Source organism: Pseudomonas californiensis, from assembly GCF_021147775.1.
Taxonomy (GTDB): Bacteria; Pseudomonadota; Gammaproteobacteria; order Pseudomonadales; family Pseudomonadaceae; genus Aquipseudomonas; species Aquipseudomonas californiensis.
Map to the genome: position 1 here is coordinate 173,014 of NZ_JAGTPK010000002.1, position 57,671 is coordinate 230,684.

Annotated in this window: 49 protein-coding genes, 1 tRNA gene and 1 pseudogene (1 of these 51 running past the window's edge); 36 read left to right on the top strand and 15 right to left on the bottom strand. The window is 59.1% G+C overall.

The window, feature by feature from the left end:
• Positions 1-9: 9 nt before the first annotated feature.
• Positions 10-86 (top strand) — tRNA-Asp (locus tag KDX37_RS02920).
• Between the two features lie 231 nt (positions 87-317).
• Positions 318-1,151 (top strand): DUF2242 domain-containing protein, encoded by an 834-nt coding sequence (locus KDX37_RS02925; protein WP_231651177.1) that lies wholly within the window; start codon positions 318-320, stop codon positions 1,149-1,151.
• A gap of 225 nt (positions 1,152-1,376) precedes the next feature.
• Here KDX37_RS02925 and ilvA read toward each other — a convergent pair whose 3' ends face one another.
• The 3 genes from ilvA to KDX37_RS02940 form a co-directional block, all read right to left on the bottom strand.
• A complete protein-coding gene (gene ilvA, locus KDX37_RS02930; RefSeq protein ID WP_406641174.1) occupies positions 1,377-2,912 on the bottom strand; it encodes a threonine ammonia-lyase, biosynthetic in 1,536 nt (511 codons plus the stop codon).
• 548 nt (positions 2,913-3,460) lie between these two features.
• Complete coding sequence (locus KDX37_RS02935; RefSeq protein ID WP_231651178.1) at positions 3,461-4,501, bottom strand: AraC family transcriptional regulator; 1,041 nt, start codon at positions 4,499-4,501, stop codon at positions 3,461-3,463.
• 2 nt (positions 4,502-4,503) lie between these two features.
• Complete coding sequence (locus tag KDX37_RS02940) at positions 4,504-5,646, bottom strand: carbon-nitrogen hydrolase family protein (protein ID WP_231651179.1); 1,143 nt, start codon at positions 5,644-5,646, stop codon at positions 4,504-4,506.
• 226 nt (positions 5,647-5,872) lie between these two features.
• Between KDX37_RS02940 and KDX37_RS02945 the strand changes: the two genes are divergently transcribed.
• From KDX37_RS02945 to KDX37_RS02965, 5 genes are all read left to right on the top strand, one after another.
• A complete protein-coding gene (locus KDX37_RS02945) occupies positions 5,873-7,912 on the top strand; it encodes an NADPH-dependent 2,4-dienoyl-CoA reductase (protein ID WP_231651180.1) in 2,040 nt (679 codons plus the stop codon).
• An 84-nt stretch (positions 7,913-7,996) separates the two neighbouring features.
• Positions 7,997-8,938 carry a 1-aminocyclopropane-1-carboxylate deaminase/D-cysteine desulfhydrase gene (locus KDX37_RS02950; RefSeq protein ID WP_231651181.1) on the top strand — a complete coding sequence of 314 codons (942 nt, stop codon included), beginning with the start codon at positions 7,997-7,999 and terminating at the stop codon, positions 8,936-8,938.
• Positions 8,939-9,085: 147 nt separating this feature from the next.
• Positions 9,086-10,423 carry an MFS transporter gene (locus KDX37_RS02955; RefSeq protein ID WP_231651182.1) on the top strand — a complete coding sequence of 446 codons (1,338 nt, stop codon included), beginning with the start codon at positions 9,086-9,088 and terminating at the stop codon, positions 10,421-10,423.
• Between the two features lie 198 nt (positions 10,424-10,621).
• Positions 10,622-11,830: an MFS transporter gene (locus KDX37_RS02960; protein WP_231651183.1), complete on the top strand. Its 1,209-nt coding sequence runs from the start codon at positions 10,622-10,624 to the stop codon at positions 11,828-11,830.
• Between the two features lie 3 nt (positions 11,831-11,833).
• On the top strand, positions 11,834-13,114 hold the full coding sequence (locus tag KDX37_RS02965) for an arsenic transporter (RefSeq protein ID WP_231651184.1): 1,281 nt from the start codon (positions 11,834-11,836) through the stop codon (positions 13,112-13,114).
• Here the strand turns inward: KDX37_RS02965 and KDX37_RS02970 are convergent.
• Positions 13,080-14,063, bottom strand: coding sequence for a DUF1853 family protein (locus KDX37_RS02970; RefSeq protein ID WP_231651185.1), 984 nt, complete (start codon positions 14,061-14,063; stop codon positions 13,080-13,082). The genes KDX37_RS02965 and KDX37_RS02970 overlap by 35 nt on opposite strands.
• Positions 14,064-14,420: 357 nt before the next feature.
• Here KDX37_RS02970 and KDX37_RS02975 point away from each other — a divergent pair, with 357 nt between their 5' ends.
• From KDX37_RS02975 to KDX37_RS03065, 19 genes and pseudogenes are all read left to right on the top strand, one after another.
• Positions 14,421-15,287: a hypothetical protein gene (locus KDX37_RS02975; RefSeq protein WP_231651186.1), complete on the top strand. Its 867-nt coding sequence runs from the start codon at positions 14,421-14,423 to the stop codon at positions 15,285-15,287.
• 132 nt (positions 15,288-15,419) lie between these two features.
• Entirely contained in the window at positions 15,420-16,496 is a 1,077-nt protein-coding gene (locus KDX37_RS02980) for a GGDEF domain-containing protein (protein ID WP_231651187.1), read from the top strand.
• A gap of 110 nt (positions 16,497-16,606) precedes the next feature.
• Positions 16,607-17,497, top strand: a complete 891-nt coding sequence (locus KDX37_RS02985) for an NAD(+) kinase (RefSeq protein ID WP_083186220.1) — start codon at positions 16,607-16,609, stop codon at positions 17,495-17,497.
• Complete coding sequence (locus KDX37_RS02990) at positions 17,497-18,468, top strand: metallophosphoesterase (protein WP_231651188.1); 972 nt, start codon at positions 17,497-17,499, stop codon at positions 18,466-18,468. Before KDX37_RS02985 ends, KDX37_RS02990 begins: the two co-directional genes overlap by 1 nt.
• A complete protein-coding gene (locus KDX37_RS02995; RefSeq protein WP_231651189.1) occupies positions 18,465-19,337 on the top strand; it encodes a rhomboid family intramembrane serine protease in 873 nt (290 codons plus the stop codon). The genes KDX37_RS02990 and KDX37_RS02995 overlap by 4 nt, the downstream gene beginning before the upstream one ends.
• A 28-nt stretch (positions 19,338-19,365) precedes the next feature.
• Positions 19,366-19,626, top strand: coding sequence for a YeaC family protein (locus KDX37_RS03000; protein WP_231651190.1), 261 nt, complete (start codon positions 19,366-19,368; stop codon positions 19,624-19,626).
• Positions 19,623-20,456 (top strand): DUF2797 domain-containing protein, encoded by an 834-nt coding sequence (locus KDX37_RS03005; protein ID WP_231651191.1) that lies wholly within the window; start codon positions 19,623-19,625, stop codon positions 20,454-20,456. The genes KDX37_RS03000 and KDX37_RS03005 overlap by 4 nt, the downstream gene beginning before the upstream one ends.
• A gap of 12 nt (positions 20,457-20,468) precedes the next feature.
• Complete coding sequence (pepN, locus tag KDX37_RS03010; RefSeq protein WP_231651192.1) at positions 20,469-23,135, top strand: aminopeptidase N; 2,667 nt, start codon at positions 20,469-20,471, stop codon at positions 23,133-23,135.
• A gap of 249 nt (positions 23,136-23,384) precedes the next feature.
• Entirely contained in the window at positions 23,385-24,038 is a 654-nt protein-coding gene (locus tag KDX37_RS03015; protein ID WP_231651193.1) for a YjfI family protein, read from the top strand.
• A gap of 26 nt (positions 24,039-24,064) precedes the next feature.
• Positions 24,065-24,772 carry a PspA/IM30 family protein gene (locus KDX37_RS03020; RefSeq protein ID WP_231651194.1) on the top strand — a complete coding sequence of 236 codons (708 nt, stop codon included), beginning with the start codon at positions 24,065-24,067 and terminating at the stop codon, positions 24,770-24,772.
• Positions 24,773-24,799: 27 nt separating this feature from the next.
• Complete coding sequence (locus KDX37_RS03025; RefSeq protein ID WP_231651195.1) at positions 24,800-25,363, top strand: rhomboid family intramembrane serine protease; 564 nt, start codon at positions 24,800-24,802, stop codon at positions 25,361-25,363.
• 68 nt (positions 25,364-25,431) lie between these two features.
• Positions 25,432-26,458: pseudogene (locus KDX37_RS03030) on the top strand (ion channel).
• Positions 26,455-27,117, top strand: a complete 663-nt coding sequence (locus tag KDX37_RS03035) for a YjfK family protein (protein WP_231651196.1) — start codon at positions 26,455-26,457, stop codon at positions 27,115-27,117. Before KDX37_RS03030 ends, KDX37_RS03035 begins: the two are co-directional and overlap by 4 nt.
• A gap of 13 nt (positions 27,118-27,130) precedes the next feature.
• A complete protein-coding gene (locus KDX37_RS03040; RefSeq protein WP_231651197.1) occupies positions 27,131-27,556 on the top strand; it encodes a DUF350 domain-containing protein in 426 nt (141 codons plus the stop codon).
• 27 nt (positions 27,557-27,583) lie between these two features.
• Entirely contained in the window at positions 27,584-28,318 is a 735-nt protein-coding gene (locus tag KDX37_RS03045) for a DUF1190 domain-containing protein (protein WP_231651198.1), read from the top strand.
• 11 nt (positions 28,319-28,329) lie between these two features.
• Positions 28,330-29,487 (top strand): glutathionylspermidine synthase family protein, encoded by a 1,158-nt coding sequence (locus KDX37_RS03050; protein ID WP_231651199.1) that lies wholly within the window; start codon positions 28,330-28,332, stop codon positions 29,485-29,487.
• 198 nt (positions 29,488-29,685) lie between these two features.
• On the top strand, positions 29,686-30,192 hold the full coding sequence (gene msrA / locus KDX37_RS03055) for a peptide-methionine (S)-S-oxide reductase MsrA (protein ID WP_231651200.1): 507 nt from the start codon (positions 29,686-29,688) through the stop codon (positions 30,190-30,192).
• A 254-nt stretch (positions 30,193-30,446) separates the two neighbouring features.
• A complete protein-coding gene (locus KDX37_RS03060; RefSeq protein WP_231651201.1) occupies positions 30,447-31,439 on the top strand; it encodes a membrane dipeptidase in 993 nt (330 codons plus the stop codon).
• 120 nt (positions 31,440-31,559) lie between these two features.
• Entirely contained in the window at positions 31,560-31,934 is a 375-nt protein-coding gene (locus tag KDX37_RS03065) for a hypothetical protein (protein WP_231651202.1), read from the top strand.
• Between the two features lie 129 nt (positions 31,935-32,063).
• Here the strand turns inward: KDX37_RS03065 and KDX37_RS03070 are convergent, their stop codons facing one another.
• The 3 genes from KDX37_RS03070 to KDX37_RS03080 all read right to left on the bottom strand — a co-directional run bounded on the left by KDX37_RS03070 (position 32,064) and on the right by KDX37_RS03080 (position 34,252).
• Entirely contained in the window at positions 32,064-32,690 is a 627-nt protein-coding gene (locus KDX37_RS03070; RefSeq protein ID WP_231651203.1) for a pyridoxamine 5'-phosphate oxidase family protein, read from the bottom strand.
• Between the two features lie 113 nt (positions 32,691-32,803).
• Positions 32,804-33,247, bottom strand: a complete 444-nt coding sequence (locus KDX37_RS03075; RefSeq protein WP_231651204.1) for a GNAT family N-acetyltransferase — start codon at positions 33,245-33,247, stop codon at positions 32,804-32,806.
• A 57-nt stretch (positions 33,248-33,304) separates the two neighbouring features.
• The gene (locus KDX37_RS03080; protein ID WP_231651205.1) at positions 33,305-34,252 is read right to left on the bottom strand and encodes a hypothetical protein; all 948 of its coding nucleotides are present in this window, start codon (positions 34,250-34,252) and stop codon (positions 33,305-33,307) included.
• A 426-nt stretch (positions 34,253-34,678) separates the two neighbouring features.
• On the opposite strand from KDX37_RS03080, the gene KDX37_RS03085 reads away from it, so the two are divergent.
• Together KDX37_RS03085 and KDX37_RS03090 are read left to right on the top strand one after the other, a co-directional pair.
• Positions 34,679-35,728, top strand: coding sequence for a WD40/YVTN/BNR-like repeat-containing protein (locus KDX37_RS03085; RefSeq protein WP_231651206.1), 1,050 nt, complete (start codon positions 34,679-34,681; stop codon positions 35,726-35,728).
• Between the two features lie 27 nt (positions 35,729-35,755).
• Positions 35,756-38,146: an efflux RND transporter permease subunit gene (locus KDX37_RS03090; protein ID WP_231651207.1), complete on the top strand. Its 2,391-nt coding sequence runs from the start codon at positions 35,756-35,758 to the stop codon at positions 38,144-38,146.
• A gap of 111 nt (positions 38,147-38,257) precedes the next feature.
• Here the strand turns inward: KDX37_RS03090 and KDX37_RS03095 are convergent, their stop codons facing one another.
• Positions 38,258-38,971: a FadR/GntR family transcriptional regulator gene (locus tag KDX37_RS03095; RefSeq protein ID WP_231651208.1), complete on the bottom strand. Its 714-nt coding sequence runs from the start codon at positions 38,969-38,971 to the stop codon at positions 38,258-38,260.
• Between the two features lie 150 nt (positions 38,972-39,121).
• On the bottom strand, positions 39,122-40,864 hold the full coding sequence (locus KDX37_RS03100; protein ID WP_231651209.1) for an IlvD/Edd family dehydratase: 1,743 nt from the start codon (positions 40,862-40,864) through the stop codon (positions 39,122-39,124).
• A gap of 214 nt (positions 40,865-41,078) precedes the next feature.
• On the opposite strand from KDX37_RS03100, the gene KDX37_RS03105 reads away from it, so the two are divergent.
• The 6 genes from KDX37_RS03105 to KDX37_RS03130 all read left to right on the top strand — a co-directional run bounded on the left by KDX37_RS03105 (position 41,079) and on the right by KDX37_RS03130 (position 46,313).
• Entirely contained in the window at positions 41,079-42,392 is a 1,314-nt protein-coding gene (locus KDX37_RS03105; RefSeq protein ID WP_231651210.1) for an MFS transporter, read from the top strand.
• 34 nt (positions 42,393-42,426) lie between these two features.
• Complete coding sequence (gene araD1, locus KDX37_RS03110; RefSeq protein WP_231651211.1) at positions 42,427-43,419, top strand: AraD1 family protein; 993 nt, start codon at positions 42,427-42,429, stop codon at positions 43,417-43,419.
• Between the two features lie 152 nt (positions 43,420-43,571).
• The gene (locus KDX37_RS03115) at positions 43,572-43,856 is read left to right on the top strand and encodes a DUF5629 family protein (RefSeq protein WP_231651212.1); all 285 of its coding nucleotides are present in this window, start codon (positions 43,572-43,574) and stop codon (positions 43,854-43,856) included.
• Between the two features lie 258 nt (positions 43,857-44,114).
• Positions 44,115-44,660, top strand: coding sequence for a hypothetical protein (locus KDX37_RS03120; protein WP_231651213.1), 546 nt, complete (start codon positions 44,115-44,117; stop codon positions 44,658-44,660).
• Between the two features lie 107 nt (positions 44,661-44,767).
• Positions 44,768-45,937 (top strand): lactonase family protein, encoded by a 1,170-nt coding sequence (locus KDX37_RS03125; RefSeq protein WP_231651214.1) that lies wholly within the window; start codon positions 44,768-44,770, stop codon positions 45,935-45,937.
• A 181-nt stretch (positions 45,938-46,118) separates the two neighbouring features.
• Positions 46,119-46,313: a hypothetical protein gene (locus tag KDX37_RS03130; RefSeq protein ID WP_231651215.1), complete on the top strand. Its 195-nt coding sequence runs from the start codon at positions 46,119-46,121 to the stop codon at positions 46,311-46,313.
• Between the two features lie 282 nt (positions 46,314-46,595).
• Here KDX37_RS03130 and KDX37_RS03135 read toward each other — a convergent pair whose 3' ends face one another.
• Positions 46,596-48,632 (bottom strand): hybrid sensor histidine kinase/response regulator, encoded by a 2,037-nt coding sequence (locus KDX37_RS03135; RefSeq protein ID WP_231651216.1) that lies wholly within the window; start codon positions 48,630-48,632, stop codon positions 46,596-46,598.
• 533 nt (positions 48,633-49,165) lie between these two features.
• Here KDX37_RS03135 and KDX37_RS03140 point away from each other — a divergent pair.
• Both KDX37_RS03140 and KDX37_RS03145 read left to right on the top strand, forming a co-directional pair.
• Entirely contained in the window at positions 49,166-49,357 is a 192-nt protein-coding gene (locus KDX37_RS03140) for a hypothetical protein (protein ID WP_231651217.1), read from the top strand.
• The gene (locus KDX37_RS03145) at positions 49,354-49,605 is read left to right on the top strand and encodes a hypothetical protein (RefSeq protein WP_231651218.1); all 252 of its coding nucleotides are present in this window, start codon (positions 49,354-49,356) and stop codon (positions 49,603-49,605) included. Before KDX37_RS03140 ends, KDX37_RS03145 begins: the two co-directional genes overlap by 4 nt.
• 20 nt (positions 49,606-49,625) lie before the next feature.
• Here the strand turns inward: KDX37_RS03145 and KDX37_RS03150 are convergent, their stop codons facing one another.
• The 5 genes in view from KDX37_RS03150 to KDX37_RS03170 are tightly spaced (at most 42 nt apart) and all read right to left on the bottom strand, a layout consistent with a single transcriptional unit that may run on beyond the window.
• Entirely contained in the window at positions 49,626-50,219 is a 594-nt protein-coding gene (locus KDX37_RS03150; protein WP_231651219.1) for a glutathione S-transferase, read from the bottom strand.
• Positions 50,216-53,863 carry an AAA family ATPase gene (locus KDX37_RS03155; RefSeq protein WP_231651220.1) on the bottom strand — a complete coding sequence of 1,216 codons (3,648 nt, stop codon included), beginning with the start codon at positions 53,861-53,863 and terminating at the stop codon, positions 50,216-50,218. The genes KDX37_RS03150 and KDX37_RS03155 overlap by 4 nt, the downstream gene beginning before the upstream one ends.
• Complete coding sequence (locus KDX37_RS03160; RefSeq protein WP_231651221.1) at positions 53,860-55,104, bottom strand: exonuclease SbcCD subunit D C-terminal domain-containing protein; 1,245 nt, start codon at positions 55,102-55,104, stop codon at positions 53,860-53,862. The genes KDX37_RS03155 and KDX37_RS03160 overlap by 4 nt, the downstream gene beginning before the upstream one ends.
• A 42-nt stretch (positions 55,105-55,146) precedes the next feature.
• A complete protein-coding gene (locus KDX37_RS03165; protein WP_231651222.1) occupies positions 55,147-56,805 on the bottom strand; it encodes a BatD family protein in 1,659 nt (552 codons plus the stop codon).
• On the bottom strand, positions 56,802-57,671 hold the 3' portion of the coding sequence (locus tag KDX37_RS03170; RefSeq protein ID WP_231651223.1) for a vWA domain-containing protein. The gene runs 849 nt beyond the window's last position; 870 of the gene's 1,719 nt are visible here — the last part of the coding sequence; its start codon lies beyond the right edge, outside the window — the gene reads right to left on this strand; it ends in the stop codon at positions 56,802-56,804. The genes KDX37_RS03165 and KDX37_RS03170 overlap by 4 nt, the downstream gene beginning before the upstream one ends.

The following is a 57,671-nucleotide window of genomic DNA, read 5'->3' on the forward strand; positions in this document are numbered from 1 at the left end:
AAGCGATACGCAGCGGTAGTTCAGTCGGTTAGAATACCGGCCTGTCACGCCGGGGGTCGCGGGTTCGAGTCCCGTCCGCTGCGCCATACAAAGCCTCGAGGCCCTTGAACTCCTTGAAGCAAACAAAAAAGCGACCTTAGGGTCGCTTTTTTGTTGTCTGCGGTTTATCAAAAAACGCGCGTTTGGTCAGCGGGTCATGCTTTGTATCCAAATCCTTTGGAACTGTGCGTTGATCCAGCGTCTGCCTTGTTGCAGACTTACCGCCATTTTCCAGTTTGCAGTCTTGCTGGCAGTTTTTTCCTTCCTCAGGATTCTCGATGTTTAAGTTACTGAACGTTCGTACCGCGTGCTGGATGTCTGTACTGCTGCTGGCTGCCGGTTGCTCGACGCCCAAACAGGCGATTTATGACCACGAGCACTTCGATGATGCCGGAACCTTCTCGCGCAGCTATCCCGCGACTGATATTTCCTCTTGCGAAGCCGGGCGACGTGCGTTGCTGAGTCAGGGCTACATCATCACCAGCACCGACCCCAAGATGATCAGCGGCCGCAAGAGCTTTCAACAGACGGGCGAAACCCATATCGAGATCAGCTTCAACCTGGTCTGCGCAGCCGACGTGGGTGATGGCAGTTCGACCATGTTCGCCAACGCCCTGCAGGACCGCTACGCCCTGAAGAAGACCAACAACTCGGCAAGCCTTGGGGTTGGAGTGCTGGGTTCTGTGTCGATGCCGATTGGCTCCACCGATGACTCCATGGTCAAGGTCGCCAGCGAGACCGTCGCATCGGCCAAGTTCTATGAACGCTTCTTCGGGCTGGTAGAAAACTTTCTGCCGTCTGATGTGAAGAAAGCGGCGCACATCGTTGAAAAGCCGAAAGCCGACCTGGGCGTACCTGAAGCCCCGCCAGCGCCTGCGGCTCCCAACGCTGCAGAACCTGCGCAGCTCGCGCCAAAAGCGCCAGAAACCGCGCCCAAGGCCGAGCCCGCAGCGGAGCCAGTGGTCGCCCCGCCGGCAAGCGAGCCAGTGCCCGCTCCAGCCGAGCCTGCTTCGTTCAACGCCGAACCCGTAGCTCCAACCCCGGCCCCGGAAGCGCCTGCACCTGTCGATAACGCAACACCTGCCCCGACAGAAACGCCCGCTGCTCAGTGATGTGAGTCAAGGGCAGGCTTGGCGGTGCATCAATGAATATCCGCGCCTTGGAAGTCAGCTTGCTGAAGAAGAGGCCGTGAAATCCGCCAGATTCTGATTTCAAGTTTGAATCTGTATCTGTGAGTACCCTCTTTCGCGAGCAGATTACCCCCAAGTGGGAGCGAGCTTGCTCGCGAAGAGGTCGGTACAGTCGACACATCGGTTCAAGATGCACCGCCCGTTCTCTCAGCCGAGAAACAGCCGGTACGCCGGGTTTTCGCTTTCGTCCCAGTACGGATAGCCGATTTCACTCAGAGCCTGACCAACCAGATGTCGCTCATCCTCGGGCACCACCAGCCCGGCGACCACGCGGCCATCAGCTGCGCCGTGGTTGCGGTAGTGGAACATCGAGATGGTCCAGCGTCCGCCCAGGCGGTTGAGGAAGTTGAACAGCGCGCCCGGGCGCTCCGGAAACTCGAAGCGCAGCACCACTTCATCGTTGACCCGCTCGGCATGCCCGCCAACCATGTGACGGATGTGCAGCTTGGCCAGCTCGTTGTCGGTCAGGTCCAGCACCGGGAAGCCCTGTTCGGTCAGGCTGGCGATCAACGCGCTGCGCGGATCGTTCTCGGGGTGGGTCTGCACGCCGACGAAAATGTGCGCTTCACGGTCGGTGTGGTAGCGGTAGTTGAACTCGGTGATCTGCCGTTTGCCGATCGCCTCGCAGAAGGCTTTGAAGCTGCCCGGCTGCTCGGGAATGGTCACGGCAATGATCGCTTCGCGGCCTTCGCCCAGCTCGGCGCGTTCTGCCACATGGCGCAGGCGGTCGAAGTTGACGTTGGCACCTGATTCGATCGCCACCAGGGTCTGGCCCGTGATGCCGCGCTGCTCGACGTACTTCTTGATCCCCGCCACACCCAGCGCGCCCGACGGCTCGGTGATAGAACGCGTGTCGTCGTAGATGTCCTTGATTGCCGCGCAGATCTCATCGGTGCTGACGGTTATCACTTCGTCCACGTAATGCCGGCAGACTTCGAAGGTGTGATAGCCGATCTGCGCCACCGCCACGCCGTCCGCAAACAAGCCCACCTGACTGAGCACCACGCGTTCGCCCGCCGCCATCGCCGCTTGCAGGCAGTTGGAATCATCCGGCTCGACGCCGATCACCTTGATCTCCGGGCGCAGGTATTTGACGTACGCCGCAATGCCTGCAATGAGGCCACCGCCACCAACCGGCACGAAGATCGCGTCCAGTTGCCCCGGCTGCTGACGAAGGATCTCCATCGCCACCGTGCCTTGGCCGGCAATGGTGTCGGGGTCATCGTAAGGGTGGATATAAACGAAGCCTTGCTCGTCGACCAGTTTCAGCGAGTAGGCCAGCGCCTCGGGGAAGGAGTCGCCATGCAGGACCACTGTGGCACCGCGCGAACGCACGCCTTCGACCTTGATTTCAGGTGTGGTGCGCGGCATGACGATGGTCGCAACAATCCCCAGCTCGCGTGCCGCCAGGGCCAGCCCCTGGGCGTGGTTGCCTGCCGAAGCAGTGACCACGCCGCGTGCGGCCTCTTCGGCGGTCAATTGAGCCAGCTTGTTGTACGCGCCGCGAATCTTGAACGAGAACACCGGCTGCAAGTCTTCGCGCTTTAGCAGCACCTGGTTGCCCAGCCGCTCCGACAGCTGACGAGCACCGTGCAGCGGCGTTTCGACAGCGACGTCGTAGACGCGGGAGGTGAGAATCTTGCGTGCGTAGTGATTGAGCAGATCGGGCTGGCCATGGCTCATCGCGTCGTTCCCTTGTACAGGTGCGGAGCGGCCATGCGCAGTGGGGCAACGATCATGTCGGAGGAAGCGATAAGGGCGATGATAGAGCGATGGATAGCGATCATGTCTGACTCCTGGTTCAGTGATGTTGCCCAGGAGACAGAAGAAACCCGCCTCGAGGGCGGGTTTTTTGCAAACGTCGGCTAACCCGCCATGACTGGAATGACGGTAATAATAATCTGGCCGAGGTTTTGCTGGATGGTGTTCATGAGCTGGAGGTTATTGCGGCGCGGGCGTCGAAGTCAAGCGGGGTCATCGCGTGCCTCCTTCAAGACGAAGGCTTGATCCGGCACCTTATCGTTCGTCTGATTAAAGTGGATCTACATTTTTGTTTCACATTGGCACTTTAATGTTGATCTCGTGATCAGTTATCTCGGCTTTACTGACACCCATCAATCCGCCAAGAGGGCAAGCAAATGGACGAGTATCAAGAAGAACTGCTGGAATATCGCGCATCGGAGCTGGACCCTGTAGAACCTGCTGACGACGCTACCGAGCTGTGAAGGGCATCAGGCACTTCGGCGCTGGCTACGGCGGAACTCTCCTGGAGTTTTCCCGTTCCAGCGTTTGAAGGCACGTTGAAAGGCTTCTGCCGAGGCAAAGCCGAGCAGGTAAGCAATTTCTCCGAACGCCAGTTCGGTGTCGCGGATATACGTCATCGCCAGATCACGTCGCGTGTCATTGAGTACGGTCCTGAAACGCGTACCTTCTTCAGCCAGCTTGCGGCGTAACGTCCAGGTCGGCAGCTTCAACCTTGCCGCCACTTCCTCCAGATCCGGCTCCCGTCCTCCGCTCAATAACGGGCCCAGCAATTGAATGATGCGTTCACGCAGGCTGCGGGTACGGGTCAGTTGCTCCAGTTCCTTTTCGCACAGTTGCAGCAGATGCTGCCAGGTACTCGGACAATGATCCGGGTTGCGCAGGGCAAGGGTTTCCTGATCCAGGCGCAATTGATTGGTGGTGGCACCAAATACAATCGGGTTGTCACTCAGGTGCATGTACTGCGCGGCATAGTCCGGCGCGTCGAATTCGATTTCGACCCGTTGCGCGCGTAGTGGAATGCTGGCCAGTGTCGAGAGTTGGGCTACCCAGCCACCGAGAATCGAGTCCACCACGAAGCGGTTGTAAGCGTTATACGGGCTGATCGAGTAAAAGCGTATCCAGGCCCCGGACGCGTCTTCGTGAAAGCTCGATTGGCCACGGTAATTGGAGCCGTAAAGTGCTTCAAAGCGGATCAGAGTTCGGGCTGCCTCGCGCACGTCAGGTGCCTGAGCAGCGGTGACACCGGCCAGGCCTGCCTGGCTGATACGGCTGAGCTGACCCATGCGCAGCCCCAGTCCTGGTTCGCCGGTCAATTGAATCGCGGCGTGCCCCAGCCGCATATAACGCGGGATCGACAGGCGTGCACCGGCTTCGCTGAGCCTTGCACTATCCAGCCCGTACTGCTCAAGCAGCGTGCCAGGGTCTTGACCGACGCTGCGAACGGCGTCGGTCAGGCTCTGGACAAAGCCCACGGACAGGTCACCCAGGCGCAGCGTCAAGGTCGGCACGCTCAGAGCCAGAGGTTGATCAGGCGCGCCCCACCGGGCAGAGGACCCTGCGCAGGTTGCGGCTCGGTGATTGTCTGGCCGTTGTGGTTGGCGAAGCTCTGCCCGGAGCTGCCCTCGTTCCAGAACTGCCCGCGCATGAACACGCTGATGCCCGCACGTGCGTTGCTGTGGGGTGCGCGGCCAGTGAGTGTCAGTTGATGCCAGGCCTCGCTTTCAATCAGGGTGCCTGGGGCGATATCAATCGGGGTGCCATCAGATGAAGGGCTGCGCCACGGGCTGGACCAGCCGTTTTTGCCGATCACAAAAGCAGGCACGACGATCAGCTCGGCACGCTGCTGGTTCAAGCGCGCATAGCTGTCCGGGTACCAGCTGTCACTGCCGATCAGGATGCCGAGTCGACCGGCCGGCGTATCGACCACATCAAGTGCAGTCTCGCTGGCAGGTTTGACGTATCGCCCCTGATAGGGGTTTGGAAACAACTGACGTTGCGGCTGCCCCAGCGGCTGGCCGTCGCTGTTGAAGGCCAGGCTGCTGTTGTACAGGGCGCCGCTGCCGATTTGTAACGTGCCGTTCTGCACACTGGGCTCGGGCAGCACGATGGAACCGGCCACCAGCGTCACCTGAAATTCCCTGGCCAGGCCACCGAACAGCATTTGATAATTTTTCGCCATGTCGCTGGCTTTCATCCGCAGGTGCGCGTCATCCAGGCGGTTTTCGCCGGTGGCCGTCAGCATGGCCCTGGCGAAGTCGAAAGGGTTGCTCCAGGACAGCCAGTTCATGGCTTCGTCGACCGTGCTGGCCTGATAAAACTGGTTTTTCTCGCCGCTGGCGAACAACCAGGTGCCAATGTGCTCAGGCAGAACGACCACTGTTTTCGGATTGAGCAGACCCAGTTCGCGGGCCTGTTGCAGGTAGGCCGCCAGTTTACGGTGCAAGCGCCCAAGGTCCTGGTAGTCCGTGGGGAACAGTTCAGGCTGAATGCCCAGCAAGTTGCCTCGCTCACCGGGCTGCCCTTCATTGATTGCCAGATGGATGCGCAAGTCGGAAAGGTAGTGACCCATGGGGCGTTGCTGGGTCCAGAGCCCGTAACTGGCCAGACCGGCTACGCTCACCAGCAGAAGACAGATGGCAAAGAATTTACGCATAAATAGGCTGCAAGAGTGCCATCAGAGAAGTATCGACTAGGGTAGGGCGGTGCCCGTTGCTTGCCAAGAGGGCGCTGCGCGTTTGGATCAATAACTTGTCACTTTCGGTCATTGAGTGTCCGTCAGCGCCTCTTTACTGTGGCGTCATGAAACGGCCTGCTGGCCTGATTGAAGAGAGCACGCAGAGGTTCTCGTTTTTCCGTGATTGAATCGATGGAGCTTCGCCATGACTGCTGCTCGCTATCCGCACCTGCTCGCCCCGCTGGATCTGGGCTTCACGACCTTGCGCAATCGCACCCTGATGGGCTCGATGCACACAGGGCTTGAAGAGAAGCCGGGTGGTTTCGAGCGCATGGCTGCGTATTTTGCCGAGCGCGCGCTGGGTGGCGTCGGGCTGATGGTGACCGGTGGCATCGCGCCGAACGAAGAAGGCGGTGTCTACGACGGCGCGGCCAAGCTCACAAACGTCGAAGAAGCCGAAAAGCACCGCATCGTGACTCAGGCGGTGCATGAGGCGGGCGGCAAGATCTGTTTGCAGATTCTTCACGCCGGCCGCTATGCGTACAGCCGCAAACAGGTTGCCCCCAGCGCCTTGCAAGCACCGATCAACCCGTTCAAGCCACGCGAGCTGGATGAAGAAGGCATCGAAAAGCAGATAAGCGACTTCGTGACCTGCGCAACGCTTGCCCAGAGCGCGGGTTACGACGGCGTCGAAATCATGGGTTCGGAAGGCTACTTCATCAATCAGTTTCTGGCCGCCCACACCAATCATCGCACCGACCGTTGGGGTGGCAGCTACGAAAACCGCATGCGCCTGGCGGTCGAGATCGTGACCCGCGTACGCGAGTCGGTTGGCCCGAACTTCATCATCATCTTTCGCCTGTCGATGCTGGACCTCGTTGAGGGCGGCAGTAGCTGGGAAGAGATTGTGCAACTGGCCAAAGCGGTCGAGCAGGCGGGCGCCACTCTGATCAATACCGGCATCGGTTGGCACGAAGCACGTATTCCGACCATCGCCACCAAGGTGCCGCGTGCTGCATTCAGCAAAGTCACCGCCAAACTGCGCGGTTCGGTGTCGGTCCCGTTGATTACCACCAACCGGATCAACACGCCTGAGATAGCCGAACAGATCCTCAGTGAGGGTGACGCTGACATGGTGTCCATGGCACGTCCTTTTCTGGCCGACCCGGCATTCGTCAACAAGGCTGCGGCCGGTCGCGCTGAACTGATCAATACCTGCATCGGCTGCAACCAGGCCTGCCTGGACCATACGTTTGGCGGCAAGTTGACCAGTTGCCTGGTCAACCCGCGTGCCTGTCATGAAACTGAACTCAACTATCTGCCTGCCCGAACGATCAAGCGCATTGCGGTTGTAGGGGCCGGTCCTGCCGGGCTTGCCGCTTCGACAGTGGCTGCCGAGCGTGGACACCAGGTCACGCTGTTCGATTCAGCCAGCGAAATTGGCGGTCAGTTCAACATCGCCAAGCGTGTGCCGGGTAAGGAAGAGTTTTCCGAAACCCTGCGTTATTTCAAAAACAAGGTGCAGGAAACCGGCGTGGATGTGCGTCTCGGCAATCGTGTCAGCGCAAAGGACCTGCTGGCGGCAGGTTATGACGAGGTAATCCTGGCCACCGGTATTGCGCCACGCACCCCGGCCATCCCAGGCATCGACCACGCCAAGGTGCTGAGCTATCTGGACGTGATTCTTGAGCGCAAACCAGTGGGTCACAGCGTTGCGGTCATCGGTGCCGGCGGTATTGGTTTCGACGTGTCGGAGTTTCTGGTGCATCAGGGCGTTGCTACCAGCCTGGACCGTGACGCGTTCTGGAAAGAGTGGGGCATCGATACGACGCTTGAGGCTCGCGGCGGCGTGGCCGGGATCAAGCCCCAGGTACACGCGCCCGCGCGTCAGGTGTTCCTGTTGCAGCGCAAGAGCTCCAAGGTCGGCGACGGTCTGGGTAAAACCACCGGCTGGATTCACCGCACCGGCCTCAAGAACAAGCAGGTTCAGATGCTCAACAGCGTCCAGTACCTGAAAATCGATGATGCCGGTCTGCATATTCGCATTGGCGAGGACGGTGAAGAGAAACTGCTGCCAGTCGACAACATCGTTGTCTGTGCCGGTCAGGATCCACTGCGCGAACTGTATGACGAACTGGTTGGCGCAGGTCAGAGCGTGCATTTGATCGGCGGTGCGGATGTGGCCGCCGAGCTGGATGCCAAGCGCGCCATTGACCAGGGGTCGCGACTGGCTGCCGGTCTCTGATCCTCGATGGAGTCAGGGTGTTTGTGAGCGCATCCCGCGCTTTCATGAAGACCCTGACGCAGCACTGTCTGTAAACTGCGCCTCATGATTTCCGACGCTCTTGGCTGGCAGCCAGCCGCTCCCCTCGAAACACTTGAACTGCCTTGGCTGCAATCGGCCGGTGTGGAGGTCGCAATCCTGCGTCTGGACCGCATCGATCCGCTGATCAGCGGTAACAAGTGGTTCAAGCTCATCGAGCACTTGAGACAGGCCGCGAGTAAAGGCGCAGAAGGGGTGATCAGTCTGGGCGGCGCCCATTCCAACCATCTTCATGCAGTGGCCGCCGCAGGCAAGCGCTTCGGCTTCCCGACGGTCGGCCTGCTGCGCGGCCATGCACAGGAAACGCCCACCGTCCGCGACCTGCAGGCATTTGGCATGCAATTGCATTGGCTTGGGTATGCGGGGTATCGCGCCCGGCATGCTGCGGATTTCTGGTTGCCCTGGCAGGCGCAGTATCCGTCTCTGTATCCGATCCCTGAAGGCGGCAGCGGCCTCCCCGGCGCGCTCGGTTGCGGGCCATTGTTGGATCACGTGCGCTGCCAGTTGGGAGCGCTGGGCTGGGACGATTATCACGCCTGGTGGCTGGCAGCGGGTACTGGAACGACACTCGCCGGGATGGCCATGGCTGAGGCCGGTGATCACCCTGTTCATGGTGCGATGGCGGTGCCAGCTGACCACGGGGTGGGGCAAAACGTGACGATGCTGGTCGAGCAGGCGATTGCTGATGGACTTGTAGAGCGGTCAGCGCTGCCTGAATGGCACTTGCTGGATGCCAGCCGGGGCGCGTTCGCGCGGACCGATGCGGCCTTGCTGGACTTCATTGCCGTCAGCGAGGCGCAGAGCGGCGTGCCACTGGAACCGTTGTACACCGGCAAGGCATTACTGGCCCTGCACGACGAAGTGACCGCCGGGCGCTTCGGCCCCGGGACGCGATTGATCTTCGTGCACACCGGTGGCTTGCAGGGCAGACGGGCAATGGGCTTGTAAGGCTTATGCCAGAGCTGCTGGCACAAAACGTGCGCGGGTCTGGTGTGAGGCGTCGGCCCTGACTACGTGGATGACACTTTCAGAGTGAGGTGTCCGGGTCGCTATCTCGATAATTGATCCATTCCAGATCCCTATGTCGAGGTCAGCATGACAACTACCGCCGTCGAGCAGGTCGATCCTGCCACCCTGAAAAAAGTCATTGTTGCGGCGGCCATCGGCAATTTTGTCGAATGGTTCGATTTTGCCGTGTATGGCTTTCTGGCGACCACCATTGCCTTGCAGTTCTTCCCCAGCGGCGACGCCAGTGCCGCGTTGTTGAAAACCTTCGCCGTGTTTGCCGTCGCGTTTGCCTTTCGCCCCCTCGGCGGGATTTTCTTCGGCATGCTCGGCGACCGTATCGGCCGCAAGAGGACGCTGGCCATGACCATTTTGCTGATGGCCGGTGCCACGACCCTGATTGGCCTGTTGCCGACTTACGCGGCCATCGGGGTGACGGCGCCGATTCTGTTGACAATCATCCGCTGTGCGCAGGGTTTCTCTGCGGGTGGCGAATATGCCGGTGCCTGTGCCTACCTTATGGAGCATGCACCGCGCACCCAGCGTGCCTGGTACGGCAGCTTCGTCCCGGTGTCGACGTTCTCGGCATTCGCGGCTGCAGCGGTGGTGGCGTATGCGCTGGAGGCCTCTTTATCGACTGAGGCCATGGGCAGTTGGGGCTGGCGCCTGCCGTTCCTGATCGCCGCGCCGCTGGGTCTGGTCGGCTTGTACCTGCGCTGGAAGCTGGACGAAACACCGGCTTTTCAGGCCGTGGCCCAAGAGCACGCGGTCGCGCATTCGCCACTCAAGGACACCTTGCGCCATCACGCGGCGGCCATTTGCTGCCTTGGCGCCTTCGTCTCGCTCACGGCGCTGTCGTTTTATATGTTCACCACCTATTTCGCGACCTACCTGCAAGTGGCGGGTGACCTGACCCGTGCCTCGGCATTGCTGGTGTCATTGATCGCGCTGGCTTTCGCCGCTGCGATCTGTCCGTTGGCGGGTGCTTACTCGGACCGCGCAGGACGACGCAAGACTATCGCCACGGCCTGCATTCTGCTGATGGTGGTGGTGTTCCCGTCCTTCCTGATGGCCAGCTCAGGTTCATTCGCTGCCTCGATCATCGGCGTGATGCTGTTGGCGGTGGGTGCGGTGTTGTGTGGCGTTGTCACCGCAGCGCTGCTGTCTGAAACCTTCCCGACCCGCACCCGATACACCGCTTCGGCGATCACCTACAACATGGCCTACACACTGTTCGGTGGCACCGCGCCGCTGATGGCGACCTGGCTGATCAGCACCACCGGCAGCAATCTGTCGCCTGCGTTTTATCTGATTGCCGTGGCGCTGATGGCCCTGGTCGGCGGGCTGGCATTGCCGGAAACCTCGAAAATCTCGCTGCACGATATTCCGGCGCCAGCGCGCGACGAGGCGGTGCGCTCTATCGCCTGACCCTCAAGACGAAGGCCCGGGCTCGCGCACCACGTCGCCGCCCGGGTTCTGGCCGTCACGTCAGTTGTCGGTAAAGATGCAACAAAACATGGCACAGTTGCCCTGAAAAATGGCACATTGGCGCGCCCTGGCACGCGTGACACATCTTGTAATCATCCGTCCGGGGAGCCCCGAGAACTCTTTTTATGGATGAATCCCATGGCGACCAGTGCTCAGCCCGTGACCGCGGCGGCATCGACCCCTCCACAGACCAGCCCGCTGGTCATGCGTATCATCGGCGCCGTTGCGCTGGCGCACCTAATCAATGACCTGATTCAGGCCATCCTGCCGTCGATCTACCCGATGCTCAAGGCCAACTATGACCTGAGCTTCACTCAGATCGGCCTGATCACTTTGACGTTTCAGATCACCGCTTCGCTGTTGCAATCCTGGGTGGGTTATTACACCGACCGCCATCCCAACCCGTTGGTGTTGCCGGTCGGCTCGATCTGCACCCTGATCGGCATTGTGATGATGTCTGTAGTGGGCAGCTTCCCTTTGATCCTGCTGGCTGCAGCCCTGATCGGTATCGGCTCGTCGACGTTTCACCCTGAAGCGTCGCGCATTGCGCGGCTGGCTTCAGGCGGGCGCTTTGGGTTGGCGCAATCGACCTTCCAGGTCGGTGGCAATACCGGTTCTGCGTTCGGGCCTCTGCTGGCCGCTGCCATCATCATTCCATTCGGTCAGGGCAATGTGGCCTGGATCGGTCTGTTCGCGTTGTTTTCACTGGGCTTGCTGTATGCGATCAGTCGCTGGTATCGCGCCCACTTGAACCTCTTCAAGCTCAAGGCCGGTCAGGTAGCGACCCATGGCCTGTCGAGAAACCGGGTGATCGGCTCGCTTGCCGTGCTGGCGTTTTTGGTGTTCTCCAAGTTTTTCTACATGACCAGCCTGACCAGCTACTTCACGTTCTACCTGATCGAGAAGTTCGACCTGTCGGTTGCCAGTTCGCAGCTGCATCTTTTCCTGTTTCTCGGTGCAGTGGCGGCGGGGACCTTTTTCGGTGGTCCGATTGGCGACCGGATTGGCCGCAAGGCGGTGATCTGGTTTTCGATTCTCGGCGCAGCACCGTTCACCCTGGCGCTGCCTTACGCGGACCTGTTCTGGACCAGCGTACTGAGTGTGATCATCGGTTTTGTGCTGGCGTCGGCGTTCTCCGCCATCGTGGTCTACGCACAGGAACTGGTGCCGGGCAACGTAGGCATGATCGCCGGGATCTTCTTTGGTCTGATGTTCGGCTTCGGCGGCATAGGCGCAGCACTGCTTGGCTATCTTGCCGACAGCCACGGGATTCTGTTTGTGTACAACCTGTGCTCGTACCTGCCGCTGCTTGGCATTCTCGCTATTCTTCTGCCCCGGACTAAATAAATAATGCTGATCGCAACGCTGATCTTTCTGTTCACCATCACGCTGGTCATCTGGCAGCCCAAGGGGCTCGGTGTGGGATGGAGTGCCGTGCTGGGGGCGGTGTTGGCGTTGTTGACTGGCGTGGTGCAACCCAGTGACATCGTGGTGGTGTGGGGCATTATCTGGAACGCCACTGCGACGTTCATTGCGCTGATTATCATCACACTGTTGCTCGATGAAGCCGGTTTTTTCGCCTGGGCGGCGTTGCATGTAGCTCGCTGGGGCAATGGCCGGGGCCGACGTTTGTTCGCGCTGTTCGTGCTGTTCGGCGCGCTGGTTTCAGCCTTGTTCGCCAACGATGGCGCGGTGCTGATCCTCACGCCGATCGTGATCGCAATGATGCTGGCGCTGCGTTTCTCGGCGCCTTCGACGTTGGCGTTTGTGATGGCGGCGGGTTTTATCTCCGACACTGCGAGCCTGCCGCTGGTGGTTTCGAATCTGGTCAACATTGTATCGGCCGACTATTTCCACATCGGTTTCAATCGCTACGCTTCGGTGATGGCGCCGGTGAACGTGGTCAGCGTTCTGGCCACGCTGATCGTCTTGATGCTGTATTTCCGCCGTGACATCCCGGTCGATTTCGAACCTGATCAGTTGGAAAAACCCGAAACGGCGATTCATGATCGAGCGACGTTCATTGCTGGCTGGTGGGTGCTGCTGATCCTGCTGGTTGGGTGTTTTGCGCTGGAGCCGCTGGGCATTCCGATCAGTGCGATCTCTTCAGTGTGTGCGTTGCTGCTGCTGTGCGTCGCAGCCAAGGGCAGCAAGATTGCTACGCGCAAGGTCATGAAAGAAGCACCCTGGCACATCGTGATTTTCTCGCTGGGCATGTACCTGGTGGTTTACGGCCTGCGCAACGCCGGGCTGACCAATTACCTGGCTCAACTGCTGGACTGGTTTGCCGGTTATGGCATCTGGGGTGCTGCGATGGGTACCGGCGTGCTGACCGCACTGCTGTCATCGATCATGAACAATCTGCCGACCGTGCTGATCGGGCTGCTGTCCATTGATGCCAGCCATGCCACCGGACCGATTCAGGAAGCGATGATCTATGCCAACGTGATTGGCAGTGATCTGGGACCGAAAATCACCCCGATTGGAAGTCTGGCGACGCTACTCTGGCTACATGTGCTGGATCGCAAGGGCATCCATATCGGCTGGGGTTACTACTTCAAGGTCGGCGTGGTGCTGACGGTGCCGGTCTTGCTGATCACACTGGCGGCGCTGGCGCTGCGACTGAGTTGAACGAGCGGCTGGTGTCGGGCACGTGAGGCCATAGGTCCGACACCAGAAACAGCCGCTCGGCTTCCTCCCACTCACCTTCGGCGTTCTCACCAAGGCGCACCAGCAGTTGTGCCGGAGCCAGCGGGTCCAGCTGGGCCAGCCAGGCCTGCAATTGCTCGTCGCTCCAGGCCTGGGCGTAATGCGCAGGCGCCAGCCACGCGTGACGGGGCAGGGGCTGCCAGCGACCTGGCTGAGTCTGGGCGATGAAGGCCTTCCAGTCACGCTGGTGCAGCCAGCGACCTTGCAGGTGCTGCTGATGAGCGCCTCGGGGTGGCGTGGCTGAGCCCGGCCAGGGATACAACAGATAACCGCCCAGCCATAATTCTGCGCTGAAGGTATCGACGCCCAGTGCTGCCAACGTCGCGCGGCTTTCAGGTCGCGCGGAAATCGGCAGTTGGTGCTGGCTCAAATGAGCAAGTTTGCGGTCCAGCCGATCGTTACAACCGGGCCCCAGCCATTGCGCCGGATCACTGCCATCACCCTCCTGCGGCCCCAGGTACAGCTTGATTGCCAATTCCACGTGGTGCACGCCATCCCGGTCACGCAGCAGCAGATCCAGTTCGCCCAGCGTGTGCCCTGCCACGCGGATGGGCAGGTTGGCAGCGATGATTTGGACGCCCGGCGCATGCTGCAAGGCAAACTGCCAGAGCCGTTCGTAATAACGCCCTAGTCGTCGGGTCGTGGCCAGCAGCAGCCATTCTTCAAGCGCACTGCTGTTTCGATCGAGCTGGCGCAGAAAACCCTCCAGTTGTTCCGGTGCCCATACCCAGTCGCTTGCTGTCAGCGGATGGCGCTGCGGCCATGGGGTTGCGTGCAGCATGGGCGGCGCGAGGATGACCCAGGCAAGATCACGCACTTCGGGGTTGCGCAGTTGGCGAGGAAGATCAATCAGGCTGGGAAATAAAGTCATGTACCGAGAATAGCCTGAGTCGAGGCGCAATGGGCAAGTCAATCCGGCGGTCGTTTGCGTGGCCATGGGCCTGAAGCTCTGCGTAAACCCGAAGGCGGGGCAGAGCGTCAGAGGGCTCTGGGACGAGGGTATGGACGGGGCTGTCGGCGCTGTCGCCGCATTTCGACCAGTCAGGTAGCACCCAGGCACGCTGGAACATTTCTGGTACGTATGAATTTAGTTTTAATGGCGCCGTTATATTGACCCCCTACACTGCGCCGCATGTGCTCAAAAGGGATCCAATGGATGCTCCAGCGGGTGGCAGGCATTCAAGGTGCAAGAGCGCGTTTATTCATGTCGAGACACAAGATTTACACGATGGCCGCGGAAATCGAGCGCCATCCGCAATTCGAATCCATCATGCACATGCATTTCATTCTCTTGCAGGAGCCTTATCGACAGCGTCCGTTCTTTTACAAGAATGTGCTGAAATACGGCAGGTTCATGGTGTTGATGACACTGTTGAGTCGCTATTTTTCTCAACGTTACCCTTTACTCTCCGAAGTCAGGAATGTGTGTGTGGCACGAGGTTTCTGCTCCAAAAACAGCCTGGAGTCATTTTATCTGCTGTTACGGGCGACCGGGTTGATGACCATCGGCGGCCACCCCGATGATCGAAGACTTCGCACTTTCCGTCCCTGTGGGCTGGCCTTCAGTGAGCTTCGCAAGACCCTGAATTCTCTGATCAAACCAATGCTGGAGCTTTATCCTTGTTGCCCTATTCTTGATCATGTCGATTCGCTGGACGATCAGGCATTTCTGGCAGTTTATTTTCGGGGATATACACAATTGCTTGACCGCGATCTTATCCTCTGTGAATTGGTGCCGGAATGCAGGTGGTTGCTACACAAGGACGGGGGGCATATGTTGATGCTTGCTCTGTATTTTGACGCCATAGCACCCTCGAATCAGACGTCAGGTTTCAAAGGTACTTCGTATTTGAGACTTGCCAGCGATGCCTCGGTTTCCAAGACCCATTTGATCAGGCTGATCCAGGAAGGGGAGACGCGCGGTTACTTTGCGGTACATGACAAATCCATTATTCAGGTGCTGCCAGACTTCATGTCGCTGGTCAGTCGAATCATCTCGCTGTGCTTTGTCATGGCGTTGTACTCAATTCAAACAGGCAGCGATAATCGTGTTCATGGCTGGCCGCCATTGCCGCTCGACGAGGCAGTGGCCTGACAGCATTAGCGGCGACTTTATGTGTTTGGCGTCAGCACGTGTGTGAGTCTGATGCCTGATTACGCAATAGCAGTGGTCTCATCAAGTCATCAGGTGTTTGCCCGGAAGGGAATGCCACCCAAGGAGTTGTATATGAATGGTGAGATGCAGATTCGAATAAAGCGTCTTCTTTCACCCGCGATAGCGCTCGCTCAATGTATCGCCATTATTTGCTGGGTGGTGGTCCTGCTGATCACGCCCAGTATTCATTACGGCAGTATGGAAGTGTTACTGACGGTCGCTTTGCTGGGAACGTGCGTCTGGCAGTACTGTGCGTCCGGGTTCACGGTCTGGCGGATCGTGGGTATCGTGTTTGTAGTAGTGGTTGCGCTGTGCTTTTCCCGTGCCAGTGAGTTGAATCGCTTTGAGGGGGTCAACTGGTCACTGCCGATTGCAGTCATGATCACTTTGTGTTCGACCTTGTTGGTCGTCTACACCCGTGATTATCTGCTGGTCACTGTAGTGTCCTGGGCGATTCTTGCGCCCATGCATGATGTTGAATCGGGAGGTGCAGCCTACTTTTTCATGGTGCTGTTTTTCGTGGCGTCGGTCTCTCTGGGTATGTTGCTCAATCACACCTACACCCGTACGTTACGGGATGTGCTGACCATGGAGAGCAAGTTTCGTGAGCTTTCGCTCACGGATTATCTCAGTAATCTGTTGAACCGTCGGGCGTTGATGGAGACCCTGGAGCAACATGCAGCCGATCAGAGTGCCGGTTATTTTCTGATGCTCGACATTGACGACTTCAAGCGTATCAACGATCAGTGGGGACATGATGCTGGTGACGATGTGATCCGGCTCATGGCGTCTTGCCTGAAAAAGACGTCGGGAAGCCTGGCGGTAGGTCGCCTGGGGGGTGAGGAGTTCGGGGTGATCCTGCCGTTGTGCAGCCAGCAGGAGGCCGAGGACTATGTATGCCGCCTGTTGGGTGCAATCCGTAACGCCGAAGGTAGTTTACCCTTCACCAGCAGTGCGGGGCTCGCTGATATCAATGAAAACGAAACCTGTTCTTCGGTGCTCAAGACGGCAGACATCAATCTGTACAAGGCCAAGAAAGCCGGCAAGGATCGGGCGTTCTGGAATGGTGTGCCTGTCGCCGGGTCATCGGTCAGCCATTTGTCCCTCGGTCATGACGGTGCGCCAAACACTGTGGCTGCGTGCGACTGAGCGCTTTGGCCGCCGGCGCATCTGTTGTCGTGCACGCCAGTTTGCCGCTCCGGGGGGCTTTCGCCCATAATCCCCCTCTTTAAGCCGCCTCGAACCGCAGCAGGAGCCCCATGGAGCAATTTCGTAATATCGGCATCATCGGTCGCCTGGGCAGTGTTCAAGTGCTCGACACCGTTCGCCGACTCAAGAGATTCCTGTTGGACCGGCATCTGCATGTCATCCTCGAGGAAACCATTGCCGAAGTCTTGCCCGGGCATGGTCTGCAAACCTCGTCGCGCAAGATGCTCGGCGAAGTCTGTGACATGGTCATCGTGGTAGGCGGGGACGGTAGCCTGTTGGGCGCTGCGCGTGCGCTGGCGCGGCATAACGTGCCGGTGCTGGGCATCAACCGCGGCAGCCTTGGCTTTCTGACTGACATCCGTCCCGACGAACTGGAGGTCAAGTGCGCCGAAGTGCTGGACGGGCACTATCTGGTCGAAAACCGTTTTCTGCTGCAGGCCGAGGTTCGCCGCCACGGCGAGGCCATTGGTCAGGGCGATGCGCTCAACGATGTGGTGTTGCACCCCGGCAAATCCACCCGGATGATCGAATTCGAGATCTACATCGACGGCCAGTTCGTGTGCAGCCAAAAGGCTGACGGGCTGATCGTGGCAACGCCTACCGGATCGACCGCTTACGCGTTGTCGGCTGGCGGGCCGATCATGCACCCGAAACTGGACGCCATCGTCATCGTGCCGATGTACCCACACACGCTGTCGGGTCGGCCGATTGTCGTGGACGGTAACAGTGAGCTGAAAATCGTGGTGTCCAAGGACATGACGATTTACCCGCAGGTGTCCTGCGACGGGCAGAATCACTTTACCTGCGCGCCGGGTGACACCATCACCGTCAGCAAAAAGCCGCAGAAGCTGCGTCTGATTCACCCACTGGATCACAACTATTACGAAGTCTGTCGCACCAAGCTCGGCTGGGGCAGTCGGCTCGGCGCTGGAGGCGACTGATGATTGATCCGGCGCGCAGCTACGATCTGATCGGTGACGTGCATGGGTGTGCTCATACTCTCGAGCATTTGCTGGAGCTTCTGGGTTACCGCATGCAGGCTGGCGTCTGGCGCCACCCTGAGCGCATCGCGATTTTTCTCGGCGACATCATTGACCGCGGCCCTCGTATCCGCGAGTCGCTGCATATCGTGCGTGACATGGTTCAGGCAGGGCAGGCGTATTGCATCATGGGCAACCATGAGTTCAATGCGCTGGGCTGGGTCACGGCAGCGCCACCCGACACTGGCAACCAGTTCGTGCGCGAGCACACGCCTCGTCATGCCCGCTTGATTGGCGAGACGCTGGCGCAATTCGAACAGTACCCGGATGAGTGGGACGAGTTCGTCAACTGGTTCTACGAGCTGCCGCTTTACCTGGATGCTGGCCGTTTTCGCGTCGTGCATGCGTGCTGGGACACAACGCTGATCGACCCGCTGCGCAGCGTGTATGGCACCGGCTGCATTGATAAGCAATTCGTGCAGGCTTCTGCTGTGCCGGGCAGCTTCGCCAGCAACGTCTTCAATCGCCTGCTGCGCGGTACCGATATGCGGCTGCCGCATGGCCTGACGTTGACCGGTGGCGATGGCCTGACACGCGAGTTCTTTCGCACCAAATTCTGGGAAGACGACCCACAGACGTACGGCGATGTTGTGTTTCAACCTGATGCTCTGCCTGAGGGCGTGGCCAAGACGCCACTTTCCACGTCGGAAAAAAACGCGCTGCTGCGCTACGGCATCAACGAACCGCTGTTGTTCGTCGGACATTACTGGCGCAGCGGCGTCCCTGCGCCCATTCGGCCAAATCTCGCCTGTCTGGATTACAGCGCGGTGCTCTATGGCAAGCTGGTGGCCTACCGGCTTGACCAGGAAACACAACTCGATCCGGACAAGTTCGTCTGGGTCGATGTTCAGCGTCCCGAGGTTTCACAATGAGTCCTGTTGCAGCCCTGCGCCTGCCGTTGACGGTCGATCTGAGCGGCTTTGTCAGTCTGCTTCATCGTCTGCAGATCCCTCACAGGGTCAGTGAAGAGGTCGGCGAACAAGTCCTCTGGGTCCCGGATGCCGCTCAGTTGGCCGATGAGGTCCGGGAGTTGTACGAGCGATTCCCCCACGGCGACGAATCGCTTCAGCTACCAAACGAGGAGCACCCGCCAACGGCCACTCAGCCAGGCCTTGTCTATCAGCTGCGTCGCTGCCCGGTCACCGCACTGGTGCTGCTCGCCGCCTTGCTGGTGGCAGGCCTTACGCTGTTGGGCGACAACTTCGATGCCATTCGCTGGCTGACCTTTCTGGATTTTCGTATTCACGGTGAGTACGCAACCTTCCTGCCGTTGAGTGACAGTCTTGCGGCAGGGCAATGGTGGCGGATCGTGTCGCCGATGCTGATCCACTTCGGCATTTTGCACCTGGCCATGAACGGGCTGTGGTACTGGGAGTTAGGGCGGCGTATCGAGATCCGTCAGGGCAGTTGGCATCTACTGGGCCTTACCCTGCTGTTCTCGGCCGTTTCAAACTATGTTCAATACAGCTTTGGCGGTCCCAGCCTGTTCGGCGGACTGTCCGGGGTGTTGTATGGTTTGCTCGGTCATTGCTGGATCTTCCAGATGCTGGCGCCCAACCCGATCTATCGGCTGCCTCGCGGCGTGCTGGTGATGATGCTGATCTGGCTGGCACTGTGCCTGTCCGGGCTGGTCAGCATGCTGGGCTTTGGCGACATCGCCAACGGTGCTCACGTGGGCGGACTGATCATCGGCTGTATCACTGGGCTGCTGGGTGGTGCGCTCGCGCGCCGCAAAGCCTAAAATCGCCCGCTACTTTCTGGAGTGCGCCATGTCGTCTTTTAATGAAATGATTGAAAACATCACCCCGGATATCTACGAGAGCCTGAAACTGGCCGTGGAAATCGGTAAATGGTCCGATGGTCGCAAGCTGACTCAGGAACAACGTGAGCTGTCCCTGCAGGCGCTCATTGCCTGGGAAGCGCAGAACCTTCCCGAAGACCAGCGCACTGGCTACATGGGGCCGCAGGAATGTGCCTCCAAGTCGGCGCCAGTGCCCAATATCCTGTTCAAGTCGGACGCTATCCATTGATTGAGATTGGTCGCGGTGCTGTCAACAAAATGTCAGCGCGTCAGGATGACGCGTCGTTCGTGCAATACGCTTTTCGCCTGGGTGACACTGAGATTGCCGTCAACCCGTTGATCGGCAAGACCGTGCGCCTGGAGTTTCTGGGTGCCATACATTGCAGCCATTGCGGACGCAAGACCAAGTCCAGCTACAGCCAGGGTTACTGCTACCCGTGCATGATCAAACTGGCGCAGTGTGACGTGTGCATCATGAGCCCGGAAAAATGCCACCACGATCAGGGCACCTGCCGGGATCCGGCGTGGGGCGAGCAGTTCTGCATGACCGATCACATTGTCTACCTGGCCAATTCGTCAGGCGTGAAGGTCGGTATCACCCGTGCGACTCAATTGCCGACGCGCTGGCTTGATCAGGGTGCCAGCCAGGCACTGCCTATTTTGCGAGTAGCAACCCGTCAGCAGTCCGGATTTGTCGAGGACCTGCTGCGCAGTCAAGTGGCTGATCGCACCAACTGGCGCGCGCTGCTTAAAGGCGATGCCCAGCCAGTGGACCTCAAGGCGATCCGTCAGGAACTGTTCGACAGTTGCGGCGCCGGCTTGCTCGGATTGCAAGAACGATTCGGGCTGCAAGCCATCCAAATGCTTCATGACGCCGAGCCGGTCGAGTTCCGTTACCCCGTTGAGGCGTATCCGACCAAGATCGTCAGCTTCAACCTGGACAAGAATCCGATCGCCGAGGGCACGCTGCTGGGGATAAAGGGCCAATACCTGATTTTCGACACCGGCGTGATCAATATTCGCAAATACACGGCCTATCAGTTGGCCGTGCATCAGTAGAAGGGTTCCAGCATGCGCACCGAACAACCGAAGATGATCTACCTGAAAGACTATCAGGCGCCTGAATACCTCATTGATGAGACGCACCTGACGTTCGAGCTGTTCGGCGACCATTCGCTGGTCCACGCCCAACTGGTCATGCGTCGCAACCCCGAGCGCGGTGCCGGCCTGCCGCCGCTGGTACTGGACGGTCAGCACCTGGAGCTGGTCTCGCTTCAGCTGGATGACGTTGAGCTGACCGCTGCCGACTATCAATTGACTGAAGATCACCTGACGCTGCACCCAAAAGGCGAAAGCTTCACGGTCGACAGCACAGTGCGTATCCATCCTGAAACCAACACTGCGCTGGAGGGTTTGTACAAGTCCAGCGGCATGTTCTGCACCCAGTGCGAGGCCGAGGGTTTCCGCAAGATTACCTATTACCTCGACCGCCCTGACGTGATGAGCAAGTTCACCACCACTGTCAGTGCCGACAAACAGGGCTTTCCGATTCTGCTGTCCAACGGCAATCCGGTGGCGAGCGGCGAAGAGGAGGGTGGCCGTCACTGGGCGACCTGGGAAGACCCGTTCAAGAAACCGGCCTACCTGTTCGCGCTGGTGGCCGGTGACCTGTGGTGCATCGAAGATACCTTCACCACGATGAACCAGCGGAACGTGACCCTGCGCATTTACGTCGAGCCGGAAAACATCGACAAGTGCCAGCACGCCATGACCAGCCTCAAGAAGTCCATGCGCTGGGACGAAGAAACCTATGGTCGCGAGTACGACCTGGACATCTTCATGATTGTTGCGGTCAACGACTTCAACATGGGCGCCATGGAAAACAAGGGCCTCAATATCTTCAACTCCAGCGCCGTGCTGGCACGTGCCGAAACGGCGACCGATGCTGCTCACCAGCGGGTCGAGGCGATTGTTGCGCACGAATACTTCCACAACTGGTCGGGCAACCGCGTGACCTGTCGCGACTGGTTCCAGCTGTCGCTCAAGGAAGGCTTCACCGTCTACCGCGATGCCGGTTTCTCGGCGGACATGAACTCGGCCACGGTCAAGCGTATCCAGGATGTCGCTTACCTGCGCACTCACCAGTTCGCCGAAGACGCAGGCCCGATGGCGCATGCCGTGCGCCCGGACAGCTTCATCGAAATCTCCAACTTCTACACCCTGACGGTGTACGAGAAGGGTTCCGAAGTGGTCGGCATGCTTCACACCCTGCTGGGCGCTGAAGGCTTCCGCAAGGGCAGTGACCTGTATTTCGAGCGCCACGATGGCGAGGCCGTGACCTGCGATGATTTCATCAAGGCCATGGAAGACGCCAATGGTGTCGACCTCACCCAGTTCAAGCGTTGGTACAGCCAGGCCGGTACACCGCGTCTTGCAGTCAGCGAATCCTGGGACAGCGCCGCAGGCACTTACAGCCTGACCTTCCGCCAGAGCTGCCCGACCACACCCGGCCAGCCGGGCGATCAGAAGTTGCCGTTCGTGATCCCGGTCGAACTCGGTCTGCTGGACAGCAAGGGCGGCGAAATCGCCCTGCGCTTGAAAGACGAAGCCGCTGCGGCCGGTACTACCCGTGTGCTGTCGGTGACTGAGGCTGAGCAGACCTTCACCTTTGTCGACATCACCGAAAAGCCATTGCCGTCGTTGCTGCGTGGTTTCTCGGCACCGGTCAAACTGAGCTTCCCGTACGACCGCGACCAACTGATGTTCCTGATGCAGCATGACAGCGACGGCTTCAACCGTTGGGATGCCGGTCAGCAACTCTCAGTTCAGGTGCTGCAAGAGCTGATTGGCCAGCATCAGCAGGGTCAGCCGCTGGTCATGGATCAGCGTCTGGTCACCGCGCTCGGTACTGTGCTGGACGATGAGCAGCTTGATCAGGCCATGGTGGCCGAGATGCTGTCTCTGCCGGGCGAGGCTTATCTGGCGGAAATCAGTGAAGTGGCGGACGTTGATGCCATCCACTCGGCGCGTGAATTTGCTCGCCAGCAGTTGGTGGGCAGTCTGTTCGACAGCCTTTGGGCGCGTTATCAGGCCAACCGTGAGACGTCCAAAGCCACGCCGTATGTCGCCGAAGCGCAGCACTTTGCGCGTCGTGCGCTGCAGAACATTGCGCTGTCTTACCTGATGCTCAGCAGCAAACCCGAGGTGCTGGCTGCGACCATCGAGCAGTTCGACACCAGCGACAACATGACCGAACGCTTGACGGCGTTGGCGGTGTTGGTCAATTCGCCGTTTACCGAAGAGCGCGACAAGGCGCTTGCGGTGTTTGCCGAAAACTTCAAAGACAACGCACTGGTCATGGATCAGTGGTTCAGCGTTCAGGCGGCCAGCACTCAGCCGGGCGGCCTGGCACGGGTCAAGCAGTTGATGCAGCACCCGGCGTTTACCATCAAGAACCCGAACAAGGTACGCGCCTTGATCGGTGCCTTTGCCGGACAGAACCTGATCAATTTCCATGCGGCGGATGGCTCCGGCTACCGCTTCCTGGCGGATCTGGTGATCGAACTGAACACCTTGAACCCGCAAATCGCTTCTCGCCAACTGGCCCCGTTGACCCGCTGGCGCAAATACGACAGCGCCCGTCAGGCGTTGATGAAGGCAGAGCTGGAGCGTATTCGCAGCTCAGGCAATCTGTCGGCGGATGTGTTTGAGGTGGTGAGCAAGAGTCTGGCCGAGTAACGCCAGCCTCGTGGCGGTTGCGTCTTGTAACCCTGCCAAAAGCGCCGTCCACGTTGTGGGCGGCGCTTTTTTGTGTCCCTTGATCCAGCATGACCACGAGCATGTCACAGGTCTGAGGCACGCTTGCGAAGGTAGCGCGTGAGCACTGTGACGCGCGCCACAAAATCTCACATGTGATGTGTATCTATCCCTCAGTGCATCTGCTACTTTGCTTGCCTGATCCACGGCAATCGACAGGGGAAAGCGCCAATGCCTCGCAAAATCAAAGGCGAAAACGCAAAAAACCCGGCCAAGGTGTCAAAAAGCTCAACCGACTACATGCGTGAAATGCGTTTGCGACTCAAGGAAGCCGGGCTGGTAAAGCGGGAATTCTGGGTCCGTCCCGAAAACGTGGACGCGCTGCGTGGTATCGAAAAAGCCTTAAGGCAGCCCTTTCTGGGCGATAGGATCAAACTGGAGGATTTCATGACCGAAAGTACCAACTGGACCATCAGCTCCCTGCAAAAATCGCTGGCCGAACTGGACCTGGTGACGCAGGGCGAAATTGAGATGAGCGTGATCGAGGGTGACGCCGCAGGCATCAGACTGACCATGGCCGACCATGGCGACCTGCCGATCTACATCGCCGTAGAAGGCGATCAGATTCTGGCCGACGCCACCCTGATCGAAGTGAACAAGATCCAGGACGTATCAGCATTCAACAGTCTGGTGCTGCGCAGCCGTGACCTGTTCCCGCTGTCGTCGGTCGGTATCGAAAAGCTGGGCGACGGCCAGGAAGTCTACTGCCTGTTCGGCGCACTGAGCGCTGCATCGTCGCTCACTGTGATTGTTCAGGAAATCCTCACCCTCGCGGACAACGTGATCCGTGCGGCCGACGCTTTTGAAGACCATTTTATCTACTGAGCATTTCTGCCAGCAGGAGACTATTCATGACGACGAGTATCTGGAAAAAACTGGTCACTGCCGTTCGTGGCGGTGCCTCTGAAGTGGGCGAGTCGATTGCAGATGCCAATGCGATTCGCATTCTGGATCAGGAAATCCGCGACGCCGAGAATGCGCTGGTCAAAGCCCGTGATGGCCTGATCACAATCAAGGCCAAGCACAAGCTTTCGGCACAGCGTCTCGAAGAGCACGCCACGACCATTGCCAACTGGGAAGGCCGCGCCATGCAGGCCCTGAACAAGGGTGAAGAAGCGTTGGCCGTCGAATGCGCCAACAAGATCGCTGAAATCGAAGCCCTGCGTGATCAGGAGAAAGAACTGGCCGATCAGTTCAGCAAGCAGGTTGCCCTGTTGCAGGAACAGGTGATCAAGGCCGAGTCCCGCATCAAGAGCCTCAAGCAGCAGGTCGAGATGGCCAAGGCCCGTGAAACCGTGCAGAAGGCCCGCGTTGCGACCGCCACTGCAACCGGTGGCGCGAGTGGTGCAGTCGAAACCGCAGTGGGTTCGCTGGCACGCCTCAAGCAGCGTCAGGACGAGCAGGATGCCAAGCTGGAAGCGGCTGAAGAACTGGCCGGCCAGTCCAGTGGCAGCGACCTTGAACGCCGTCTCCAGGAAGCCGGGATCGGCGCCAGGAGCGGTGGGGCTGACGACGTGTTGGCGCGCTTGAAAGCCAAGAGTCAGACACCAGCGCAATAATCGGCACACTGACGGCAGGGATGGCGAATGAGGTTGTCAACGCGACTCAAGGTCATCCTTGCGCTGTCCTTGCTGATGGTTGCTGTGCAGGTTGTCAATGCTGCGACCGGGTACAGCCTGGTTCGTTTCGGGATCTTCCCGCGGACCCTGTCAGGGCTGCAGGGCATCGTTTTTGCGCCTTTTCTGCACGGCTCGGCCCGTCACCTGATCAGTAATCTGTTGCCATTCATGGCCTTGAGCTGGCTGGTGGCGACCGAGGGTGTCAGGCGCTATGCCTGGGTAGCTGGGCTGGTCTGTCTGTTGGGCGGCGCGCTGGTCTGGGTCTTTGGACGCACCAGCATCCACGTCGGCGCCAGTGGATTGATTTTCGGTTTGTGGACCTACCTGCTCGCCAGAGCCTGGTATCAACGAAGTATCGCCAGTCTGCTACTGGCTGTGATTGCGCTGGCTGGTTACAGTGGGCTGGTTTACGGCTTCCTGCCAGCGACCGGCGTGTCATTTGAGTCGCATATCGCGGGCGCCATCGCCGGGGTTTGCGTTGCGTGGCTGATGCATTCGAAAGCGTTGCTGACCGATGCGCCGTCAGCATGACTGACGTATAAAAGGGGCGTTCTGATGCCTCGTCCGCAAGTAGCACCCGACTCAAGGATTGAAAAAGGATGACTGTGTTACTGCTGCTTCGGCGTCACGCGTCGGTGTTTTTCGAGCGCTTCGGATGGGCAGGCATCGGCATGCTGCTGATGACGCATTACTGCGTCTCCTGGGTGCTGTTGACGCTGGCGGGCGAAGAGCATCTGGTTCAGGGCATCGATTTCACCTATTTCTATCTGACCACCGCCACGACTGTCGGCTATGGCGACCTCTCGCCCAAAACCGGCTGGGGCAAGATCATTACCACGACCTGGATCATGCTCGGCGGCATCAGCCTTGCTGACCACTGTCATCGGCAAGGCATCGACGTCGGTCGGTGACATCTGGAGGCGCAACATGAAAGGACACGGCGATTGTTCGACGCTCACCGGCCATACGGTGTTGATTGGCTGGGACGGTGAGGCCAGCGAACGCATCGTCGAACTGCTCGATCAGGACACTTCCACCAGCCGCGCCGGACTGGTGATCTGCGACTCGATCATCACTGAAAACCCGCTGCCGGGCAGGGCGTCGTTCATCAAGGGCGACTCTCTGGATTCGCCCGCTGTGCTGTTGCGCGCGGGTGTTATCGGTGCTCAGCGGATTCTGGTGCATACCCAATCCGACAGCCTGACGCTGGCCATTGTCCTGACGCTGAAAAGCCTCGGTCCCACTGGGCATGTGGTCGCGCACTTCAACAACTCCGAACGCGCTGCACTGGCCAGAACCTACGCGCCGGAGCTTGAGTGCACCTCCAACATGGCCATCGAGATGCTGGTGCGCTCATCACAGGACCCGGGCTCCAGTTCGGTAATCAACGAACTGCTGTGCATCGGCGAGGGCGCCACTCAGTTTCGGCACGTTCTGCCGTCAGACTTTACCTGTTCGTGCGGCGAGCTGTATGTTCGCCTGCGGCAAGACTTCAACGCCACGCTGATCGGGTATCGCTCGTCCGCCATGGGGCAGTTCCAGATCAATCCTGCCAATGATGTGGCTATCAAGGGCGGCGAGATTTATTACATCGCCTCCAGTCGACTTCAAGGAAATGCGCTATGAGTTGGTTCAAACGTGCCATGGGCCTGGAAGCACCCAAAACGGCAGCCAGTGGCAGCGATGGGGCATTGTCGGTTGCGCCGCTTGGCCTGAGTTCCGGCCGAATGCTGTGCCTGGACGGATCGCTGAAAACGCTGCTTGATGGCTACTCCTATGTAGTGATCCCGGGCGACGAAAAGGTCTGGGCCACGGGACGTATCGATCTCGGTCAGTCGATGACGCTGTACCGCTTCTATCTGGACAACGAGGATTACTTCCTGCAAGTAGTCAGCAATGGTCCGAACCCTGAGGATATTCAGGACATCATCCTGTTTGGCTATTACAGTGCCACGCCGATCACCAGCAAGGATGAACTGCTCAGGCTGACCGGACCGAACTCGAAGATAGGTCTGCCGACCTACGAGCACGAGGGCGAAGAGTTTGCCCGGCAGTGGGGAACGGAAACCGGCCAGACCGAACTGACCCCTTTGGACGAAGACATCGTCAGCCCTGACGGAGCCTACCGCGTCAAGCACCTGAGCATGCTGTACGCCCGTGACACGGGCCTGATAAACCGTCGTGAGTTTTTGCTGTTCTCGGTAGAAGAAGACGAAGAGGGCACCATTACCCTCACCACTGCAGTCGGGATAACGCTGCAATCCACTGACATCAACGTTTTATGACAAGGAAATCCTCATGATCGACGCGCTTCGTATGTCGCTCAACGCCACGGCTGTGTTCGGCTTCGTTCTGTACATTCTGGTGGCAGCCATTCTGTTCGCCCTGTTCCAGTTCATCTACAGCCGAATCACTCCGCACAAGGAGTTCGAGCTGATCCGCGAGAACAACAGCGCTGCGGCCATTGCACTGGGCGGTTCGTTGATCGGTTTCGCGCTACCAGCCAGCAACATTATTACTTACAGCATCAGCATTCTGGACGTGATCATCTGGGTGGTGATTGCGGCAGTCGTGCAATTGCTGGCGTTCGGTGTCACCAGTGTGGTGCTCAAGGGCCTGTCGACACGTATCGCCAAAGGCGAAATGGCCGCAGCCATCTATGCCGCCAGCGTCGCGATCAGCGTCGGCCTCCTCAACGCAGCGTGCATGACCCCAACGGTCTGACACGGGCTTCGGTCAAGGAGACTCACGATGAGACGCAGTTCAGTAAAGCTGGTGCTCGCCAGCACACTTCCACTGGCCCTGGCCGGATGTGGGTCGTCGGAAGACGAAAACAATTTCAACGCGCAGGCCAACTTCACCTCTGTACAGGAATGTACCAACGCGAAGGTACCGGTGAATCTCTGTTCGGACGCCTATATGCAGGCGCTTTCCGATCACCGCCGTATTGCGCCGACTTATGATGACAAGGCCTCGTGCGACGCCGACTTCGTGCCCGACTACTGTCAGGTGACGTCCGACGGCAAGTACATGCCGAAGATGGGTGGGTTCGAGCTCGGCTTCTCCGGCAACGTGCCCAAGGATGCGCTAGACCGCGCCAATCAGGAAGTAGCTCAATCGGCCCCGGCCGGCATGAGCGGCACCAGCGGCCTGCTGACCGGTTTGTTGATCGGCAACCTGTTGAGTAACGGTTTCGGCGGCAATCGTTACTACTCGCAGCCCATCTATCAAACGCGTGATGGCCGGGGCGGCTACTACAGCTCGTCGTTATCCAGCCAGATGGATCGCGGCAAGACCTTTGGCAACTCGACTCAGGCGCGCAGCAGCTCGGACAACAGCTACAGCAAAAGCACGCTAGGCCGCAGCCTGAGCACTTCAGGTTCAAATTCTTCTGTCTCGTCGGCCATTTCGCGTGGCGGTTTCGGCAGTCAGGCATCGGCACGCAGTGGCTGGGGTGGTAAGAGCAGCGGCAGTTTCGGAGGCTAACGGATCAGCCCATGAAGAAGATCAGCATCGAGGAACGCCCCGATTGGCGAGTCACCGCCGAACGTGAAGGCTTCGACTTTCACACCATCGACGGCGAGCGTTACTGGGACGAGCGTGGTTATTATCTGTTCACCGAGCAACAGATCACCCGCGATCTCGAAACGCCGACGCAGGAACTGCACCAGATGTGTCTGGATGTGGTGTCGCGCGTGGTGGACAGTGAAGAGCTGCTCACACAGCTGGCTATTCCTGAAGCGTTCTTCGACCTGATCCGCACCTCATGGAAGCAGGGACATCAGCATCTGTACGGCCGTTTTGATTTTGCCTACGACGGCAGCGGCCCGGCCAGGATGTACGAAATCAATGCTGATACTCCGACCAGCCTGATGGAGGCCGGTGCGTTCCAGTTGCTCTGGCTCGAAGAGCAGATCGCGCGCGGTGTCCTGCCTGCGCACGCCAGCCAGTTCAATTCCATCGCGGAAGACCTGGTGCGGGCATTCGCCGAATTTCCGCTGGCTGCGCCGTTCTATTTTTCCGCCATGTCCGGTTCCTCGGAAGACCGGGGCACCACGGATTTTCTGCGGCGCATGGCTGCCCACGTTGGCATAGACGCCCGGCATATCGATATCGAAGACATCGGTCTTACGGAACAGGGTCAGTTTGTCGACCTGCAAGGCCGTCCCATCGAACGACTGTTCAAGCTGCACGCGTGGGAGCACATCTTTCACGAGAAATTCGGCAAGCACGTTGCCACCAGCGGCACCCAATTCGTCGAGCCTGCCTGGAAATCGATACTCAGCAACAAGGGTATTCTGCCGCTGTTCTGGCAGTTCAACGAAGGCCACCCGAATCTGCTGCCGTCACACATCGACCTCGACCCCAGCCAACCCGTGCCCAAGGGCTGGGTCCGCAAACCCTTTTTTTCCCGCGAAGGCGCCAATATCGAGATGCGCACCCCGTCCGACGAAGTCATCGCCGTCGACGGCCCTTACACCGACGCACCCTACATCCTGCAGGCATATTCGCCATTGCCGAAGTTCGGCGACAGCTACACCCTGATCGGCTCCTGGGTCATCGGTGACCTCGCCTCCGGCATCGGTATTCGCGAAGATTACAGCCTGATCACCAAAGACACGAGCCGGTTCTTGCCGCATGTGGTTGTGGATTGAGGCATTACTGAACACGCGTCATGGCTGCTGGTGATTCAGCACGGCTTATCTACCGGTTGCCAGATACACGGGGCAAGGCGCACATCGCCGACAGAGGTCTGAGCATCAGCGGGGCACCATTAAAAGGCTGTTCGACCTTGGTATTGGCCAACACGCCTCCATAACTGGATAAGTATCCATTGAGCGGAAGGGCAAATCATGACCAACCAAACCGAAACTGCGATCCTTGCCGGCGGCTGCTTCTGGGGCATGCAGGACCTGCTGAGGCGTTATCCCGGTGTGCTGCACACGAGAGTCGGTTACACCGGTGGCGAGGTGCCGAATGCAACCTATCGCAACCATGGCAATCATGCCGAAGCCATTGAGATTGTCTTTGATCCTGCTGTGATCAGTTATCGGCAGATTCTCGAGTTCTTTTTCCAGATCCATGATCCGAGCACCTCGAACCGGCAGGGAAATGACATCGGGCCTGGCTATCGTTCGGCGATTTATTATCTCAGCGAACAGCAGCGTGACGTTGCTGAAGATACCGCCGCTGACGTCGATGCTTCAAAACTGTGGCCTGGCCGTGTGGTCACGGAAATCGAGCCAGCGGGGCCTTTCTGGGAGGCGGAGCCGGAGCATCAGGATTATCTCGAACGCATTCCCAACGGTTATACCTGCCACTTCATCCGGCCGAACTGGAAATTGCCGAAGCGTGCTTGAGCGTGACGGGTGCAGAAAGGTTGGGCGGGCCACGAATCGGAAAACCGTATAGCGTGGTCTGTCCGGTTTTTTCTGCAGGCGGCGGACTGTTTCAAGTCGAGACTATTACCGCTGTTCCTCAGGCATAGCTCCGCTGCCTGGCTGCTTGAATGGGCCAGAAAGAAACTCTGCCAATCATGTTTTTAAAGTTTCCCTCCTGATTGAATTACGCTTCCGATCCCGCTGGACCTCAATGCGACACAACGGAATTCATTGTGAAACTCGATAGTGCAAGATCGAACCTGCCAAGCCCGTCCGGTATCCGGTGGGAGGCTCACGCCTGCCTGCCTCTGTTACCTGATCAGGACATGGCCGCGCTTTTACGCTATCAACAAGCCGGTTTCCATCACGTCTCGGTCAACGTGGGTATGGACATGACTCCGTTTGCGACCGTCATGCAGGTCATTGCCGGGTTCAGGCGCTGGATCGCCCGGCATCCGGATAACGTCCTGCTGGTGCACGATGTCGCTGATATCCATCGCGCGCGGGATCAGCATAAGCTGGCGGTTTCGTTTGATCTCGAGGGCTCCAGCATGCTCCTTGAGGACACGGCGATGGTCGGGTTGTTCGCCTCCCTGGGTGTCAAACAGCTACTGCTTGCCTACAACCGTGACAATAGCTGTGCAGGCGGATGCCACGGTGCCAATATCGGACTTTCGCCCTTTGGCCGTGAGGTGGTCGCCGCAGTGAACAAAGCCGGTATGGTCATGGACTGCTCGCACGCCAGCAAGCGTTCGAGTATGGAGGTCATGGAGATCTCTCAACGGCCGGTGGTTTTTTCTCATACCAATATCAAGGCCGTTTTCGACCACCCAAGAACGGTCGATGATGAGCAAATACAAGCCTGTGCAGCCACGGGCGGGGTGATTGGCTTGACCGGGTTGGGTATCTTCCTGGGTGATCCCGAAGCGTCTGTGCAGGCGTTCGTGCGCCAGATCGATTATCTGGCAGAGCGGGTCGGCACCGCTCATATCGGGCTGGGGCTGGATACGGAACTGTGTCCAGGCCTGAACGACTTCCCTGCGGGCGAAAGCGAGGAAGCCTGGTGGCCGCCCGAGTTTTACGGACCGGTAAGCGGCCAGGCCCAGTTACAACCAGAAAGGCTGGCAGACATCGAGCATGCGGTTGAGCGACTTGGCTATCAGAACGATGACATCAATGCGATTTTCGGCGACAACTTTGTGCGAGTGGCGCAGAGCTCGTGGTGATCAGTAACGGGCTACTGGTCACCGATCCAGTCTGCCGAGAATTAAAAATAATCGTAAATCCGAAGCGGTAGTTCGCGAAGGTGGCGCGCCTGAAAACAACAATACGGAGTGGATAAGCCGATGGATGCACAAAAAGAAATTTCCAGCGCGCGGGCAACGAGAAAAGCAGGGATTTTTATTGCACTTGCCAGCGGAGTGCTCGTTTTTGCCTCGCTCGTTTCGCTGATGCACGATTACGCGCAGCATGAAGGCCATATTTCTTTGCTAATCCTGGCATCCGATATCTTCATGAACACTCAGGGGCCTGTCTTAACCGATATCTGGAATATTGCGGCTTACCCGATTTACCTGGACCTGTTCGGATCAGGCAGCCTCGGGTTTGCCGCTGAGGTTATCGGTCTGGTTCTGGGCGTCTATCTGGCCATCTCGGCAACGTTGAAACTCAAGCGCATCGCCAATGGCAGGCATTCATTGAAAGAGCCACTACAACCCTGAGGGTTTGAACAAAAGCAGTTGCTCGCGCAGGACGGCCTGATGAATTCCACCGGGACGCCGGCTTGCCTGTGCAGAAGTCGCTTCTCTTTGGGCGTTTGTTCAGGCGTCGGCTGTATGCCCTTGCTCCTGTCAGTACAACGTATCAGCGATACGCCCCGGCAAGGCCTTGTCGTAAGCATCGCCATCGATTTCATCGGCTGATATTTCTTTGAGAATCTGCCCTGCGGTTGGCAAGGCACTTCGCTCGACGTGGCGGCTCGCATCCCACAACCCCGCCCGGATGACTGCCCGGCTGCATTGGAAGTACACGCTCGTCACCGTGATGCAGAGTACGGATCTGGGCTCTTGGCCTTTTACAGCGAAGCGCGAAAGCAGGTCGGGTTGAATGGAAATTCGTGCCATTCCATTGACCCGCAATGTTTCGCCGACACCGGGCACGAGGAACAGCAGCGCAACGCGTGGGTCTTCGATGATGTTGCGCAGGGTATCGATCCGGTTGTTGCCGCGTCGGTCCGGTAGATACAGTGTCTTGCTGTCTTCGATATGAACGAAGCCCGCCTGATCACCGCGCGGAGAGGCATCGAGCCCACCAGCCCCGGATGAGGCAAGCACCGCAAAAGGAGCCGCTTCTATAAAGGGCCTGTAGGCAGGATGAATATGATCTGTCTCTTTCATACGAGACGGCGCAGCGACGGCTCCGTAGAGTTTTTCCAGCGCTTGGAGAGTACTTACATACGAATTGTCTTCGGTATCCATAGTGTCCTGCCACAGCCAGTTATCGGGATGTCCTGCACCTTGTTACAGCCTACAGTCAGTCATGATCAGGCTCGGTGCAACCATACTTGCGTGATCCAATCGACCCGTAGAAATCACGCTGAGCGTTCGTACCTGAGATAGCCGTTTGGATCGGTCCCGGTAAACCGGAAACCAGCCTCCTGGTACATCAATTTCGCAGGGTTGTCAGGCCTCACACTCAAGCGCAAGTGCGTGAGGCCCTGGCTCGCAGCGTCCAGTGCAAAGGTATCAAGCAGCAACCTTCCGATCCCCCTTCGCCTGCAGGCTTGCGTGACATTGATCGTACAAAGCTCCGCGTAGGCTTGCTCGTCAGTCCACAATGAGTACCCGGCGAAATCCCCGCCAGTTGTCGCGACGGTCAGCCAATCGAAGTTTTCTACCCAGCGCGACAAATGTCGCCCCAGTTCTAAGCGCCAGCTCGCTTCATGATCAGGCTCCCAACGCCGGATGTAGTCCTCTTCACCCCGGTATATGGCCGGGATATCCGTAACACATGCCTTTCTGAGTAAAACCGTCATTACGGCAACGGATAGAGCGCGATGCTCGTCTTGAATTGAGCGTCCCACGGGACCGGTTTACATCTTGCCTTTGATCGCAATGCTCAGGCTCCGCCAGACGACGAATCCGATAAAGAGCACCTCTACTGTGTCAAGCAGGACATGGAACGAGAACTTGAACGGTTGATCGGACCAATAGAGAAGTGTAGGCGTCGATCGGTAACCGCTGATGCGCAAATGCCCACTGAACAGGGACGGTACAAGTGCAAAGACCCGGTTCAGTTCCAGTACTGCCATGAAAATGCCCAGCAGAACAAGAAAGGTGCGTACAGGGGCGCTGAGGATTTGAGTCGCTTGCTGCGCAGACGAGCGCTCTTGTTCGTTGTTTTTCCCGGTGCTGTTGTGGGTGTCTTTGGGTTTCGGCACTTGGCCCGGTTTGTAAGGCATCTTTGCACTGGGCGCCGAATCCTCAACGATTTCGGTGGGCACTGCCACGTCCAGATAGTCGGCCAGTTCTTTCAGCCATTGGTCTGTAGGTTTGCTGCCGGGTAATACCGGGAAGCAGTCGGTCGTCAGACGATGCTCGGTGCCATCGCGCATGACCAGCCACAGTTGGGTATAAACAGGTTTGGCCTGTTTACGGCGGCGAAGCTCAAGGTATTTGGGGGCCTGGATGCTGAAGACCGACCGCGCCCGCTCGCGGCGTGTTAGAAAGTTCTCGGTGCGGCGCTGGCCTTCGCCGTCGAGTCGGGATAACAGAAGCGTCTCGCCGGTTGCGGTGCAAAGCATCAGGAACAAGGCAGAGACGAACAACAGCAACAGGCCGAATACGATCAGCAGCGAGGCCAACAGACCTTGTTCAGCCAGCAGCGAAAAACCATCGGCGACCCCGAGCACGGCCAGCGCAACCGGCGCCATCAAGCAGGTCGTGCCTGACAGCAGTACGAGTGAGTTTTGAAACACATTTCGCGAGTGGATGTGCAGGTCGCCCCTGGCGGTGCGCTCGACCCGATGCCTATAAAACATGCAGACCTGCCTGTGCGACGCGTTGAAGACTGATAACAGACTGTGACCATTCAGGCCCGGACTGCGCATTTTACCGGGCGCAGAATACCTCATGCCAAGTCTTGCGAGTGGGTTGTCGGCAGGAGCCCGACCCGCCATCGCGACTGTTGGCGCGACGCGGCAGGTCAGTAATGGCACAAGTCCACTCACAATTCTCTGGGGTCGATACAGGGATCAGAACCCAGACCCGGCATCACGCCCACTGATACTCCATCAATCACACCTTGGCGCTTAACAAAAGATAACGACATGTCGATTGTCAGGCATTTGCAAAGCTGCCTACGATGGCTCAGCTTCCAAACGGTATGGCTAGAGGGCTTGTGGGCATCTGGTTGATACGAACTGGCCGGTGATAAAGGCCTGATAACAATAAAAGGGGAGAAGTCCATGAGTGAGCCTTTGAATCGGCGCACCCGGTTATACGCGGGCATGTCCCTGACCGTTCTGATGTGCTGGTCGGCAATCTTGCCGGTGCAGGCTGCGTCTGATCCTGTTGCGAGCCCTGCGCCCGCCAGCGATGCAATGGTCTACGCCATTGAATCAGCCAAGGCTTCACGGGGGCTGTTGCTGGACGTTGCTCATGCCGGTGCCCGGCTGGTGGTGGTCGGTGATCATGGGCATATTCTGTATTCCGACGATCAGGGCAAAAGCTGGGTTCAGGCCCAGGTGCCAACTCGCCAATTGTTGACCGCCGTTTATTTCGCCGACGAAAAGCACGGCTGGGCGGTTGGGCACGATGCGCAGATTCTGGCCAGCAGCGACGGCGGTGCAACCTGGAGCAAGCAATTCGAAGACCTGGCTCGTGAAGCACCGCTGCTCGATGTCTGGTTCAAGGACGCCAGCAACGGGTTTGCAGTGGGTGCCTATGGGGCGCTGCTGCACACCACGGACGGCGGCGAGCACTGGCAGGACGTCAGCGAGCGTCTGGATAACGAAGATCAGTACCATCTCAATGGCATCGCGCAGGTGAAGGACGCGGGCCTGTTCATCGTGGGCGAGGCGGGCAGCATGTTCCGCTCAAGCGATGATGGGCAGACCTGGGAGCGACTCGAAGGTCCTTATCAAGGCTCATTGTTCGGGGTCATCGGCACCGCCAGCCCTTCGACGCTGTTGGCTTACGGTTTGCGTGGCAACCTGTTTCGCTCCACCGATTTCGGCGATACCTGGACGCCGATCGAGCTGCAGGGGGCTCGCGGGCCGATGGAATTCGGTCTGGCCAACGCCTCGTTGCTGGCCGATGGCTCGGTGGTGCTGGTCGGCAACGGCGGCAGTGTGATGCGCAGCAGTGATGATGGGGAAAGCTTCACGGTCTTCAACCGCCCTGACCGGATCTCGCTGGCAGGCGTTACCACCAATCTGCAGGGCAATCTGATTCTGGTAGGACAAGGGGGCGTGCGCGTCACCTCGCCAACGGGCGCCGAGACGACCCAACAATAAGAACTTTCAGGGCGGGGACATTCGCGCATGACCAATCTTCAACAACCACAACATTCGGATGAAAAGGCGACGTTTCTCGAGCGCTTGATCTTCAATAACCGCCCGGCCGTGATCATCCTGTGCCTGCTGGTGAGCATTGTTCTGTTCTGGCAGGCCACGCAGGTTCGCCCCTCTACCAGTTTCGAGAAAATGATCCCGCTGTCGCATCCGTTCATTCAGAACATGATGGAGCACCGCAATGATCTGGCGAACCTGGGCAATACGGTTCGTATTTCCGTCGAGGCCAAGGATGGCGATATTTTTTCCAAGCAATACATGGAGACCCTGCGCCAGATCAGCGACGAAGTCTTTTACATTCCGGGCGTTGACCGCTCCGGCCTGAAGTCGCTGTGGAGCCCCAGCGTGCGCTGGACCGAGGTGACCGAAGAGGGCTTTGCCGGTGGCGAGGTCATTCCGCAAAGCTACAACGGTTCGGACAGCAGTCTGGATCAGTTGCGCAACAACATCCTCAAGTCCGGGCAGGTCGGGCGGTTGGTTGCCAACGACTTCAAATCGAGCATCATTGATGTTCCGCTGCAAGAGTCCTACCCGGACCCGGCGGATCAGGGCAAGTTGCTGGCGCTGGACTATCAGCAGTTCTCCCACCAGCTTGAAGAAAAGATTCGCGACAAGTACGAGGCCCAGAACCCCAACATCAAGATTCATATCGTCGGTTTCGCCAAGAAAGTTGGCGATCTGATCGACGGCCTGTTCATGGTGGTCATGTTCTTCGGCATCGCCTTTCTGATCACACTGGTGCTGCTGATCTGGTTCACGCGCTGCCTGCGCAGTACCGTTGCAGTACTGATTACAACCTTGATCGCGGTCATCTGGCAGTTGGGCCTGATGCATGTGGTCGGGTTTGGTATCGACCCCTATTCAATGCTGGTGCCGTTCCTGATCTTTGCCATCGGGATTTCCCATGGCGTGCAGAAGATCAACGGCATTGCCTTGCAGTCCAGCGAGGCGGAAAACGCCCTGATGGCGGCACGTCGGACGTTCCGCCAACTGTTTCTGCCGGGCATGATCGCGATTCTTGCCGATGCGGTGGGGTTCATCACGCTGCTGATTATTGATATCGGCGTGATCCGTGAACTGGCCATCGGTGCGTCCATCGGTGTAGCCGTTATCGTGTTCACCAACCTGATTCTGCTGCCGGTAGCGATTTCCTACGCCGGTATCAGCAAACGGGCAATCAGCCGCAGCAAGCGGGATGCGGTCTCGGAACATGCGTTCTGGCGTCTGCTGTCCAACTTCGCCAGCCCCCGGGTTGCGCCTGTTTCGATCGTGTTGGCGTTGCTGGCCTTCGGCGGTGGCCTCTGGTACAGCCAGAACCTGAAGATCGGCGACCTTGATCAGGGCGCGCCAGAGTTGCGCCCGGACTCGCGTTACAACCAGGACAACGCTTTCATCATCAATCATTACTCGACCAGTTCCGATGTGTTGGTGGTGATGGTCAAGACGCCACCGGAAGGGTGTTCGGCCTATCCAACGATGTCAGCGATCAACGAGTTGGCCTGGAAGATGGAAAACACCCAGGGCGTGCAGTCGGCCATTTCACTGGTGACAGTTTCAAAGCAGGTCATCAAGGGCATGAACGAGGGCAACCTGAAATGGGAAACCCTGTCGCGCAACAAGGACGTGCTCAACAACTCCATTGCGCGGGCTGACGGCCTGTACAACAACAACTGCTCGTTGGCGCCGCTGCTGGTGTTCCTCAACGATCACAAGGCCGAAACCCTGGATCGTGCCGTGCATGCGGTGCAGGACTTTGCCAAGGAAAACAACCGTCCCGACATGCAATTTTTGCTGGCTGCGGGTAATGCTGGCATCGAGGCGGCCACCAACGAAGTCATCAAGAAGTCCGAGCTGACCATTCTGATTCTCGTCTACATCTGCGTCGCAGCCATGTGCATGATCACCTTCCGCTCATGGGCGGCAACCTTGTGCATCGTACTGCCGCTGGTGCTGACCTCGGTGCTTGGTAATGCGCTGATGGCGTTCATGGGCATTGGGGTAAAAGTCGCGACCTTGCCGGTGGTAGCACTGGGTGTAGGGATTGGTGTGGATTACGGCATCTATATCTACAGCCGTCTGGAGAGCTTCCTGCGTGCAGGGCTGCCGTTGCAGGAGGCGTATTACGAAACGCTGAAGTCTACCGGCAAGGCGGTATTGTTCACTGGGCTGTGCCTGGCGATCGGTGTGTGCACATGGATCTTCTCGGCGATCAAGTTTCAGGCGGACATGGGCCTGATGCTGACCTTCATGTTGCTGTGGAACATGTTTGGCGCTCTGTGGCTGCTGCCTGCGCTCGCACGCTTCCTGATCAAGCCGGAGAAAATGGCAGGGAAGGTCGGCAATTCTCTGTTTTCACATTGAGTGCAAAGGCCTGGATGGCGATGTGTCTGAACGGATGCAGCGCCTGAGAGGCCGCTTTCACCCGCCAGACAGCGTGTCTCGACTCGCGAAGGGACCGCAACATTCTGCGCATCAAACCCCACCCAGCACCACCGTCAATGCGTTGCGCGCGTCATCCAGCTGCACCAGCGAGGCGTGGCGGGCGGCGAGGGCGTCGCGGTTCTGGATGGCGGTAAGGATCGCCTTGTGCCGAGGCATTGCCAGCTCGTGAAGGTTGGGGCGTTTGTTGGAGTATTTGAGCGCTTCACGCAGGGCCAGCGACAACATGTTGCACAAGTGGGCCAACAGGTCGTTATGGGTCGCATCGGCGATGCGGCTGTGGAAATCGAGGTCCGGTTGCAGCAAGTCTTCCGGTGTCGGGGCAGCTTCCATGCGCAGGTAAGCTTCGTGGATCGACTCGATCTCTTCGTCCGTGGCATGTTGCGCTGCCAGCGCTGCGACTGCCGGTTCAATCACCGCGCGCACGCTGGTGAGCAGGTTGAAGAATTCATTCTGCGGAGAACTTTGCATCACCCAATGCAGCACATCCGGGTCAAGCAGGTGCCATTCGCGGCGTGCCTTGACCACCGTGCCGACACGCGGCCTTGAATAGACCAGGCCTTTTGCGACCAGGACCCGCGTGGCTTCACGCAGCACCGGTCGACTGACGGCGTACTCTTCGCATAGCAGGGCTTCTGCGGGGAGCTTTTCGTCAGGTTTGAAACGGCCGGATACGATCTGCATGCCCAGTTCCTGGACAATGCGGGCGTGCATGCTTTTACGGTCGGAAGGCTTTCGATAATCCATGGGGACGCAAGTCGATCCTGGCGGTGAGTGCCGCGCATCATAACATTGCGCAACCGCTGCGGCGGTCGCCCGGTGAAGGCGAACGCCGCTTTCGCTCATGCTGTCATGAAGGCTGCCGGTTGCCTGATACCACTCAGTGCTGGCGTGGCATCAGTGAGAATGACGCGGCACTTCAGCGCCTCGGCAGCCGATCAGGAAATCGAAGTCGCAACCCTGATCCGCCTGCATCACGTGATCGACATAGAGCTGGCGATAACCACCCAGCAGCAGTTTCGGCGGAGCCTCCCAGTCGGCCAGACGCGCAGCCAGTTCGGCCTCGGGAATGTCCAGGTGCAGACGCCCGCTGGCGCAGTCCAGTTCGATCCAGTCTCCTTCCTTCACCACCGCCAGCGGACCGCCCGCTGCGGCTTCTGGCGCGACGTGAAGCACGACGGTGCCGTATGCGGTGCCGCTCATGCGCGCATCGGAAATGCGCACCATGTCGGTCACGCCTTGAGCGAGCAGTTTGGCAGGCAGCCCCATGTTGCCGACTTCGGCCATGCCTGGATAACCCTTCGGACCGCAGTTCTTGAGGACCATCACCGAGGTGGCGTCCACGTCCAGATCCGGATCGTTGATCCGTGCCTTGTACATTTCGAAGTTTTCAAACACCACGGCGCGACCGCGATGCTGCATCAGCGCCGGTGTAGCGGCGGAAGGTTTGAGCACTGCACCCAGCGGTGCCAGGTTGCCGCGCAGCACGCAAATACCGCCGTCAGCCCGGATCGGATTGTCCAGAGCCCGAATGACCTGGTCTTCACCGTAGATCGGCGAATTGCAGGTGTTCTCGCTGATGCTCTTGCCGTTGACGGTGAGGGCGTCCGGGTTGGGCAGCAGGTTGGCTTCGTTCATGCGGCGCAGCACGGCGGGCAAGCCACCGGCGTAGTAGAACTCTTCCATCAGGAAGCGTCCGGACGGCTGTAAATCGACGATGGTCGGCATGCCTTTACCGACGCGAGTCCAGTCATCCAGCTCCAGGTCCACGCCGATGCGTCCGGCGATGGCTTTCAAGTGGATAACCGCGTTGGTCGAGCCGCCAATCGCGGCATTGACGCGGATAGCGTTTTCGAACGCTGCCTTGGTCAGGATCTTCGACAGCCGCAGATCTTCGCGAACCATGTCCACGGCACGCATGCCTGACATGTGCGCCAGCACGTAGCGTCGTGAATCGACCGCCGGAATGGCAGCATTGTGCGGCAGCGAGGTACCCAGGGCTTCTGCCATGCAGGCCATGGTGGACGCTGTACCCATGGTGTTACAGGTACCTGCCGAGCGGGACATGCCTGCTTCGGCGGACAGGAATTCGTCCAGGCTGATCAAGCCTGCCTTGTACGATTCGTGCATCTGCCAGACGATGGTCCCGGCGCCAATATCCTTGCCTTCGTGCTTGCCGTTAAGCATCGGTCCGCCGGTCACGACGATGGCCGGGATGTCACAGCTGGCCGCCCCCATCAACAGGGCCGGAGTGGTCTTGTCGCAGCCGGTCAGCAGCACGACGCCGTCGATGGGGTTGCCGCGGATCGCTTCTTCGACGTCCATGCTCGCCAGGTTGCGGGTGAACATTGCGGTGGGGCGCAGGTTGGATTCGCCGTTGGAAAACACCGGGAATTCCACCGGCCAGCCGCCAGCCTCGATCACACCGCGTTTGACATGCTCGGCAATCTGACGGAAGTGAGCGTTGCAGGGGGTCAGTTCGGACCAGGTATTGCAGATGCCAATGATCGGTTTGCCATGAAACTGATGGTCGGCGATGCCCTGATTCTTCATCCAGCTACGGTACATGAAGCCGTTCTTGTCGGCAGTGCCAAACCACTGGGCAGAACGCAGGGTCGGTTTTTTATCGGAATCAGACATGATCGGCTCTCTTATTGTAAGACTTAATGGCGACACTGCTGGCTAAGGTAAGCCTAAAAAACGCGCATTGGAAGAGTTGTCAGTTCAAATAGTATTACTATATAGTCGATTGCACACGAGGGACGGTCCTGGCGCTTGCGTTGCTTGCAACGGTATTCATGCACAGAGGCAATCCCCGCAGGTTCCATAACAAAAACAATGGGAGACCGCCTTCATGAGCCAGGAACTGGGGCTTATACGTCGCATCACGTTCAAACTGATTCCCTTTCTGATCCTGCTCTACCTGATTGCCTATGTAGACCGCTCTGCCGTGGGCTTCGCCAAGCTGCACATGGGTGCCGACATCGGGATTGGCGACGCAGCCTACGGTCTGGGTGCCGGGCTGTTCTTCATTGGCTATTTCCTGTTTGAAATCCCCAGCAACCTGATGCTCGAACGTTTCGGCGCACGACGCTGGTTTGCCCGGATCATGATCACCTGGGGTGCCATCACCATTGGCATGGCCTTCGTGCAGGGGCCGCACAGCTTCTATGTGATGCGCTTTTTGCTCGGTGCGGCCGAGGCGGGCTTCTTCCCTGGCGTGCTGTACTACATCACCCAGTGGTTTCCGGTTCGCCATCGCGGCAAGATCCTCGGGCTGTTCATTCTTTCGCAACCCATCGCGATGATGATCACCGGGCCAGTGTCTGGTGGCCTGCTGGGCATGGACGGTGTGTTGGGCCTGCACGGCTGGCAGTGGCTGTTCATCGTCATCGGCACGCCTGCGATCCTGCTGACCTGGCCGGTGCTGCGCTGGTTGCCGGATGGCCCGCAACAGGTCAAGTGGATGGACCAGACCGAGAAGGACTGGCTGGCCGGCGAGTTGAAAAAGGACCTTGAAGAGTACGGCCAGACGCGCCACGGCAACCCGTTGCACGCCCTCAAGGACAAACGCGTCTTGCTGCTGGCACTGTTTTACCTGCCAGTGACCTTGAGCATTTATGGCCTGGGGCTTTGGCTGCCGACCCTGATCAAGCAGTTTGGCGGCAGCGACCTGACTACCGGTTTTGTGTCGTCGGTGCCGTACATCTTCGGCATCATTGGCCTACTGATCGTGCCGCGCAGTTCTGACCGCCTTAACGACCGTTACGGGCATTTGGCGGTGCTTTATGTATTGGGTGCTATCGGTCTGTTCTGCAGTGCCTGGCTGACCCTGCCCGTGGCGCAATTGGCCGCATTGTGTGTGGTGGCGTTTGCGCTGTTTTCTTGCACGGCGGTGTTCTGGACCTTGCCTGGACGCTTCTTCGCCGGTGCCAGTGCGGCGGCGGGTATTGCATTGATCAACTCGGTCGGCAACCTGGGCGGCTACATTGGACCGTTTGTGATCGGTGCGCTCAAGGAAATGACCGGCAGCCTGGCGTCGGGCCTTTACTTCCTGTCTGGCGTGATGGTGTTTGGTCTGGTGTTGACCGGCATCGTCTACCACGTGCTTGAGCGCAAGCATGTGCTGCCAGCCTCCGACTTTGCAGCCAGCGCCAAGGCTCGATAGGCGCGGCTTCCCACTATCCTGAAAGGAGATTTCCATGCGGTTAGTACAGTTTGAATTGAGCAACGGTGAGCGTCGTGTCGGTCTGGTCGAGGGTGATCAAGTGCGTGAAGTGCAGGGCGCGCAGAGCGTTCGTGAGCTGGCATTGGCCGCTATCGAAGCAGGCTCGAACCTTGCCACTCAGGTTGATCTGAAAGGGCTGGGTGAGGCATACGACTATTCGCAACTGCTCAAGGAGCTGCGTATTTTGCCGCCGCTTGACCACCCGGATCCCGCGCATTTGCTGGTCAGCGGTACTGGCCTGACGCATTTGGGCAGCGCCTCGGCGCGTGACAAGATGCATCAGCAGGCTGGCGATGAAGCGACCATGACCGACACCATGCGCATCTTCAAATGGGGCGTGGAGGGCGGCAAGCCGGCAGCGGGCGAGGCCGGTGTGCAGCCAGAATGGTTCTACAAGGGCGATGGCAGCATTGTCGTGCGTCCGGGTGCGTCTTTCTCCCTGCCTCCGTTCGCCGAAGATGGCGGTGAAGAACCAGAGCTGAGCGGTCTGTATGTGATCGGCCATGACCGCAAGCCTTATCGACTGGGCTTCGCCATCGGCAACGAATATTCCGACCACATCATGGAGCGCCGCAACTACCTGTATCTGGCGCATTCGAAACTGCGTGCCTGCTCGTTCGGCCCGGAATTGCGCGTCGGCGAGTTGCCGCAAAGCCTGTCCGGTACCAGCCGCATCTGGCGCGACGGCAAAGTGTTGTGGGAAAAAGAGTTTCTGAGTGGCGAAGCCAACATGTGTCACAGCCTGGAAAATCTTGAGTACCACCACTTCAAATACGCGCAGTTTCTGAGACCCGGTGACGTGCACGTGCACTTCTTCGGCACCGCTACGCTGTCGTTTGCCGATGGCATCCGCACGCAGCCAGGCGATCGCTTCGAGGTCAGCCAGGCGGAGTTCGGTCAGCCATTGGTCAACGGTCTGGAGGCCAGTGAGCCGGTGTTCCAGCCTGGCGGGATCGGCACGTTGTAGCCCGTTCCTGAACGGATTGTAGAGAGCCGGTCCGCTCCTGAGGTGTGCAACGCACGTCGGGACGGGCCGGAAACCGTATCCGAGCGCATGCGGGACTGTCTGAACCTGCGCTTTTTGCCTATCATTCGCGCTTTTGCAGGCCGGATATCCTCATGACTACCACCCCAGACACGCTGCTCGCCGCCCTTGAGGCCACTACCATGCTGGAAATCGACGGGCTGCATGCCTGGGAGTTTTCGCTCGGTGAAGAGTTGAACATCGAATGCATGGACGGTCGCGAGCGCAAGGTGTGGCGTTTTACGCAAGCGCAGGTTCAAGCGGCGAGCTTCGACGAATCGCTGCAAAGCTGGGTCGTCAACGATGGCAACGCGGACCACCGGATCATTTGTCTGGACGCTTTTACCCCGTCCGATGAAGACGATTCCGTACAGGATTGATCCAGATCAATTCGGCGTTATCGTTCCAGCGCTAGATTGCCCCTCACGTGTCGACCGCTTTTGCATGAGCGCCGACATCGGGTGGTAGGGTGTTTCGCGTTATGCATGATGCAGCTCGCGCTCACTACACACGGATGTGCTTGCCTTTTCTTATTGCTCTGGCGCGTTGCGTGACCAGGGGATAACGACGTTACACACGCTGGCCTTGCCAGTATCGGCTCAATGGATTGAGCCGCACACACAAGATAGGGAGATCCAATGTCTACTCAAGGTACGTTGAGTCGTGCGCGTCTGTTGCCGACCATTCTCGGTGCGTTTCTGCTGGCGCTGGGCGTCGTGATGCTGCTCGGCGGTTTCAGGCTGGTCGTTCTGGGCGGCTCCTTCTATTACATGCTCTCGGGTTTCGGGTTCCTCGCCATCGGCGTCCTGCTGGTGATGGGCATGCGCTTCGCTGTCTGGCTGTTCACGCTGATGCTGCTGCTGTGCACCGTATGGGCGCTCTGGGAGGTCGGGCTGGATCGGCCGCAACTGATGCCGCGCCTGTTCATCTGGTTTCTGGTCGGGCTGGTGTTGCTGTTGCCGGTCACGCGCAAGGGGCTCAAGCCACTGCGCAGGCGCGTTTCGGTGACAGGCCTGGTGATCGCGCTGATCCTTGCCGGAGTCACTATCGACCCTATCAGTCAGCTCCGGTTGTTCGCCCATCATTACCGGGGGTTCATGTCGGTGCTGGCGCCCGGCATGGCTGATTTGCGTCGTTCGCCGGTGGCGGACAGGGACGTCGCAGTGCAGGTGCCTGAAGGGTGACGAACCCTGCAAATTCATCCGAGGCAAAACTTGACGGGCGTTGACAGTGTCATAGACCTGACTGCCCGTAACCGGCGCCGATAACTTCAACAAAAAGGGATGCCCCCATGCCCCATAAATTTTTGCCGTGGCTGGCGATTGCCACTGCCATGAGCGCGTTTACCCAGCAGGCCCATGCCATGACCGATACCGAATTACTGTTGGGTTCCTACACCCAAGGCAAAAGCGAAGGCATCTACCGTTTTGGTTTTGATAGCCAGACCGGCAAGATCGATCCCAAGCCGCTGCAAGTGATAAAAACCGGGAACCCGTCCTGGCTGACAGTTTCCAAAGACCAGCGCTATCTGTTTGCCGTCAACGAGAACGGCCCAGGCCAGAGCGACGCGGTAGGCAAGGTCAGCAGCTTCGCTATCAATCCCGGGACCCATGAGGTCACCCCGATCAATCAGGTCAAGAGTCAGGGCGATGAGCCTACCCACTCGAGCCTGAGCCGTGACGGTCGTTATCTGTTCATTGCCAATTACGCTGTGAACCCGGATCCGGGTGGTGCGCTTGCGGTCATGCCGGTCGGCAAGGACGGTCGCTTGGCCGAGGCTGTTCAGGTCGAGAAACTCGGACCTGCCAGCAAGGTCAACCCGGAGCGGCAGATGTCGTCTCATGTGCACCTCGCTGTGCCGACCCCGGATGACAAGTACGTGGTGATGGCCGATCTGGGCGCAGACAAGCTGTTTGTCTATCGCTATGACGCTGACCAGGCCAAGCCACTGAAGCCTGCGACAGTACCGACCGTGCAACTGCCAGCGGGCAGCGGTCCACGTCATGTGCTGTTCGACCGTGCCGGTAAGCATGCCTGGCTGGTGCTGGAAATGTCTGCTCAGGTGGCTGTGTTCGATTATCACGACGGTGGCTTCAAGCAGACACAGCTGGTGGATCTGAAAAATCAGGATGTCGCGCAGAAGAACGGCGCTGGTGCCATACATACCTCACCGGATGGCCGATTCCTTTACGTCACCAATCGGGGTGAAGCCAATCAGGTGGTGGTCTTCCGTATCGACCCCACTACCGCGAAGATCGAAGAGATCCAGCGTCGATCGGTCGAAGGCATCGAGCCCCGCGAGTTCAGTTTCGACCCGAGCGGCAAGTTCGTGCTGTTCGCCAACCAGAAGAGCAACCAGATCGTGACTGTGAAGCGCGATCCGCAAAGCGGATTGTTGGGTGACACGGTGCAAAAGCTGGATGTTGACTCGCCGTCCTACGTGCACTTTCTCGCCAAGTGATTGAGCGTTTTGGCGTCAGCCCCCGGAATACGAGGGCTGGCGCCGTTATCAATCCCAATGATATGAGTTAGTGCTACAAAAGATTTCTGCTTGATCACCCTCGGGCGTAAGTTTGAGTCACGGCCAAGACGGCCAACACTTCCAAGCCAGACATGCAGACAACATACAGAGGGTGATCGACATGAACTTCAATCTTTTCTCCATCATTGCTGCATCGGCTATTTCGGCATCGGTTGCTCTTCCTGCCAGTGCCAGTGTTGAAGTCAGCGACAAAAAAGCTCACGCCACTCAAACCTACACACCGAAATACCTGCAACAAAGTGCCAATTTCTATGCGGCACTGGATCACAAGTCTGCTCAGCAAGACGTGCAATAACCCTTGTGAATGCATTCCCCGTTAACGATGTGTGTTGATCGATACCGGGGAATGGATTCGTGAAACGACACGCTTTCGCGAGCATGTTCGCCCACACAGGTCCACGCGACCACTGCCCATTGCGCGGCAGACCCTGCATGGACTGTTACGTGAGCCTGCTCGCGAAAGCGTTGAATCCCTGCTGAATCCCCTTGACCCCGCTACCGCATACGTAGCGGGGTTTTTTTTGATGCTTATAATCGCGTGTGGCCGGCAACGTAGCGGGCATTTCAAGGCGCAGTGTCACCGCTCGGCCTGCTCGCTCTGGATGCGCCGGCGACGTTTCCAGGTGGTGATCTTGCGCAACAACCGCGAAAGCTGCTCGATGGAGTAGGGCTTGTGTAGAAGCTCAAAGCCATAGGTGCCATGTTGGGCGAGGATATGGCTGTAACCCGAGGCCAGCAGCACCGGCAAATCCTGGTAGGTTTCCCGGATTCGATGGGCAAGGTCGATACCGTTCATGCCGGGCATGATGACGTCCGAGAACACCACATCGAAACGGTCAGCATCGGCCGCCAGTTCGGCCAGGGCTTCTTCGGCGCTGTGGGCCAGCACCGGTATGTAGCCCATGTCGGACAGTGACTGCACGGCGAAACCGCCCACCTCGACATTGTCCTCGACGACCAGCACGCAGGTGCCGAGCCCGTCCATCACCGGTTCGTGTTTCTCGTCCTGATTCGAGGGCTGCGGCTCGGGCACCCGCGCCAGATACAGCGTGAATGTGCTCCCTTGCCCCGGTTCGCTGTCGACGAGCACCTCTCCGCCGGATTGCTTGGCAAAACCGAACACTTGAGACAACCCGAGGCCTGTGCCCTGGCCAACGCGCTTGGTGGTAAAGAACGGCTCGAAGATCTTGTCCAGATGTGCTTTGGGGATGCCCATGCCGTTATCGCTGATCGAGACGGTGACAAAGGGAGCCTGGACCTCATCATGTGCCCGAACGGCCGGCATTCGTTCGACGGTCGCAACGCGTATGGTCAGCACGCCCTCGCCATTCATGGCGTCTCGCGCATTAAGTGCCATGTTTACCAGCGCCGTATCGAACTGGCTGGGGTCAGCCTCGACAAAACAGCGGTCGTCAGGCAACTCCATGACAATCCTGATCCGCGAGCCGGTCAGTGTATTCATCATGTGTGAGAGGCTGCGCACGCTGTCACAGACGGCGAATACCTCGGGCCTCAGCGCTTGCCGTCTGGCAAATGCCAACAGCTGTGAGGTGAGCTTGGCCGCCCGGTCAACGGTTTCGGAAATTGCTGCAACGTAACGATAGCGTCGTGTGTCGGGCAGATCGGGACGTTTGAGCATGTCTGCCGATGACTTGATGACGGTCAGTAAATTGTTGAAGTCGTGCGCCACGCCGCCTGTCAATTGCCCTATGGCCTCAAGCTTCTGAGACTGACGAAGGGCTTCCTCGGTCTGCATCAGCGTATCGGCCTGTTTCTTTTCGAGGGTGATATTTCTGCCGGTCGCATAGGTCACATCAGCGGCCGGTGCCGCAACCCAGGAGATCCAGCGCAGGCTCCCGTCCTTGTGGCGGTAACGATTGACGAGCTTGGGCATGCCCCCCTCGGCAGCCAGGGTGTACGCCCTGACGGTCGCATCATGATCCTCTGCAACCACGAACTCATTGACGTGATGGCCGATCAGTTCATCCGGCCGATAGCCGAGGAGTTCTGTCCAGGCCGGGTTGACGCGCAGGAAGATGCCCCTGAAATCGAGGATCAACAGCAGGTCAGGAGAGGTGTCCCACAGGCGATTCAGCTCCGTGGTGCGCTCCAGAACCTGTTGTTCAAGTGTTGTGTTGTGATGGCGCAAGGCAGCTTGAGCATTCAGCAGCGTGCGTTCTTCGGAGATTCGATCAGTGATCTCCAGGCAGACGCAGAGAAAACCGCTGACCGTGTCGTTCGGTCCGCGAACAGGCGTATAGGAGAACGCGAAATGAGTTTCTTCTGCATAGCCCTTGCGGTGCATGATCAGCGTGATGTCGTCCATGCTGACGGCCTGTCCGCTGTAGGCACGCTCGACAATCGGTTCCAGATCGGTGCGGATCTCGGCCCATACATCAAGAAACGAGCAGCCCAGCGCTGCGGGATGCTTGGCAGCGAGAATTTCTGCATAAGCGTCGTTGTAGATAAGCGTGTGCTGCGGTCCCCAGACCACGAACATGGGCTGATTTGATCCCGACACCACGCTTGCAAGTGTGGTCAGGGCCGGTGGCCAGAAGGCTCTTTCGCCAAGCGGTGTTGCCCCCCAGTTCATGTCGTGAACGTGTTGCTCCATCTCACCACCATCGATCAGCAAAGGTTACGGGCCACGTTGTCTGAGCAACCGGCATGACAACGCCAGGACAGCAGGCACATCGACAGGTTGGATCATGTTTACGAGTGTGTGAGCCGAAATGCGCAGCCAGACCCAGGCATGAGATTTCTTCGGCTTCACCACACAGGTACGCCTGTGTTCCTGACTCTGACTGGGTGTGCATGCAGGCCAGAGCCAAGTGCTTTCCTTTCGACCCCATCAATGGACATAAAATTCATCCGTTTGAAGGGTTTGGCATTCATTTGATTACTATGAATCTGTGCGTTCCAACGTTTCACAAGAATAATTCAAAGCATGCTGGCTTTCATATATTCATTTGGATTGCTCCGGGCCCGCCGCTGTCACGCGATGCGAACCATCAAGCCCGATGATGACTGGTATGCCGATACATCGTTTTTCACTGCGGGTTTTTTACCCGATCCTGTCGACCGGGAAACACGCTTTCGATCAACCCACACACTATCGGTCCAGAGACATTTCAGGGAGCAACACCCATGGCCACTGCCATTCTCCACTCCATCAGACAGGGCGCTTACATTGCGATTGCGCTTTATGTCGTTTTCATCGCGGTGGTTACAGTCACCAGCATGAACCCGCCCACCGAGACGCTGGTTCACGGCTCGTCGACATCCTCCTGGGTTGATGCCAGACAAGCGGCAGCCAACGCCCCGGAGCATGCATCGTGAGTGGCGGCAGGATATGGGTGACTGCGGGGCTCGCGGTCATGATCAATGGCAGTTCGTTGCTGGGGGCAGGGCAGAATTCGGTCGGCGCAATCGCACGCTGCATCGAGGCTCGGCACGAGATCAACCACGCCATACAACGCACCACGACTCACAGGATGCTGGTTGCGATCGCGCCGCAGATAGCTCAGCGGCCACTCGCGAGCGACCCGGTAGAAGCCAGGGGCATAGTGCAAGCCCGAGCGGCCTGAGAGAGATCAGTGGCCCTCGCTCACTTTTTCATCACCGCCTCAAACAATGCTGACTGTAAAAACCGTTGCAACCACGCTCGCAGCGTCGGGTAGGGGCTTTGCTCGAACCATTGCGGATCGACGGAGCAAAACTGGCGTATGAAGGGCGCAATGGCCACGTCAGCCAGTGTCAGGTGTTCACCCATCAAATACGTATCAGACTGCAGCCGGTTTTCCAGCGTGCGCAGAAAGCGTTCGCCCAGCGCTCGATAATACTGCGCGGAATGTTCCGGGTAACGCACCGCGTATTTGTAGCGGTCCAGATCGAACTTGAAAACCTGATCGTTTTCTTCGATCAGCGCACCCATCTGCCGCTGCCGTTCAGGGTCGTCTGCCAGCTGCCAATTGTCCGGATCGTGCCGAGCCAGTGCCCAGTGCATGATGTCCAGACTTTGTTCCAGAACCCGAGCCTCCAACACCAGCACCGTGCCTTTCGGTGAGCATTCGAGCATCTGTGCCGGTTTGGCCTTGAGGCTGATTTCCTCGATTGTCACCTCACAACCGGCGTAGCGGACCGCCATGCGAGCGCGCATGGCGTAAGGGCAACGCCGGAACGAATACAGCAGCGGCGTCATGAGTTGCCAACCTCGATGGTGCTCAGCCCGTTGCCCTGACGACGCACCTTGATCTGTACGGGGATTCGTTCATGCATTTCCTGCACATGGGAAATGACGCCGACCTTGCGTCCCTGTGCCTGCAAGCCGTCAAGGGCATCCATTGCCAGTTGCAGAGATTCCGGATCCAGACTGCCAAAGCCTTCGTCGATAAACAGCGATTCTATACGCAAGGTGCTGGAAGCCATCGATGCCAGCCCCAGCGCCAGCGCCAGCGACACCAGGAAGGTTTCGCCGCCGGACAGTGAATGCACCGAGCGCATTTCATCACCCATTTCGGTGTCCAGCACCAGCAGGCCCAACATGCTGCCGCCACGCTTGAGGCGATAGCGGCGCACCAGTTGCCTGAGTTGAGCGTTGGCGTGATGAACCAGCAGGTCGAGGTTATAGGCCTGGGCGATCTTGCGGAATTTGTCGCCTTCGGCTGAACCGATCAGTGCCGCCAGACGGGCCCAGCGCTGGTACTCGCCTGTGGCAGCGCCAATCTGCGCCTGCAACTCGCCATTGGCATTGCGGCGGCGCTGGTCTTCGCTCAGCTCGGCGCGCACGTCTGCACAGTGCTGCTCGCTCAGCGCCGTCTGCTCCTGCGCCGCCTGCAATGCGGTTGTCAGTTGTTGTTCGTCGTTGAGGTCGCTGTGCTGTGCCTGATGCTGCTGCAGACGCTGATCGCGTTCATGCAGTAACACCTTTGCTTGCTCCAGGGTTTTCTCGGCGCTGCTCGACTGCTGGCGCAGCTGTTCGAGGTGCGCGTCGTCACACGCGAGCAGGGTGTCGAGTGCGGTGTCGTCCAGCTCCGGATGATGAGCGCGCCATTCGCTGATTTGCGTGTCGAGTTCGGCCAGCTCCTGTTGCATCTGCTCAAGCTGCTGTTGGTCAGACTTGAGCTCGGCAGCGATGCCGATCAGTTGGCTGTGAATAGCTTGCAGATCCTGCGCCGCCGCGTTTTCGGTCTGCCGGGCCTGATCGATGGCGTGTTCCAGGGCCTGCTGCCAGTGTTCGGCACCGGCATGCTCACCCAGCAACTGCGCCAAAGTCTGCTGGCTGGCGTGGTGCTGTTCACCGAGTCTCGTGACGTCCTGCAAGAGTTCGGTCTGGCGTTGCAGCCGGTTGTGCTGTTCGACCTGTTGCGTCTCGATTTTCTGCTGGCGTTCGCGTTGCTCCAGCTGTTCCTCGCCTTGCTGCTCGAGTTGATCGAGGCGCTGGGTGACCTGTTGCTCAAGCTGCATAACGGTGCCGGACGTATCGTTGCGCAGCCCTTCAAGCATCTGCGGTGACACCATTGGCTCGAAAGCGGCAAGCTCCTCGTCCAGCCGCTGCTGGTCGGCGCCCAACTGTTGAAGTTGTTCGCTGGCGTGGCGAGCGGCGGTCTGGCTGTTTTCCTGCGCTGCCTGGACCTGCTGCTGCAAGCGGCCTGCATCTTTTTGCAGAGTCAGCAACGCCTGCTGGCGCTGTTCGTCGCGGATGATAACCTCGTTCAACTGGCTCAATTGCTGACTCAGCCAACCATCGCGCTGCTCGGGCGCGCGATCCAGCAAAGAGGCGGCGAGGGGATGCGCTTCGAGGTCTGGCGCCAGCGTCTGATGCCGCTGCATCAGCTGCTCATGCTGGCGCAGCAGTTCTTTCTGGCGCGCAATGACACCGCCGACCTGCTCTCGTAGCTGGGTGCGCTGTTCAGTCAGCACATCCACCGCTTTCTGCGCCCCGGCCTGTTCGTTTTCGTCGTGCTGTGTGAGGCTTTCCAGCAGAGCTTCGGGCTGATGCCACGGGTGTTCGGCGCTGCCGCAGACCGGGCAGGGCTGGTCGTCCTGTAACTGAGCGCGCAATTCTTCGACACTGGCGCTGCGAGCCAGGCGCTGACGTTCCAGCAATTGCCGGGTCACGGTCAGTGTCTGTTCGGCCACGGTCAGTTCGTCGCGAACCCGGGTGCCTTGCGCGTTGAGTTGCTCACGCTGCTGTTGCGCATTCTGTTGTTGCAGGGCCAGGTCGCGCAGTTGGCCAGCGACTTCCTGCTGGCTGGCCCAGAGCCGCGTCAGTTCCTCGAATGCGCGTTGCTGTTTGCGATTGTCCTGCAACAGGCTGCCGAGGATCTGCACCTGCTCGGTTACCGCGGCGACTTCACAATCGGCCTCGCGGTACAGCAATTCCAGCGCGCTACGTTGTTCTGCCAACTGCGCGTCGGCGTCGCTGGCACGCTGTTGCAGCGCAGGCAGCTCAGCCTGGCCATGCCTGAGACGGTTGGCAATCAGCGTCATGGATTTCAAGCGGTCGCGCCACGCGTTCCAGGCTTGGGCGAGAGGTGCCAGCGTCTGGCTTTGCTCCAGCTGTTCGGCGATACGCTCCAGCCGTTGGGCGACCTGTTGCTGTTGGTCGAGCAGGGTTTGCAGGCTGGTCTGGCCTTGCGTGCAGTGTTGCTCGGCTTGTTGGTGCAGTTCGCTGAGCTTGCTCAGCTCCTGTGCCAGATGGCTCAAGCTGTTCTGCACGTCAAAGGCTTGTTGCAGCAGAGGTCGTGCGGCGCTGTGCTTTTGCTGGGCGTCCAAAAGGCTGGCTTGCGCCTCGGTGCGGCGGGCTTCCAGTTGCAGTTGCTGGGTCTGCAGTGTGGCCTGTTGGGCCTGATGCTGACGAATCTGTTCGGTCAACGGTGTGAGTTGAGTGTTCAGCGTTATGCGTCGGGTAAAGCGATGACGTTGTGGCCCGAGTCGCTCCAGTTGGCCGAGGGTCTGGCGCTGCCCGCTCTGCTCATCCCAGGCCTGCTGGGCGCTGTCGAGGCTTTCACGGGCCACAAGGTGCTCATCACGCAGGCGATGCAATTCGGTCAACCATTGCTGTTTGAGTTCCAGCTGGCGCTGCTGAGCCTGATGCGTCTTGAGTTGCTGTTGAGCATCGCTGAGGCGCTGTTCGAGCTCGGCCAGTTGTTCGGCTGGCAACGGAATGAGAGTGCTTGCCTGCGCAGTCAGGGTCTTGAGCGCATCTTCGGCCTCTTTGCTTTTGCTGTACGCGCGGCGGCCCAACTGGCTGTAGATCGCCGTGTTGGTCAGCTTCTCCAGCAGATCGCTTCGCTCCTTGTCGTCCGCCTTGAGGAAGGCGCTGAACTCACTCTGTGCGAGCATCACGGCACGGGTGAACTGTTCGAAGTTCAGGCCCAGACGGCTTTCGATCAGTTGCTCGAATTCACGCTTGCTCTGGTTACTGAGGATCTGCTCGCTGTCCAGATCAGTCAGGGTCTGGCGGCTGGCCTGCAGCTTTTTCGCGGCATTGTCCCGGGCGCGGTTGGTTTCCCAGCGGGCACGATAGCGGCGCTGGTCGATACCGATGAAATCCACTTCGGCATAGCCACTGCCGGTGCCGCGCCGCAGCAGCGTGCGCGGATCGCTGGTGGTGATTTCGCCGTCGATGTCCGGCACTTTCGACTGGCCGATGTTGCTCAGCCGTGGAATGGCCCCGAACAGCGCCAGGCACAAGGCGTCGAGCAGGGTGCTTTTACCTGCACCGGTAGGGCCGGTGATGGCGAACAGTCCGGCGCTGGCCAGCGGTTCTGCGGTGAAATCCAGTTCGAACGGCCCGGCCAGCGAAGCCAGGTTCTTCAGGCGAATGGCAAGGATCTTCATGGCTGTTCGCTCTCCTGCTGAACTTCACGCAGCAGCGTGGCGAAATCGGTAAGGGTCTGTTCGTCGACCTCGCTGCCGAAGTTGTCCTGCCAGGCGCGGCTGAACAATTCCTGAGGGCTGAGCTGGTCCAGCTCGATCAGCGCAGCTTCGCTGTCACTGCCATCGGCGCTGCCTTTGCCTGCATACTCGGCACCGATGCGCACCAGCCGCACGGCCTTGCCTTGCAGCGCGGTTTCGATCTGGTTGCGCAGGTCGGGTTGTGGTTCGTCCAGGCGCACACGCACTTCCAGCCAGGGCTGGCGGTCGTGATCGGCCAGCAGGTCGATGTCTGGCAATGCCTTGAGCTGCACCAGCAACTCGGCCAGCGGCGCCGGGCCGAGGCGTTGCAAGTTGACGGCGCGGGGGATCAGGCAAGGCTCGACGCTGGTCAGCGTTTCGCCTTCGCAGTTGATTTCCAGAATCTGGTGTTGATAGCCGATTTCCGAGAACGACAGTGGGATCGGCGAGCCGCTGTAGCGGATACGCTCTTCGCCATTGACCCGTTGTGGCTTGTGCAAATGGCCGAGGGCAACGTAGGTGATGCTCGGGCCGAACAGGCTGGCGGGCAGTGCCTCGGCGTTGCCGATGATCAGGCTGCGCTCGGAGTCTTCCGACACCGATCCCCCGGCCATGTGCGCATGGCTGATGGCGATCAGGGCCTGACCGGGCTTACGTTTGAGGTTGGCCGCCTCTATTAGCAGTTCATGTACCCGGCCAATGCCGCGCAGGTAATCATCGCCCAGCGTCGGGCCAGTGACTTCCGCAGGGCGCAGAAACGGCAGCGCCAGGCACCAGGCGCGGACATCGCCGTTGGCGTCGGGCAATGGCAGCAAAAGGCGTTCGACATCCAGTACGCCGTCGTCCAGCCACAGCACTCTGCCGAGCGCATGGGTGCGCAGGCGACGCATCAACGGGGCGGGTAGTTCGATGCGTGATCCCGAGTCGTGGTTGCCCGCGATCATCACGATGGTCAGCAGCGGTTGTTGTTCATGGGCGTTGACGATGAAGTCGTACAGACGCTCCTGGGCTTTGACGGGCGGGTTGACGGTGTCGAAGATGTCGCCCGCGATCAGCAGCACGTCAGGCTGGCGGTCTGCCAGGCGGGCCAGCAGCCAGGTCAGAAAGCAGGCGTGCTCGAAATCCCGCTCCTGGCCATGGAGGTTCTGACCCAGATGCCAGTCGGAGGTGTGAAACAAACGCATGAGGTTACCTTGTCAGGAAGAAGTGTTGCCTGGGCTGCACCCTCATTTGGGGTACAGCGGCGGCAATCCGGCATCGCCTGCCGGGTCTTGAATATGTTCGGCGGCGGGCAGGGTGCGGATCGCCCGCCAGAGGTCTTCGCCCATCCAGAATTTGCCGGTTTCGCTGTATAGCGCGCCGTTCAGACCGTCCAGCGCATCGGAGAGCGGCACGAAGCGGGCGGCCATGTCAGCCAGCGTTTCAGGCTGCTGACGTGCCCAGGTATCCAGCGCCTGGCGGGTGCCCTGCGGGTCGTTTGCCAGGCAGGCACGCTTGAGATCGTCCAGCACGGTACGCGGACTCGGGCCGGCCTGCACGGTCCGGGCGATTGCCGGTTGTCCGCGTGCGCGCCACCACAGGCCGAAACCCAGCAGCGTGGTGCAGGCGAAAAACAGCGTGCTCATCTGCCAGGGCCAGACGGGAGGGCCGACCACAGTCAGGCCGCCCATGTCGTTGTTCACCGGCGTGTCAACGGTCAGGCCGGGATTGGCGTGAATCTGCAAGGTGCGCGCGGGCAGGCTGGTGTGTTCCAGATGGTCTTCGCGGGTATTCCACCAGGTCACTTCAACGGCTGGCAGGTCGATGGCGCCGGCACGGCTAGGTACCAGTGCTTCACGTTCTTCACGCGTGCCGATCAAACCGCGTTCACTGGCCAGATTGCGCATTTGCGGCTGGTCGGGGTAACGACGCAGGTTGGGTACTTCGGTGGCTGGCAGCGGCGGCAGTTGTGCCCCGGCCAGCCCTTCGGCCTTGAGTATCAACGTGCGCGTCAGAGAGTCGCCAACCTGGCTTTTGCCTGGTTCCGGGCTCCAGCTTTCTTCCAGGCTGATCGAGCGCGCCGGTAGCCAGGGCGTGTTGGCCGGATAGTCGACCGGCTTGGGTTTGACCGTCAGCGCGATTTCGGCGGAGCTGACTCGCATCAGCTTGCCCGGTTGCGGGCCGAACGGGCTGGGATCCTGCGCCTGCGTGCTTTCTGCAGGGGGTTGTACCAGTGTGGCGCTGAATACCTGTGGCGGGATGTGCAGCACGCCGCTCTGCTGCGGGTATAGGGCATAGCGCATTTCGATCACCCCGTGACGCACCCCGTTGATCAGCTTTTCATAGGTGCGCGAGTCGCCAAGCTTTTCGATCCGTGCATCAGGCACTTGCAGGGCGCTCAGGCTGCTGTCATCGAACAGCGACACCGAGTGATAAACGCGCAGTGTCAGCACGGCCTGAGCCTGTACGTACACGCTGTCCTGATCCAGCGAGGCCTCGATAAAGACCGGAGCCTGGGTGTTGCTCTGCTCCTTGGGCTCGTTCTGGATGACTTGCAGGGTCAACGGCTGGCTTTTCAGTTCGCCCAGCGACAGCGGCGGGATCACTACGCTGCCGGTCTGCCGAGGCAGCAGGGTGATGATCCAGCGCGTGGTGGCCTGACCGCTGCTGCCAAGGGTCGTCAGTTGGTTGACCTGACGGGTATCACGCACATCGAATTGCTCATCCAGCGAGCTGAGGTCCGGCTTGCCGAACTGGGTAACGTCGTCGGTTTCCAGCGTCAGTTCCACGGTTTCACCTGCTGTGACCCGCATGCGGTCGACGCTGGCGGTCAACTGCGCAGCGTGAAGCGACAAGGCGAACAGGCTCAAGAGCAGGCCGGTCATTAGGGTGTACACGCGACTCATCGGGTCTTTTCCTGATGTTGCTGTTCGTAGCGGAATTTGCGCCGCAGCAGTTCGCCCGGATCGTCCGGAATCTGTCTCAGCCACTGTTCGAGTTCCTGACGACGCTCGCCGGTAATGGTGCTGTCGGCGGGCTGGATCGGTGGTCGGGTGGTGGTGTCATCATCCATCGATGAACCCGAACTATCACTGCCGTTCTTTTCGGGAGGCAGGCTGTCGCTGGATGGGTCTTCACCGGGCTCGCCAGGGTCCTGATTAGCGGGTGATGTGTCGCTGGTCGTATCCTGTGACGATCGCTGTGCGTTCTGACCTTCCTCATCGGCCTTTTCCTGCTCGTCCTTGATGGGCGGTCGGGCATTTGCCTGGTCCAGTACGCTCTGCACCAGCGTGCGGTTGCTCTGTGCGGCAGGAAACACGGGTTGGCGTTCCAGCGCCTGTTCATAAGCATCCAGCGCCGCCTCGAGTTCGCCGCTGCGGGCCAGTGCGTTGCCACGATTGTAGTGGTCGGCGGCGGTATTGCCTTCGGCGAAGCGCTGGGCAGCAGTGGCGTAGTCGCCCGCTTCATAGAACGCTACGCCTTTCCATTGCGGGTTTTCGAAACGCTGGGCGGCTTCAGCCGGGCGCCGCTGCTCCAGTAGGCGCTGGCCCTGCTGGTCCGGGCGCAGCCACAAATCTTCGAATTCGAATGCCTGGCTGGTTTGCGGAAACAGGAAGAACAGCGGCAGACAGAACAGCCAGCCGCGTCGTCCGGCCAACGCGGCAATCAGCAGCAGCGGCAGCAGAAACCAGTGTCCCTGATCGGCCCAGGTGTCGAGTTGCACAAGTTGCCCGTCGCTGCGCAGGTTTTTCGGGCTGTCGAGCAGACCCAG

Bases quoted from the DNA above. Each gene is read 5' to 3' on its own strand.
- KDX37_RS02925 (WP_231651177.1), top strand. From the start codon at position 318: ATGTTTAAGTTACTGAACGTTCGTACCGCGTGCTGGATGTCTGTACTG.
- ilvA (WP_406641174.1), bottom strand. From the start codon at position 2,912: ATGAGCCATGGCCAGCCCGATCTGCTCAATCACTACGCACGCAAGATT.
- KDX37_RS02940 (WP_231651179.1), bottom strand. From the start codon at position 5,646: ATGCGTAAATTCTTTGCCATCTGTCTTCTGCTGGTGAGCGTAGCCGGT.
- KDX37_RS02945 (WP_231651180.1), top strand. From the start codon at position 5,873: ATGACTGCTGCTCGCTATCCGCACCTGCTCGCCCCGCTGGATCTGGGC.
- KDX37_RS02950 (WP_231651181.1), top strand. From the start codon at position 7,997: ATGATTTCCGACGCTCTTGGCTGGCAGCCAGCCGCTCCCCTCGAAACA.
- KDX37_RS02955 (WP_231651182.1), top strand. From the start codon at position 9,086: ATGACAACTACCGCCGTCGAGCAGGTCGATCCTGCCACCCTGAAAAAA.
- KDX37_RS02960 (WP_231651183.1), top strand. From the start codon at position 10,622: ATGGCGACCAGTGCTCAGCCCGTGACCGCGGCGGCATCGACCCCTCCA.
- KDX37_RS02965 (WP_231651184.1), top strand. From the start codon at position 11,834: ATGCTGATCGCAACGCTGATCTTTCTGTTCACCATCACGCTGGTCATC.
- KDX37_RS02970 (WP_231651185.1), bottom strand. From the start codon at position 14,063: ATGACTTTATTTCCCAGCCTGATTGATCTTCCTCGCCAACTGCGCAAC.
- KDX37_RS02975 (WP_231651186.1), top strand. From the start codon at position 14,421: ATGGCCGCGGAAATCGAGCGCCATCCGCAATTCGAATCCATCATGCAC.
- KDX37_RS02980 (WP_231651187.1), top strand. From the start codon at position 15,420: ATGAATGGTGAGATGCAGATTCGAATAAAGCGTCTTCTTTCACCCGCG.
- KDX37_RS02985 (WP_083186220.1), top strand. From the start codon at position 16,607: ATGGAGCAATTTCGTAATATCGGCATCATCGGTCGCCTGGGCAGTGTT.
- KDX37_RS02990 (WP_231651188.1), top strand. From the start codon at position 17,497: ATGATTGATCCGGCGCGCAGCTACGATCTGATCGGTGACGTGCATGGG.
- KDX37_RS02995 (WP_231651189.1), top strand. From the start codon at position 18,465: ATGAGTCCTGTTGCAGCCCTGCGCCTGCCGTTGACGGTCGATCTGAGC.
- KDX37_RS03000 (WP_231651190.1), top strand. From the start codon at position 19,366: ATGTCGTCTTTTAATGAAATGATTGAAAACATCACCCCGGATATCTAC.
- pepN (WP_231651192.1), top strand. From the start codon at position 20,469: ATGCGCACCGAACAACCGAAGATGATCTACCTGAAAGACTATCAGGCG.
- KDX37_RS03015 (WP_231651193.1), top strand. From the start codon at position 23,385: ATGCCTCGCAAAATCAAAGGCGAAAACGCAAAAAACCCGGCCAAGGTG.
- KDX37_RS03020 (WP_231651194.1), top strand. From the start codon at position 24,065: ATGACGACGAGTATCTGGAAAAAACTGGTCACTGCCGTTCGTGGCGGT.
- KDX37_RS03025 (WP_231651195.1), top strand. From the start codon at position 24,800: ATGAGGTTGTCAACGCGACTCAAGGTCATCCTTGCGCTGTCCTTGCTG.
- KDX37_RS03035 (WP_231651196.1), top strand. From the start codon at position 26,455: ATGAGTTGGTTCAAACGTGCCATGGGCCTGGAAGCACCCAAAACGGCA.
- KDX37_RS03040 (WP_231651197.1), top strand. From the start codon at position 27,131: ATGATCGACGCGCTTCGTATGTCGCTCAACGCCACGGCTGTGTTCGGC.
- KDX37_RS03045 (WP_231651198.1), top strand. From the start codon at position 27,584: ATGAGACGCAGTTCAGTAAAGCTGGTGCTCGCCAGCACACTTCCACTG.
- KDX37_RS03050 (WP_231651199.1), top strand. From the start codon at position 28,330: ATGAAGAAGATCAGCATCGAGGAACGCCCCGATTGGCGAGTCACCGCC.
- msrA (WP_231651200.1), top strand. From the start codon at position 29,686: ATGACCAACCAAACCGAAACTGCGATCCTTGCCGGCGGCTGCTTCTGG.
- KDX37_RS03065 (WP_231651202.1), top strand. From the start codon at position 31,560: ATGGATGCACAAAAAGAAATTTCCAGCGCGCGGGCAACGAGAAAAGCA.
- KDX37_RS03070 (WP_231651203.1), bottom strand. From the start codon at position 32,690: ATGGATACCGAAGACAATTCGTATGTAAGTACTCTCCAAGCGCTGGAA.
- KDX37_RS03075 (WP_231651204.1), bottom strand. From the start codon at position 33,247: ATGACGGTTTTACTCAGAAAGGCATGTGTTACGGATATCCCGGCCATA.
- KDX37_RS03080 (WP_231651205.1), bottom strand. From the start codon at position 34,252: ATGTTTTATAGGCATCGGGTCGAGCGCACCGCCAGGGGCGACCTGCAC.
- KDX37_RS03085 (WP_231651206.1), top strand. From the start codon at position 34,679: ATGAGTGAGCCTTTGAATCGGCGCACCCGGTTATACGCGGGCATGTCC.
- KDX37_RS03090 (WP_231651207.1), top strand. From the start codon at position 35,756: ATGACCAATCTTCAACAACCACAACATTCGGATGAAAAGGCGACGTTT.
- KDX37_RS03095 (WP_231651208.1), bottom strand. From the start codon at position 38,971: ATGGATTATCGAAAGCCTTCCGACCGTAAAAGCATGCACGCCCGCATT.
- KDX37_RS03100 (WP_231651209.1), bottom strand. From the start codon at position 40,864: ATGTCTGATTCCGATAAAAAACCGACCCTGCGTTCTGCCCAGTGGTTT.
- KDX37_RS03105 (WP_231651210.1), top strand. From the start codon at position 41,079: ATGAGCCAGGAACTGGGGCTTATACGTCGCATCACGTTCAAACTGATT.
- araD1 (WP_231651211.1), top strand. From the start codon at position 42,427: ATGCGGTTAGTACAGTTTGAATTGAGCAACGGTGAGCGTCGTGTCGGT.
- KDX37_RS03115 (WP_231651212.1), top strand. From the start codon at position 43,572: ATGACTACCACCCCAGACACGCTGCTCGCCGCCCTTGAGGCCACTACC.
- KDX37_RS03120 (WP_231651213.1), top strand. From the start codon at position 44,115: ATGTCTACTCAAGGTACGTTGAGTCGTGCGCGTCTGTTGCCGACCATT.
- KDX37_RS03125 (WP_231651214.1), top strand. From the start codon at position 44,768: ATGCCCCATAAATTTTTGCCGTGGCTGGCGATTGCCACTGCCATGAGC.
- KDX37_RS03130 (WP_231651215.1), top strand. From the start codon at position 46,119: ATGAACTTCAATCTTTTCTCCATCATTGCTGCATCGGCTATTTCGGCA.
- KDX37_RS03135 (WP_231651216.1), bottom strand. From the start codon at position 48,632: ATGGAGCAACACGTTCACGACATGAACTGGGGGGCAACACCGCTTGGC.
- KDX37_RS03140 (WP_231651217.1), top strand. From the start codon at position 49,166: ATGGCCACTGCCATTCTCCACTCCATCAGACAGGGCGCTTACATTGCG.
- KDX37_RS03150 (WP_231651219.1), bottom strand. From the start codon at position 50,219: ATGACGCCGCTGCTGTATTCGTTCCGGCGTTGCCCTTACGCCATGCGC.
- KDX37_RS03155 (WP_231651220.1), bottom strand. From the start codon at position 53,863: ATGAAGATCCTTGCCATTCGCCTGAAGAACCTGGCTTCGCTGGCCGGG.
- KDX37_RS03160 (WP_231651221.1), bottom strand. From the start codon at position 55,104: ATGCGTTTGTTTCACACCTCCGACTGGCATCTGGGTCAGAACCTCCAT.
- KDX37_RS03165 (WP_231651222.1), bottom strand. From the start codon at position 56,805: ATGAGTCGCGTGTACACCCTAATGACCGGCCTGCTCTTGAGCCTGTTC.